Source organism: Caballeronia sp. J97 (assembly GCF_905220305.1).
Classification (GTDB): Bacteria; Pseudomonadota; Gammaproteobacteria; order Burkholderiales; family Burkholderiaceae; genus Caballeronia.
This window is the reverse complement of the sequence record NZ_CAJMZL010000016.1, coordinates 55,764-112,623: the sequence shown is the minus strand read 5'-3', so window position 1 is coordinate 112,623 and position 56,860 is coordinate 55,764. Positions and strand designations below refer to the sequence as shown.

Annotated in this window: 53 protein-coding genes (2 of these 53 only partly in view); 25 read left to right on the top strand and 28 right to left on the bottom strand. The window is 64.1% G+C overall.

The features are described 5' to 3' along the window. The 7 genes from U4Y90_RS20855 to U4Y90_RS20825 all read left to right on the top strand — a co-directional run. Positions 1-840 carry the 3' portion of an acyl-CoA dehydrogenase family protein gene (locus U4Y90_RS20855; protein ID WP_321797322.1) on the top strand. The gene continues 300 nt to the left of window position 1, outside the view, so the window shows 840 of its 1,140 coding nt (coding positions 301-1,140); its start codon lies off the left edge, out of view; the stop codon is at positions 838-840. 61 nt (positions 841-901) lie between these two features. Beyond that, positions 902-2,089: a lipid-transfer protein gene (locus U4Y90_RS20850; RefSeq protein ID WP_321797321.1), complete on the top strand. Its 1,188-nt coding sequence runs from the start codon at positions 902-904 to the stop codon at positions 2,087-2,089. Further along, the gene (locus tag U4Y90_RS20845; RefSeq protein ID WP_321797320.1) at positions 2,089-2,526 is read left to right on the top strand and encodes a MaoC family dehydratase N-terminal domain-containing protein; all 438 of its coding nucleotides are present in this window, start codon (positions 2,089-2,091) and stop codon (positions 2,524-2,526) included. Before U4Y90_RS20850 ends, U4Y90_RS20845 begins: the two co-directional genes overlap by 1 nt. Positions 2,527-2,541: 15 nt before the next feature. Then, the gene (locus U4Y90_RS20840; protein WP_321797318.1) at positions 2,542-2,958 is read left to right on the top strand and encodes a MaoC family dehydratase; all 417 of its coding nucleotides are present in this window, start codon (positions 2,542-2,544) and stop codon (positions 2,956-2,958) included. Positions 2,959-2,981: 23 nt separating this feature from the next. Next, positions 2,982-3,803, top strand: coding sequence for an SDR family NAD(P)-dependent oxidoreductase (locus tag U4Y90_RS20835; RefSeq protein WP_321797317.1), 822 nt, complete (start codon positions 2,982-2,984; stop codon positions 3,801-3,803). 342 nt (positions 3,804-4,145) lie between these two features. Further along, on the top strand, positions 4,146-5,399 hold the full coding sequence (locus U4Y90_RS20830) for an aconitase X catalytic domain-containing protein (protein ID WP_321797316.1): 1,254 nt from the start codon (positions 4,146-4,148) through the stop codon (positions 5,397-5,399). Beyond that, positions 5,386-5,823 (top strand): aconitase X swivel domain-containing protein, encoded by a 438-nt coding sequence (locus U4Y90_RS20825; RefSeq protein ID WP_321797314.1) that lies wholly within the window; start codon positions 5,386-5,388, stop codon positions 5,821-5,823. Before U4Y90_RS20830 ends, U4Y90_RS20825 begins: the two co-directional genes overlap by 14 nt. Here U4Y90_RS20825 and U4Y90_RS20820 read toward each other — a convergent pair. From U4Y90_RS20820 to U4Y90_RS20775, 10 genes are all read right to left on the bottom strand, one after another. Continuing rightward, positions 5,810-6,505, bottom strand: coding sequence for a GntR family transcriptional regulator (locus tag U4Y90_RS20820; RefSeq protein WP_321797313.1), 696 nt, complete (start codon positions 6,503-6,505; stop codon positions 5,810-5,812). The genes U4Y90_RS20825 and U4Y90_RS20820 overlap by 14 nt on opposite strands. Before the next feature lie 51 nt (positions 6,506-6,556). Next, positions 6,557-7,792 carry an amidohydrolase family protein gene (locus U4Y90_RS20815; protein WP_321797312.1) on the bottom strand — a complete coding sequence of 412 codons (1,236 nt, stop codon included), beginning with the start codon at positions 7,790-7,792 and terminating at the stop codon, positions 6,557-6,559. 15 nt (positions 7,793-7,807) lie between these two features. Further along, positions 7,808-8,806, bottom strand: a complete 999-nt coding sequence (locus U4Y90_RS20810) for a 4-hydroxyproline epimerase (protein WP_321797311.1) — start codon at positions 8,804-8,806, stop codon at positions 7,808-7,810. After that, on the bottom strand, positions 8,803-9,705 hold the full coding sequence (locus U4Y90_RS20805) for a dihydrodipicolinate synthase family protein (protein WP_321797309.1): 903 nt from the start codon (positions 9,703-9,705) through the stop codon (positions 8,803-8,805). The genes U4Y90_RS20810 and U4Y90_RS20805 overlap by 4 nt, the downstream gene beginning before the upstream one ends. Before the next feature lie 15 nt (positions 9,706-9,720). After that, positions 9,721-10,947: an FAD-binding oxidoreductase gene (locus U4Y90_RS20800; protein ID WP_321797308.1), complete on the bottom strand. Its 1,227-nt coding sequence runs from the start codon at positions 10,945-10,947 to the stop codon at positions 9,721-9,723. A gap of 17 nt (positions 10,948-10,964) precedes the next feature. Beyond that, complete coding sequence (locus U4Y90_RS20795) at positions 10,965-12,275, bottom strand: MFS transporter (RefSeq protein ID WP_321797306.1); 1,311 nt, start codon at positions 12,273-12,275, stop codon at positions 10,965-10,967. Between the two features lie 169 nt (positions 12,276-12,444). Beyond that, positions 12,445-14,028 carry an ATPase gene (locus U4Y90_RS20790; RefSeq protein WP_321797304.1) on the bottom strand — a complete coding sequence of 528 codons (1,584 nt, stop codon included), beginning with the start codon at positions 14,026-14,028 and terminating at the stop codon, positions 12,445-12,447. 301 nt (positions 14,029-14,329) lie between these two features. Continuing rightward, positions 14,330-14,890 (bottom strand): M12 family metallopeptidase, encoded by a 561-nt coding sequence (locus U4Y90_RS20785; protein ID WP_321797391.1) that lies wholly within the window; start codon positions 14,888-14,890, stop codon positions 14,330-14,332. A gap of 251 nt (positions 14,891-15,141) precedes the next feature. Next, positions 15,142-16,518 carry a sensor histidine kinase gene (locus U4Y90_RS20780; protein ID WP_321797303.1) on the bottom strand — a complete coding sequence of 459 codons (1,377 nt, stop codon included), beginning with the start codon at positions 16,516-16,518 and terminating at the stop codon, positions 15,142-15,144. Then, the gene (locus U4Y90_RS20775; protein WP_321797301.1) at positions 16,508-17,185 is read right to left on the bottom strand and encodes a response regulator transcription factor; all 678 of its coding nucleotides are present in this window, start codon (positions 17,183-17,185) and stop codon (positions 16,508-16,510) included. Before U4Y90_RS20775 ends, U4Y90_RS20780 begins: the two co-directional genes overlap by 11 nt. A 196-nt stretch (positions 17,186-17,381) precedes the next feature. Between U4Y90_RS20775 and U4Y90_RS20770 the strand changes: the two genes are divergently transcribed. Genes U4Y90_RS20770 through U4Y90_RS20760 form a run of 3 tightly spaced genes read left to right on the top strand, consistent with a single transcriptional unit; the run spans position 17,382 to position 20,091 of the window. Beyond that, complete coding sequence (locus U4Y90_RS20770; RefSeq protein ID WP_321797300.1) at positions 17,382-18,398, top strand: ABC transporter substrate-binding protein; 1,017 nt, start codon at positions 17,382-17,384, stop codon at positions 18,396-18,398. An 11-nt stretch (positions 18,399-18,409) separates the two neighbouring features. Further along, the gene (locus tag U4Y90_RS20765) at positions 18,410-19,207 is read left to right on the top strand and encodes an ABC transporter ATP-binding protein (protein WP_321797298.1); all 798 of its coding nucleotides are present in this window, start codon (positions 18,410-18,412) and stop codon (positions 19,205-19,207) included. A gap of 23 nt (positions 19,208-19,230) precedes the next feature. Continuing rightward, the gene (locus tag U4Y90_RS20760; RefSeq protein WP_321797296.1) at positions 19,231-20,091 is read left to right on the top strand and encodes an ABC transporter permease; all 861 of its coding nucleotides are present in this window, start codon (positions 19,231-19,233) and stop codon (positions 20,089-20,091) included. A 61-nt stretch (positions 20,092-20,152) separates the two neighbouring features. Here the strand turns inward: U4Y90_RS20760 and U4Y90_RS20755 are convergent, their stop codons facing one another. Genes U4Y90_RS20755 through U4Y90_RS20745 form a run of 3 tightly spaced genes read right to left on the bottom strand, consistent with a single transcriptional unit; the run spans position 20,153 to position 22,030 of the window. Then, a complete protein-coding gene (locus U4Y90_RS20755; protein ID WP_321797294.1) occupies positions 20,153-20,476 on the bottom strand; it encodes an outer membrane protein assembly factor BamE in 324 nt (107 codons plus the stop codon). A gap of 58 nt (positions 20,477-20,534) precedes the next feature. Further along, on the bottom strand, positions 20,535-21,299 hold the full coding sequence (locus tag U4Y90_RS20750; protein ID WP_321797293.1) for a phosphatase PAP2 family protein: 765 nt from the start codon (positions 21,297-21,299) through the stop codon (positions 20,535-20,537). A 38-nt stretch (positions 21,300-21,337) separates the two neighbouring features. Further along, on the bottom strand, positions 21,338-22,030 hold the full coding sequence (locus U4Y90_RS20745; protein WP_321797292.1) for a hypothetical protein: 693 nt from the start codon (positions 22,028-22,030) through the stop codon (positions 21,338-21,340). 283 nt (positions 22,031-22,313) lie between these two features. Here U4Y90_RS20745 and fae point away from each other — a divergent pair, with 283 nt between their 5' ends. The 4 genes from fae to U4Y90_RS20725 all read left to right on the top strand — a co-directional run bounded on the left by fae (position 22,314) and on the right by U4Y90_RS20725 (position 26,797). Further along, complete coding sequence (fae, locus tag U4Y90_RS20740; RefSeq protein ID WP_061159725.1) at positions 22,314-22,823, top strand: formaldehyde-activating enzyme; 510 nt, start codon at positions 22,314-22,316, stop codon at positions 22,821-22,823. Between the two features lie 12 nt (positions 22,824-22,835). Then, a complete protein-coding gene (locus U4Y90_RS20735) occupies positions 22,836-23,873 on the top strand; it encodes an aldo/keto reductase (RefSeq protein ID WP_321797291.1) in 1,038 nt (345 codons plus the stop codon). Continuing rightward, positions 23,870-25,309: an NAD-dependent succinate-semialdehyde dehydrogenase gene (locus tag U4Y90_RS20730; RefSeq protein ID WP_321797290.1), complete on the top strand. Its 1,440-nt coding sequence runs from the start codon at positions 23,870-23,872 to the stop codon at positions 25,307-25,309. Before U4Y90_RS20735 ends, U4Y90_RS20730 begins: the two co-directional genes overlap by 4 nt. A 108-nt stretch (positions 25,310-25,417) precedes the next feature. Beyond that, positions 25,418-26,797: an MFS transporter gene (locus U4Y90_RS20725; RefSeq protein ID WP_415749391.1), complete on the top strand. Its 1,380-nt coding sequence runs from the start codon at positions 25,418-25,420 to the stop codon at positions 26,795-26,797. 178 nt (positions 26,798-26,975) lie between these two features. On the opposite strand, the gene U4Y90_RS20720 is transcribed toward U4Y90_RS20725, so the two are convergent. The 6 genes from U4Y90_RS20720 to aldA form a co-directional block, all read right to left on the bottom strand. Then, positions 26,976-27,860 carry a LysR substrate-binding domain-containing protein gene (locus U4Y90_RS20720; protein ID WP_321797287.1) on the bottom strand — a complete coding sequence of 295 codons (885 nt, stop codon included), beginning with the start codon at positions 27,858-27,860 and terminating at the stop codon, positions 26,976-26,978. Positions 27,861-27,871: 11 nt separating this feature from the next. Next, a complete protein-coding gene (locus U4Y90_RS20715) occupies positions 27,872-28,792 on the bottom strand; it encodes a LysR substrate-binding domain-containing protein (RefSeq protein WP_321797286.1) in 921 nt (306 codons plus the stop codon). Between the two features lie 156 nt (positions 28,793-28,948). Further along, entirely contained in the window at positions 28,949-30,598 is a 1,650-nt protein-coding gene (locus tag U4Y90_RS20710; protein WP_321797284.1) for a GMC family oxidoreductase, read from the bottom strand. Between the two features lie 18 nt (positions 30,599-30,616). Beyond that, positions 30,617-31,834, bottom strand: a complete 1,218-nt coding sequence (locus tag U4Y90_RS20705) for a mandelate racemase/muconate lactonizing enzyme family protein (protein ID WP_321797282.1) — start codon at positions 31,832-31,834, stop codon at positions 30,617-30,619. After that, positions 31,831-33,132: an MFS transporter gene (locus tag U4Y90_RS20700; RefSeq protein ID WP_321797280.1), complete on the bottom strand. Its 1,302-nt coding sequence runs from the start codon at positions 33,130-33,132 to the stop codon at positions 31,831-31,833. The genes U4Y90_RS20705 and U4Y90_RS20700 overlap by 4 nt, the downstream gene beginning before the upstream one ends. 115 nt (positions 33,133-33,247) lie before the next feature. Then, the gene (gene aldA / locus U4Y90_RS20695) at positions 33,248-34,672 is read right to left on the bottom strand and encodes an aldehyde dehydrogenase (RefSeq protein WP_321797279.1); all 1,425 of its coding nucleotides are present in this window, start codon (positions 34,670-34,672) and stop codon (positions 33,248-33,250) included. 280 nt (positions 34,673-34,952) lie between these two features. On the opposite strand from aldA, the gene U4Y90_RS20690 reads away from it, so the two are divergent. The 5 genes from U4Y90_RS20690 to U4Y90_RS20670 all read left to right on the top strand — a co-directional run bounded on the left by U4Y90_RS20690 (position 34,953) and on the right by U4Y90_RS20670 (position 41,384). Beyond that, on the top strand, positions 34,953-36,098 hold the full coding sequence (locus tag U4Y90_RS20690; RefSeq protein WP_321797277.1) for a porin: 1,146 nt from the start codon (positions 34,953-34,955) through the stop codon (positions 36,096-36,098). 198 nt (positions 36,099-36,296) lie between these two features. Then, the gene (locus U4Y90_RS20685; protein WP_321797275.1) at positions 36,297-36,959 is read left to right on the top strand and encodes a response regulator; all 663 of its coding nucleotides are present in this window, start codon (positions 36,297-36,299) and stop codon (positions 36,957-36,959) included. Next, complete coding sequence (locus U4Y90_RS20680; protein WP_321797273.1) at positions 36,956-38,239, top strand: ATP-binding protein; 1,284 nt, start codon at positions 36,956-36,958, stop codon at positions 38,237-38,239. The genes U4Y90_RS20685 and U4Y90_RS20680 overlap by 4 nt, the downstream gene beginning before the upstream one ends. A gap of 98 nt (positions 38,240-38,337) precedes the next feature. Further along, positions 38,338-38,736: a hypothetical protein gene (locus U4Y90_RS20675; protein WP_415749389.1), complete on the top strand. Its 399-nt coding sequence runs from the start codon at positions 38,338-38,340 to the stop codon at positions 38,734-38,736. A gap of 290 nt (positions 38,737-39,026) precedes the next feature. Next, entirely contained in the window at positions 39,027-41,384 is a 2,358-nt protein-coding gene (locus U4Y90_RS20670) for a filamentous hemagglutinin N-terminal domain-containing protein (RefSeq protein ID WP_321797271.1), read from the top strand. A gap of 40 nt (positions 41,385-41,424) precedes the next feature. Here U4Y90_RS20670 and U4Y90_RS20665 read toward each other — a convergent pair whose 3' ends face one another. Further along, positions 41,425-43,206, bottom strand: coding sequence for a ShlB/FhaC/HecB family hemolysin secretion/activation protein (locus tag U4Y90_RS20665; RefSeq protein ID WP_321797270.1), 1,782 nt, complete (start codon positions 43,204-43,206; stop codon positions 41,425-41,427). A gap of 341 nt (positions 43,207-43,547) precedes the next feature. Here U4Y90_RS20665 and U4Y90_RS20660 point away from each other — a divergent pair, with 341 nt between their 5' ends. Continuing rightward, the gene (locus tag U4Y90_RS20660; RefSeq protein WP_321797268.1) at positions 43,548-45,935 is read left to right on the top strand and encodes an ATP-binding protein; all 2,388 of its coding nucleotides are present in this window, start codon (positions 43,548-43,550) and stop codon (positions 45,933-45,935) included. A 66-nt stretch (positions 45,936-46,001) separates the two neighbouring features. On the opposite strand, the gene U4Y90_RS20655 is transcribed toward U4Y90_RS20660, so the two are convergent. Beyond that, positions 46,002-47,159 carry a porin gene (locus U4Y90_RS20655; RefSeq protein ID WP_321797267.1) on the bottom strand — a complete coding sequence of 386 codons (1,158 nt, stop codon included), beginning with the start codon at positions 47,157-47,159 and terminating at the stop codon, positions 46,002-46,004. A gap of 905 nt (positions 47,160-48,064) precedes the next feature. Between U4Y90_RS20655 and U4Y90_RS20650 the strand changes: the two genes are divergently transcribed. Then, on the top strand, positions 48,065-48,376 hold the full coding sequence (locus U4Y90_RS20650; protein WP_321797265.1) for a hypothetical protein: 312 nt from the start codon (positions 48,065-48,067) through the stop codon (positions 48,374-48,376). Between the two features lie 59 nt (positions 48,377-48,435). Here U4Y90_RS20650 and U4Y90_RS20645 read toward each other — a convergent pair whose 3' ends face one another. The 4 genes from U4Y90_RS20645 to U4Y90_RS20630 form a co-directional block, all read right to left on the bottom strand. After that, positions 48,436-48,696 (bottom strand): hypothetical protein, encoded by a 261-nt coding sequence (locus U4Y90_RS20645; RefSeq protein ID WP_321797263.1) that lies wholly within the window; start codon positions 48,694-48,696, stop codon positions 48,436-48,438. Between the two features lie 109 nt (positions 48,697-48,805). Further along, a complete protein-coding gene (locus U4Y90_RS20640) occupies positions 48,806-49,150 on the bottom strand; it encodes a hypothetical protein (RefSeq protein ID WP_321797261.1) in 345 nt (114 codons plus the stop codon). A gap of 268 nt (positions 49,151-49,418) precedes the next feature. After that, positions 49,419-50,297 (bottom strand): aldo/keto reductase, encoded by an 879-nt coding sequence (locus U4Y90_RS20635; RefSeq protein WP_321797259.1) that lies wholly within the window; start codon positions 50,295-50,297, stop codon positions 49,419-49,421. A 106-nt stretch (positions 50,298-50,403) separates the two neighbouring features. Further along, complete coding sequence (locus tag U4Y90_RS20630; RefSeq protein WP_321797257.1) at positions 50,404-50,694, bottom strand: hypothetical protein; 291 nt, start codon at positions 50,692-50,694, stop codon at positions 50,404-50,406. A 150-nt stretch (positions 50,695-50,844) separates the two neighbouring features. On the opposite strand from U4Y90_RS20630, the gene U4Y90_RS20625 reads away from it, so the two are divergent. Next, positions 50,845-51,900: a DMT family transporter gene (locus tag U4Y90_RS20625; RefSeq protein ID WP_321797255.1), complete on the top strand. Its 1,056-nt coding sequence runs from the start codon at positions 50,845-50,847 to the stop codon at positions 51,898-51,900. On the opposite strand, the gene U4Y90_RS20620 is transcribed toward U4Y90_RS20625, so the two are convergent. Next, complete coding sequence (locus U4Y90_RS20620) at positions 51,897-53,285, bottom strand: FAD-binding oxidoreductase (RefSeq protein ID WP_321797254.1); 1,389 nt, start codon at positions 53,283-53,285, stop codon at positions 51,897-51,899. The genes U4Y90_RS20625 and U4Y90_RS20620 overlap by 4 nt on opposite strands. A gap of 98 nt (positions 53,286-53,383) precedes the next feature. On the opposite strand from U4Y90_RS20620, the gene U4Y90_RS20615 reads away from it, so the two are divergent. Next, positions 53,384-53,662, top strand: a complete 279-nt coding sequence (locus U4Y90_RS20615; protein WP_321797253.1) for a hypothetical protein — start codon at positions 53,384-53,386, stop codon at positions 53,660-53,662. Positions 53,663-53,677: 15 nt separating this feature from the next. Here the strand turns inward: U4Y90_RS20615 and U4Y90_RS20610 are convergent, their stop codons facing one another. After that, positions 53,678-54,550: a LysR family transcriptional regulator gene (locus U4Y90_RS20610; protein ID WP_321797251.1), complete on the bottom strand. Its 873-nt coding sequence runs from the start codon at positions 54,548-54,550 to the stop codon at positions 53,678-53,680. 134 nt (positions 54,551-54,684) lie between these two features. On the opposite strand from U4Y90_RS20610, the gene U4Y90_RS20605 reads away from it, so the two are divergent. Further along, entirely contained in the window at positions 54,685-55,938 is a 1,254-nt protein-coding gene (locus tag U4Y90_RS20605) for an MFS transporter (RefSeq protein WP_321797250.1), read from the top strand. On the opposite strand, the gene U4Y90_RS20600 is transcribed toward U4Y90_RS20605, so the two are convergent. After that, entirely contained in the window at positions 55,935-56,213 is a 279-nt protein-coding gene (locus U4Y90_RS20600) for a hypothetical protein (RefSeq protein WP_321797248.1), read from the bottom strand. The two genes, U4Y90_RS20605 and U4Y90_RS20600, sit on opposite strands and share 4 nt — an antisense overlap. 607 nt (positions 56,214-56,820) lie before the next feature. Between U4Y90_RS20600 and U4Y90_RS20595 the strand changes: the two genes are divergently transcribed. Further along, on the top strand, positions 56,821-56,860 hold the beginning of the coding sequence (locus U4Y90_RS20595) for an SET domain-containing protein (RefSeq protein WP_321797246.1). It continues 404 nt past the right edge of the window; only the first 40 of its 444 coding nucleotides appear in the window; the start codon lies at positions 56,821-56,823; its stop codon lies off the right edge, out of view.

The window sequence follows — 56,860 nt, the reverse complement described above, 5'->3', positions numbered from 1 at the left end:
GCGCGCATTGGCAGCGAGGAGCAAAAGCGCAAGTGGCTTCCGGAGATCTGCCGGGGCGAGAAGATTCTCGCCATCGCCATGAGCGAGCCGGGCACCGGCAGCGACCTCAAGGCAGTGCGTACCACCGCCCGCCGCGACGGCGACCACTACGTGATCAATGGCAGCAAGACGTTCATCAGCAACGGGCTCAACGCCGATCTCGTGGTGGTGGTCTGCACGACGGACCCCAAGGCGGGCGCGAAAGGCGTGAGCCTGATCGTCGTCGAGACCACGCGCGCGGGCTTCCGGCGCGGCCGCAAGCTGGACAAGATCGGCCAGTACGCGCAGGACACCGCGGAACTTTTCTTCGACGACGTGCGCGTGCCGGTCGAGAACCTGCTCGGCGAGGAAGGCAAGGGCTTTGCGTACCTGATGAGCGAACTGCCGCAGGAGCGGTTGAGCATCGCGATCGGCGCGGCGGCGCGGCTGGAAGTCTGCCTCGAGCACACGCTGAACTACGTGAAGGACCGCCGCGCGTTCAACCAGACGGTCTGGGATTTCCAGAACACGAAGTTCAAGCTCGCGGACATCAAGGCTCAGGCCATCGCCGTGCGGCTGATGGTCGATCACTATCTCGGCGAGCACATGCGCCGACGCCTGACGCTGGAGGAATCCGCCGTAGCGAAGCTGTACGCGACGGAATCGCTCGGCAAGGCGCTCGACGAAATGCTGCAACTGCATGGCGGCTACGGTTACATGCTGGAGTATCCGATCGCCCGCGCGTTCGTCGATTCCCGTGTGACGCGCATCTACGGCGGCACGAGCGAAGTCATGCGCGATCTGATCTCGCGCAAGTTGTGAAGTCATCGAAGCATTCCATCGAATCAACTTCAGCAGTCCTGGACCACGAAAGGAGAATCACATGAGCCGCAAGGTGTTTGTCGCGGGTGTCGGCATGATCCCGTTCAAGAAGCCGGGTGCGAGCGAAACGTACGACGTGATGGGCGAGTTCGCCATCCGTGACGCGCTCGCCGACGCCGGACTCGACTTCAAGGCCATCCAGCAAGCCTATGCCGGCTTCGTCTACGGCGACTCGACGTCCGGGCAGAAGGCCATCTATCGCGTCGGCATGACGGGCATTCCCATCCTCAACGTCAACAACAACTGCGCGACCGGCTCCTCCGCGCTGTTCCTCGCGCGCCAGGCCGTGGAATCCGGCGCGGTCGACTGCGCGCTGGCGGTCGGCTTCGAGTTCATGCAGCCGGGTCCGCTGACGCCGAAATGGACCGACCGCGCCCCGGCGCTCGAGCGCGCGCTCGCCATGACCAACGAACTCGTCGGCCACACCGAGATCCCGCCCGCGATCCGCCAGTTCGCAGGCGCCGGCCTCTCGCACATGCGCAAGTACGGCACGAAGCTGGAAACGTTCGCGCGCATTCGGGCGAAGGCGAGCCAGCACGCGGCGCGCAATCCGCTCGCGGTGTTCCGCAACGTCGTGTCGACGGAAGACGTGATGAACGCGCCGGTTTTGTGGGAGGGCGTGCTGACGCGCCTGATGGCATGCCCGCCGACCTGCGGCGGCGCGGCCGCGATCCTCGTGTCGGAAGCGTTCGCGCGCAGGCACGGACTGCGCACCGACGTGGTGATCGCCGGCCAGTCGCTCGCCACCGATCTGCCGAGCACGTATGCCGCGAACGACATGATCCGCGTCGTCGGCTTCGACATCACGCGCAATGCGTCGCAGCAGGCTTACGAGCAGGCGGGCGTCGGGCCGGAGGACATCGACGTGATCGAATTGCACGACTGCTTCGCGCAAAACGAGCTGCTGACCTACGAGGGGCTCGGCCTGTGCAAGGAGGGCGAAGGCGAACGCCTGGTCCTCGATGGCGACAACACCTATGGCGGCAAGTGGGTGACCAATCCGTCGGGCGGCCTGCTCTCGAAGGGGCATCCGCTGGGCGCGACGGGTCTCGCGCAGTGCTTCGAACTGACGCACCAGTTGCGCGGCACGGCGGGCGAGCGTCAGGTCGCGGGCGCGAAGGTGGCGATGCAGCACAACCTCGGGCTCGGGGGCGCGGGCGTCGTCACCATCTTCAAGCGAGCCGCGTGATGACGATCGACAAAAAGCATATCGGCATGCGCCTGCCGATATTCACCGCGACCACCGATGCGTGGCGCCTGCGTTTCTTCGCGAAAGCGACCGGCGAAACGAACCCGGTCTATTTCGACGAGGCCGCGGCGCACGATGCGGGCTATCCCGCGCTGCCGCTGCCGCCCACCTTCCTGTTCTCGCTCGAATTCGAACAGGGATCGACCGGATGGCGCGACGAGCTGGGCATGGAGATGTCGCGCATCCTGCACGGCGAGCAGTCGTTCACGTATCACCGCATCGCTTATGCGGGCGATGTGCTGCGCTACGAAAGCCGGATCGCCGACATCTACGACAAGAAGAACGGCGCGCTGTGGTTCATCGTGCGCGAGACGCGCGTGACGAACCAGCGCGGCGAGCACGTAGCCGATCTGCGCAGCGTCATCGTGCAGCGATAAGCGGAGGACATGCGTATGAAAATCGTGACTTTCGATTCGATCGAGGTCGGCGACACCCTGCCGCCGATTTCTCTTCCCCCGGTCAGCCGCACGATGCTCGCGTTGTTCGCGGGCGCGTCGGGCGACCATAACGCGGTTCACATCGACACCGACTATGCGCGCCGCGCCGGTGCGCCGGACGTGTTCGCGCACGGCATGCTGTCGATGGCGTGGCTCGGCCGGCTGCTCACGTCGTGGGTCGAGCAACGGCAATTGCGCGCGTTCGGCGCGCGATTCGTCGGCATCACGCAGCTCGGGCATGTCATCACGTGCACGGGCACGGTCATCGAGAAATTCGAGGCCGAAGGCGAACGCCGCGTGCGCCTCGAGATTCAGACCGTCAATCAGTACGGTGAGCCGCGCGTGGTCGGCGAAGCGGTCGTCGCGCTGTGACTTCATTCATCAGGAAAGACATCATGGGAAAGCTCGAAGGCAAAGTAGCATTGGTAACCGGCTCGGGACGCGGCATAGGCCAGTCGATCGCGCTCAAGCTCGCGAGCGAGGGCGCGCGCCTCGTCATCAACGATCTCGATGCCGAACCCGCGCATGAGACCATCGAACTGCTGAAAAAGCAGGGCCACGAAGCGGTGGCGTGCGTCGGCAATGTCGCGGCGCCGGATTTCGCGGACCGGTTCATCGGCACGGCAATGAACACGTACCAGGGCCTCGACATCATCGTCAACAATGCGGGCTTCACGTGGGACGACGTGGTGCAGAGAATGACCGACGAGCAGTGGTACGCCATCATGGATTGCCATCTCACCGCGCCCTTCCGCATCCTGCGCGCGGCCTATCCGCACATCAAGAAGCTGCATGCCGCCGACAAGGAAGCGGGCCGCGAGCACTATCGCAAGATCGTGAATATCTCGTCGGTATCGGCGTTGAACGGCAATGCCGGGCAGATGAACTACTCGTCGGCAAAAGCGGGCGTGATCGGCATGACGCGCGCGCTGGCGCGCGAATGGGGGCGTTTGAACGTCAACGTGAATTGCGTCGCGTTCGGGCTGATTCATACGCGCATGACCGTGAGCACGGAGGCCGCCGCAAGCGTGAAGATCGACGGACGCGACATTCGCGTCGGGCTCAACGCCGACACGCTGAAGGCCCACTCGCAGCGCAATCCGCTCGGGCGCGGCGGCACGCCGGAGGAAGCGGCGGGCGGCGTCTATCTGTTCTGCTCGCCCGAATCGAATTACATCACGGGGCAGACGATCGCCGTGGCGGGGAACATCCAGTAGCGAGATTCGATCCGGTCAGTTTGAATCAGGGACGTTCCCTTGGCACGCTCGGGCTTCGGCCCGACGTGCCTTTTTTTGGTTCGCCGTCACGATTCAGTCGTGCTCGCGCCCCGCGCGGAATCCCAGCCCGCCGGCCTTCAACCGTGCGACCTGCGCATCGCGGAAACCCAGTCACGCGATACGCCCATGACGGTTTGCCTCGTTTTCGAGGTATCCGCGCTCCGGCAGCAAGCCGGACTCGAACGGGAACAGCACCACCCGACCCGGTTAGATCGATTTGAGCGGCGCGCGCCGATCCGTTATCCTGCCCTGACGTTCAACATCGCCTTCCCATCGACTCCGATGCTCTCACTTTCCCCACGCGACACCGCGATGCTCAACGGCGATCTCGGCGATGGCCTCGCGCTCGCGATGCGCATTGTCGCGGCGACGGCACGCGTCATGGACGCCGACGCGCTCATCGATATCTCGTCCGCGCATATCGACGGTTGCCTTTATCACGGCGCGGCGAGCCTCGATTTCGTCGAGCGCTTCGTCGCGAGCGGCGCGAAGGTAGCCGTGCCGACCACGCTCAATGTCGGCTCGCTCGATCTGATCCATCCGGAGCTTTTTCGCGGCGATGCCGAGGTCGCCAGCGCGGGCAAACGGCTCATGCAGGCGCATATCGAGCTCGGCTGCGAGGCGAGCTTCACGTGCGCGCCGTATCAACTGAAGCATCGTCCGAAGCTCGGTGATCAGATCGCGTGGGCGGAGTCGAATGCGATCGTCTTCGCGAACTCCGTGCTCGGCGCGCGCACGAGCCGTTACGGCGATTTCCTCGATCTCGCCGCCGCGATCACAGCTCGCGTGCCGAACGCGGGCCTGCACGTCGCGGCGAATCGCGCGGCGCGCATCGTGATCGCCGCGCCGGATCTGCGCGCGTCGACGCATCGCGATGCCGATTTCGCCGCACTCGGCTTTCTGCTCGGCAGCGTGGCGGGCGCGACGGTGGCCGCCATCACCGGCCTGCCCGAGGACACCACCGAAGACGAACTGAAAGCACTCGGCGCGGCCGCCGCATCGAGCGGCTCGGTGGCGCTGTTTCATGCGGTCGGCATCACGCCGGAAGCCGCGACCCTCGATGCCGCGCTTCAAGGGCATGCGCCCGAACGCACGATCGCGGTCAGCGCCGCGGATCTTCATTCGGTGCGCCAGCGCTGGACGCGCGCGTTGCCCGGCGACGCGCTCGCCGCCGTGAGCCTCGGCACGCCGCATTTTTCCGTCGACGAATTCCGTACGCTCGCCGCGCTCTTCGATCGACATTACGGCACGCCGCGCTGCGATATTTATGTGAACACGAGCCGCTTCGTGCTCTGGCAGCTCGAAGAAGAGGGTATCGCGCGCCGGCTGGCGGAACGCGGCGTGCAGATCGTTGTCGATACGTGCACGTACATCACGCCGGTCATGAAGCAGGTGAGCGGACTCGTGATGACCAACTCGGGCAAGTGGGCGCACTATGCGCCGGCCAATATCGGCGTGACGGTCGCGTTCGGCAGCATGAGCGAATGCGTGCGATCGGCGTTCGAAGGAAAGGTGTGCATCGATGAACACGTTTGAAGCCGTCACGCTCGTTCCGGGCCACGCGCGGGCGTCGGGCATCGCGTTGCCGCCGCTCAGTTTCTGGGGCGGTTACGACGCCGAACGCGGCGTGATCGTCGATGCCACGCATGCCGGGCACGGGCAGCGTCTCGCGTCGCGCATTCTGGTGATGCCGCGCGCGCGCGGATCGAGTTCGAGCAGCAGCGTGCTCGCCGAAGCGTTGCGCAACGGCACCGGACCCGCGGGCATCGTGCTCACGGAGCGCGATCTGATTCTGTCGATAGGCGCGATCGTCGCGAACGAACTGTATGCGTCGAACGTGCCGGTCGTGATGGTCGATGAAGCCGCGTTCGCGCTGATTTCGGCCGCCGCCGACGCTCACATCGACATCGATGCCCGCGACGCCGCGCGCGCGGCGTGCGTGCGTCTCATCGCGCCATGATCTTCTCGACCACCGAGATGATCTGCTGCCCCGCCGTTTTCACATGCTGTTCGAGCAGCTTCGCGCCGAGCTTCGCATCGCGCTTTCTGCACGCGTCGATCAGGCTCATGTGTTCTTCGTGCGACTGCTCGCGGATCGGCACCTGCACGACCTGAAAGCGGAAATAGCGGTCGCTGCGATCGTGCAGCACGCGCAGCATCTGCAATGTGATGTCGCGCCGCGCGGGTAGATAAAGCGTCTCGTGCAGACGCCAGTTCAGTTGGCCCCAGACGCCGGAATCGGCCAGATCCATTTCGTTGACGAGCTTTTCGGCCTTCGCGATTTCGGCATCGGAGATATGCGGAATGGCCTGCGAGAAGAGCCACGGTTCGAGCCGCAAGCGAATTTCGAACGTTTCCTGCACTTCCTCTATCGACAACTCCGCGACATACGCGCCCTTGTGCGGCACTTTCGTGAGCAGCCCTTCCCCGGTCAGCCGCGTGATCGCTTCGCGGATCGGCACGCGACTCACGCCGAGTTCGTCCGCGAGCGCCTCCTGACGCAGCACTTCGCCGGGCGCGAGATCGCCCGAGAGAATGCGTTGACGGATCGCGGTGGTGACGAGCTCGACCGTCGTCGTGCGCACGATCCGGTGCGTGGAATCGCTCTCTGTTCGAAGCGGTTTATTGGCGACCCGAGGCATGGCGTTCTTATCGTGCTCTTGCGTGAAGTTGCGGGATCGTAGCACGTCGATTCATAGCAATGTCTCGCGCACCCAGGCGCCGTTCTTCATCACGCCCGCAATGCGCTCGCCCTGCCCCGTCAGCACGCGGATATCCTTCAGGGGATCGCCGTCCACGACGAGCAAGTCCGCGAACGCGCCCGCCGCGACGACGCCGAGCTTGCCCTTCATGTTGACGATCTCCGCGCCGATGGCCGTCGCCTGACGAATCGCCTCGAACGCGCCGACGATATCCGCGCGGATCGAAAGCTCATCGCTCTGATACTGATGCATGTCGCCGAGGAGATCGCTTCCGAGGCCGATCTTCACGCCGCGCCCGTGCAGCATCGCGAGCGCTTCGAGCCCACGCCTGCGCACCGATTCGTTCTTGTCGAGGGTGTCTTTCGCGAGGCCCATCTGCGCGCCGACCTTGGACATCGCGTCATAGGTGACGAGCGTCGGCACTGCGTACGCGCCATGCTCGGCCATCACGCCCGCCGTTTCCTCATCGATCAGATTGCCGTGCTCGATCGTGCGCACGCCGAGCTTCACCACGCGCGCGATCGCCTTCGACGTGTACGCATGCGCCATCACATACGTCTGATGCGATTCCGCTTCCTCGACGGCGGCCTTCACTTCATCGACGGAAAACTGCAGGTTGCCGATGGGATCGGTCGGCGAAGCCACGCCGCCCGACGCCATGATCTTGATGTGATGCGCGCCCGCGCGCATTTCCTCGCGCACGGCCTTGCGCATTTCGTCGACGCCGTCGACGACGCGCCCGATTGCGCCCATGTTTCGATTGCATCCGCACGGGTCCGGGTCGGAGTTGTCGAAGCGCTCGCGAAAATCGCCGTGGCCGCCGGTCTGCGAGAGCGCCTTGCCGGCGACGAACAGGCGCGGCCCCGCGATCACGCCATCTTCGATCGCCCGCGACAGCGCATAGTCCGCGCCGCCGGCATCGCGCACGGTCGTGAAGCCGCGATTGAGCATGCTCGCGAGAATCGGCACGGCGCGCAACACGGCGAACGTGTTCGGCAGACGGCTGTTGTTGCCGAGATGCGCGACCGACGCGATCACGTGCACATGGCAGTCGATCATGCCGGGCATCACCGTCTTGCCGCCGACATCGATCACTTGCGCGCCGCTCGCTTCGACCGGCTCGCGCGTGACTTCACGAATCGTGTCGCCGTCGATCACGATCGCGTAGCGGCCCTCGTCGCGCTCGTGATCGGCGTCGAGCACGCGGGCGTTTTTCAGTATCAGCATGACGTGTTTCTCCCGTTATTTCAGCAGGAATCCGTGTGCGAGGGGATCGCGGTCGTCGACGAAAATCGTGTTGTGGCCCGTCACCCTCGCCCATCCTTCGATGGCCGGAACGATCGCTTCGTATTCGCCGACGCGCGCCGCTTCCATCGGCACGCCTTCGAACACGGTGCCGATGATGCTCTCATGCACGAAGCGCTCGCCGATCTTCAACTGTCCTTTGGCGACGCGCTGCGCCATGCGCGCCGACGTGCCCGTGCCGCACGGCGAGCGGTCGATGGCCTTGTCGCCGTAGAACACCGCATTGCGCGCGCTCGCGCCGGCGACGGTCGGCTCGCCGGTCCACATCACGTGCGAGAGGCCGCGTATCGCCTCGTTCCCGGGATGCACGAACGCATACTTCTCGTTGGCCTTCTGACGCAATATCGGGCTGAGGCGCTGGATGTCGGCGGGCTTCATCCTGTGCAAGCCTTCATAGTTGGGCTGCGGCTCGACGATCGCATAGAAGTTGCCGCCATAAGCGACATCGAAGCGAATCTCGCCCAAACCCTCGACTTCGACGGACAAGTCCTGCGAGTGCAGAAACGAAGGCACATTGACGAGTTGCACCGAATCGACATGCTCGCCATCCATCCGATACCGCGCAATCACGAGACCCGCGGGCGTATCGAGCCGCAGCACGCCGGGTTCGCGCGGCCGCACGAGCCCGTTTTCGATGGCGGTCGTCACCGTGCCGATGGTGCCGTGCCCGCACATCGGCAGGCAGCCGCTCACTTCGATGAAGAGAATCGCCAGGTCGCAGTCCGCGCGCGTCGGCGGATAGAGGATGCTGCCGGACATCACTTCGTGGCCGCGCGGCTCGAACATCAGCGCGGTGCGAATCCAGTCGAACTCGCGCAGGAAATGCGCGCGCCGCTCGATCATGTTCGCGCCTTCGAGAGCAGGCGCGCCGCCTGCGACGACACGCACCGGATTTCCGCAAGTGTGCCCGTCGATGCAGAAGAACGTGGATTTCATCGCGCAAGCGCCCGCACATTCGCGATCGCCTTTTCGACGATCTCGATGGTCCGCTGCCGTTCCGCGCCTTCGAGCATCAGGCGCGGTGCCTTCACGTATTCCGGATAGCCCGCCGTGATGTTCTCCGCGAGCTTGATGTACTGCACGAGCTTCACGTGCGTGTCGAGATGGAAGAGGTCGATCAACGCGCGATAGAGCGCGCGCGCCTTGTCGTAGTCACCGCTCACGGCGTAGTTCAGCAAGTCGACGGATTCCTTCGGCATCGCATTGGCCATGCCCGACACCCAGCCCTTCACGCCGAGCGCGACCGATTCCACGATCAGATCGTCGACCCCGCAGAACACGACGAAGCGCTCGCCGAAGCGCGCATAGAGATCGGTGACGCGCGTCGTGTCGTAGGTCTCTTCCTTGATCGCGACGACGTTCGGCTCATCGGCCAGTTGCGCGAGCAGGTCGGGGCGCATGTCGACGCCATAGCCGCGCGGATTGTTGTAGATCATCAGGCCGAGCTTCGTCGAGCGCGCGATCGACCGGTAGTATTCGACGGTCTCGCGATCGTCCGAGCGATACGTGAGGCCCGGAAACACCATCAGTCCCTGCACGCCGATCGCCTCCGCGTCCTGCGCGAATTGCATCGCGTTGGCGGTGTTCAGTTCCGCGAGACCCGAGATGACTGGCACGCGGCCGTTGACCGTTTCGACCGCGATCTTCAGCACCGTGCGCTTTTCTTCGGGCGTGAGCTGTGCGTTCTCGCCGACCATGCCCATCATCACGACGCCGCCGACGCCGCTGTCGATCAGACGGTTCAGCCCGCTCACGATGGCGTCGCGATCGAGCGAGCCGTCCTGTTTGAGCTTCGTCGTGACGGCGGGGAATACACCTTTCCAGTTCACTTGCATGCTTGCTCCTTCAGTTTAGAAACGCGCGATCGAATAAGGCATGAGCGGCACGCGCGACGTGCGGCCCGCGAGCACATCGGCGACGAGCGCGGCGGTCGTTGCCGATTGCGTGAGGCCGAGATGACCGTGGCCGAATGCATAGATGACCGACGGCATGCGCGGCGATGCGCCGATCACCGGCAACGAATCCGGCGTTGCAGGGCGATGGCCCATCCACTTCGCGGCGTCCGTATCGTCGATGCCGTCGATGAAGCGCTTTCCGAGCGCGAGCAACGCATCGCTGCGCCGATAGTTCGGCGGCGCAGCGATGCCCGCGAACTCCGCCGCGCCGCCGATGCGCAAGCCGATGTCGAGCGGCGTCGCGACGAACTTGCGCTCCGCGAAAATCACCTCGCGCGTGAGCGCCACGCCGTGCTTCGGCAGCGTCGCGTTATAGCCGCGCTCGCTTTCGAGCAACACACGATCGCCGACCGACTTCGCGAGCCCCGCCGACCACGCGCCCGCCGCGATCACGATGCGTCGTCCGTTCACGCGCGTACCGTCATCGAGCAAGACGGATTCGGGCGAGCCGATCGCGCGCGCGACGCCCGTCACGAAGCGCGCGCCGAGCCCGCGCACGCGCTCGCGCAACAACGTGACGACGCGGCGCGGATCGCCGATATGCGACCAGTCGTCGAGAAACACGCCATGCCTGAAGACCGGCAGAAGCGCCGGCTCGCACTCGCGCACCTGCTGCGCGTTCAGCGCATGCCAGCGCGCGCCCAGTTCTCGTTTGAAGGACCATTCGGCCTGATCGGCGGCGAAGGCTTCATCGGTTTCATAGACCGTGAGCGCGCCACGCCGATAATGCGTCGCGCTCGCGCCGATATCGTCGAACATCGGCACGATGTCGTCGTAGACGCGGTTGTTCAGCAGCGCGAGCGCATGCGATATCGCGTGAAAGCGTTCCGGCTCGCTCGCGCGGCGAAACGCCATGAACCACGGCAGCGCCTTCGGCAGATGCTTCCAGTCGAGCGCGAGCGGCCCGAGCGGATCCATCAGCCATTTCGCGGCTTTCGTGAACATGCCGTGCACCGCGATCGGCGTGCTCTCCGTCACCGCGATGCCGCCCGCATTGCCGTGCGACGCGCGATCGCCCTCGAAATCGCGATCGACGATCGTCACGCGCGCGCCCTCGCGCAGCGCCGCCCATGCGCACGCCAGCCCCACGATGCCCGCGCCGATCACGACGACGTCGGCCATGTCTTCACCTGCCATGTCTATTGCAGCGGCGCGTGCGCCGTTTCCTTGATGGTCATGACGGTGATCGTCGAAAGCAGCGCGGCGAGCATCACGAAGTACGCGGGCGAGAGCGGCGAGCCGGTCGCCTTGATGAGCGCGATGGAGATCATCGGCGCAAAACCGCCGAATATCGCGTTGGCGATGCCATAGCCGATCGACATCCAGGTCGTGCGGATTTTCGTCGGGAACAGTTCGGACAATACGGCCGGCCCGACGCCCGAGAAGATGCCGATGATCACGCCGCCCAGCACTTGCACCGCGCCGACGATCGCCGCCGATTTGTACGCCAGCATCAGATGGAAGATCGGATACGGCAGAACGAGAAAGGCGATGCAGCCGATCGCGTAAATCGGCTTGCGGCCCAAACGGTCCGACGCGGCGCCCCAGAACGGAATCGACGCAGTCATCACGATCAGGCCGGCCGTGTTGAGCCAGAGCGCCGTCGACGCATGCATGCCGACGTATTTCGTCGTGAAAGAGGGCAAATAGTTGAGCAGCACGTAGAGCGAGACCGTCCACACGATCACGAGTCCGCAGGCTTGCAGGCCGAGCAGCGCGGGCGCGCGGCCTTTCGTCTTGGGCGCTTCGTCGCTCGCGCTCTGGTAGACGGGCGTCTCCTCGCTGCGCTTGCGGATGATCCAGCCGATCGGCCCGATCACGATGGCGCCGATGATGAACGGCACGCGCCAGCCCCAGTCGAGCATCGCCTGCGGGCTGAGCAGCGTCGTCATGAGCGCGGCCGCGCCCGAGCCGAGCAGCATGCCGCCGAGCGTGCTGCATTGCTGGAAGCTGCCGTAGAAGCCGCGCTTGTTCGGCGGCGCCCATTCGACGAGAAACGCCACCGCGTTACCCAGTTCGCCGCCGACGGAAATGCCTTGCAGCATGCGCGCGGCGACGAGCAGGATCGGCGCCCAGATGCCGATGGCCGCATACGTCGGCAGCAGCGCCATGAAGAGCGTGGCGGCGGCCATCAGCGGCATCACGAAGGTGAGCGTCCACTTGCGGCCTTTCACGTCGCCGAGCCAGCCGAAGATGATCGCGCCGAGCGGACGCGCCGCGAAGCCGAGGCCGAAGGCGCCGAACGTGCCGAGCATGGCGGCGAAGTCGTCGCCGGCGGGGAACATGACTTTGGCGATGACGGTCGCGAGGAACGCGTAGGTGCCGAAATCGAACCATTCGAGAATATTGCCGACGACGGCCGCGGTGACGGCGCGGCTCGACTTCGATGAAACGCGGGGGCTGTCGCTCGCGGCGTAGGGATTCGCAACGGCGTTGGCGCGGTCGGTCATGGTGGCTCCCTCGGGTGAGATGGGATGCTGACCGGGGGATTGTGCGCCTGGATCAAAATTGAATCAAGGATTTTGGATCCAAAATTAATTGCGAACCGTCGTCCGAGAAAAGACGATCTGGCAAGCCTCGGAGCGGCGAGGCTTGCCGTTCGTCTTGGCCGCGCGAGCCTTAGCGAGGGACGAACACGAAAGACATGGACTGGTAATTCACAGGGGCGGAAAGCCGAAGATCCGTATTGCTGTATCCATCGCCCGTTGCCAGTGGTCGCAACTGATTTACCGAACTAGACGAACCCTCAGCGTGAAAGATCGACCCTGTTCTCGACTCGTATTGAACCTGTTGCAAATAGGGTGTCGTAAACAGGATCGTCGTCTTCCGTTTGCTCACGTCGTAGAGCGTGATCAGGTTCGGATCTCCGCTGCTGTCATCGCCGAACAGGATTTGTTCGTTAGTGGCTGCCGCAAGGAACTTTGGCTTTATGACTGGCAAGTCGGTTAGCGTGCGCATGGTGCCACTTGCCACATCCAACTCTGTCAGGTTGCCTTCGGCTGGCGCAGTGAAGAACACGAAATAGGCCTTCTTCGCATCAGGCGTTACCGCAAGCTCAGGCTTTTTATAATAAGTGCTTGGATTCCCGAGTGGAGCAAAGCCGGCCGGATATGATCGCGTGATCGACCCGCTTGCGAGATCGACTCGAAGAATCTCGCGCATACGCGGCCATGTATTGGTATTGTCCGCCAGTATGTAGAGGCCTCCACGATCATCCTTCGCCGTAGCGAACTTGTTGACCGAGTACCCCGGCAGCGCGATTCTCTTCGTCAATTTTCCGGAGTCAGTGTCGATGATTCCAATACTGTTAGGAGGGCTCTGCGTGATGTAAAACTGACGTCCATCCAGCGAAGGCAGGAGGTTGTCGTCCCCGTAGGCCGCCGTGGCCAGTTCATCGGATATGCTCCGGACAGTATTGGTTGCTGTATCGATGGTTGCCAGAAAATACCTCAAGCCCGACCCTTTGCGCAGAGCCACATGCGCGCGCGTTCCGTCACCGCTCGCGAATATCGCATCGAACGAATAGTCAGGAAAATCGAACGTGGCCTTCTCCGCAAGCGTGGTGGCATCGTACGCTGTGACTTTGGCCGGGGCAGAGTAGCCCGACTTCCCGACATAGAAGCTTCCCCTTAAACGCGGCACCCCGTAATACTTCTGCGCCATCGCAATATCCGTCGCGCTCAGCTTCCCATTACCGTTCCACTCCGGATTGCAGTAATTCATGATCGACGCCAGATCCCACGCGCCGATCATCGTATCGCCATTGGTGCCTTGCGCCGGTTCCTTGCACGACGAAGGCGTATCTGCCCGGTTCTGTTCATGCGCAAAGCCCAGCGCATGACCGAATTCATGCGCCGCAACGTTGCGAATGCAATACTCTTCACGGCCGACGCAACTCGGACTCCAGTTCTTGAACGTGAAGTTGAGCGCCATGCCGCCGACCTTGTTGTTCAAGGCCGCGCCCAGGCCCATCGTATGCGGCCCTGATCCAGCGATGTCTTCGACCGTAATCCGAATCCCGTAGTAGTTCGGGTCGTTCGTGCATTGCTGCCATCCCGTGAACTCGACGCCGGACTTTTCCTCCCAGCTATCCGAAACCGCTTGTCGAGTCCAATTCCGTTGCGTGGAATACTGCGCGAAATCGGAACTGCTCATGTCCCAGCACACACCGATCGGAATCTGCTTCCAGATGGCAGTCGACAATGCATATCCTTTTACCGTTGCCCTGTCTGACGCGCTCGATGTTTCCTCAGCGCTCTTCGCGGCGGCGCTCAGAGCACTGCTACCGTTATCGCCTCCTCCGCAGCCACTAAGCAGCAATCCTAAACATATAGCAGGCAACCACCCTCTGATAAATCGCATAATTCTTCTCCTTGGTCTGAAGCCATGCATCCTCGTGCATGCTCGGAGAAGTATATTTTTAATATGTAATCAATTTATCGATTTCATTACACAATATTTCAATGTGCTTTCATCGCTGTTTTAAAGCATGGAATTAACCCTTTTAGCGCACCCCATAAAACATCTGCACCATCACGATATCCGTCGCGCTGAGTTGGCCGTTACCGTTCCATTGCGGATTGCAGTAATTCATGATCGACGCCAGATCCCATGCGCCGATCATCGTGTCGCCGTAGGTGCCTTGCGCGGGCTCCTTGCATGTCGATGGTGTATCGGGCCGATTTTGCTCGTGAGCGAACCCCAGCGCATGACCGAATTCGTGCGCGGCGATATTGCGGATGCAATACTCTTCACGCCCGACGCAGCTCGGACTCCAGTTCTTGAAAGTGAAGTTGAGGACCATTCCTCCTACCACGTTATTCACCTGCGTTCCGAGACCTTGCGTATGCGGTCCGGTCGCGGCGCTGTCTTCGACCGAAATCCGTATGCCGTAGTAGCCGGGCGCGTTCGTGCATTGCTGCCAACCCGTGAACACGGCGCCGGAATGCGCCTCCCAGCTCGCCTCGACCGCCAGCCGACTCCAGGTGCGCTGATTGGCATACAACGAGAAATCGGCATTGCTCAAATCCCAGCATACGCCGATAGGAAGCTGCTTCCAGATCACGGTGGACAATGCGAATCCCTTGTCCGTGGCTTGTATCTGCGCGTTCGATTGTCCCGTCGAGTCCTTGGCCGCGGCGTTCGCGGCGTCGGCACCGCCGTCGCTCCCACCGCATCCGCTAACGAGTATTCCTAACAATAATGCAAATAGCCATGCGCTGATTCGCTTCATCTTCTTCCCCGTCGCTGCTGCCACGCAAAGAAGAAGTATATTTCCGAATGCGCGATCAAACGCGTTTGTTCATTCCATAGTATTCAAGAAGTCCGCGCGAACAACACGCTCACGATCACGCCCCGCTGTGGATGCTCACGCGTCCGAAGCCCGATCTCTCCCCGATGCGCCTGCACGATCTCCCGCGCAATCGCGAGCCCGAGTCCGGTGCCTTCCGTATCGGCGGATGCACGATAGAACGGCTCGAATACGCGGCTGCGCGCTTCGGCGGGAATGCCGGGACCATCGTCGGTGACGGTCAGCGTCACGCTGTGCGCGTCGCGCGTAACGGCGACGGTCACGTGGCCGCCCGCCTGCGTATAGCGAATCGCGTTCTCGGCAATGTTGTGGACGAGCGCCGAAAGCAATCCCTCATGTCCGATGATCCACGCCGATTCGACCAGATCCGCGCCCAGATCGATTCCCCGTTTCTGCGCGAACATCGCGAGATCCTCGATCGCGTTCTGCGCGATCCCGGCGAGATCGACCTTTTGCTTTGCGAGCTGCGTATAGTCCGCCGCTTCGGCTTGGGCGAGCAGCAACAATTTGTTGGTCAGGCCGACCATCGAGCGATTGCTACGCTGCATCGCGGCGAGCGCTTCGTTCAGCGACGGCTCCATCTGCCGATGCTGCCGCGCGAACTGCAATTGCGTCTCCAGCAGCGTGAGCGGCGTGCGCAACTGATGCGCCGCATCCGCGATGAAGCGCCGCTGCGCCGCCACCTGCAGCCCGAGCCGCGCGATGCACTGGTTGATCGCCTCGACGATGGGCCGCAACTCCGTATGCAATCGCTCGACACGCAACGGTTCGAGCTGCATCGGATCGCGGTCCATCACTTCTTTCTTCACTTTCAGGAGCGGCCGCAGTTCGAACGTCAAGCCGATACACGCGAGCGCCACCGCCAGCAACACCATCTCGATCTGCCGCACGAGTTGCGGACGCCATAGCTCGCGCACCATCGCATCGCGCGAAGCCTGCGTCTTGCCGACGGAAACGAGCACGCGGCGGATCGCGCCGTTGTCGTACATCTGGCGCACGAAGCCGACGGCGCGTATCGGCTTGTCGTGCAAGTCGGCGTCGTAATAGTCCGGCGAGTCGCGACCCGCCGCGGCGCGTGCGGGGAAATCGGGGACGCCGGCGAGCAAGCGGCCATCGTCGACGCTCACGTTATAGAAGACCTGATCGCCCTGAGGCGACGCGAAGACTTCGAGCGCGGCCGGCGGAATATCGACGAGCAATCTGCCGTCCGACCATTCGACCTCGCCCGCGATCATGCGCGCCGATGCGAGCAGCGTGTTGTCCTGCACGAGATCCGCCGTGTGGCGCGCGTTGTCGTAAGCGGCCTTGCCCGTCACGAACACGTAGATCGCGAGCGGCACGAGCAGCCACCACAGAAGACGGACGCGCAGGCTATTGGTCATCGTCCTTCTTGCGCAGCAGATAGCCTAGCCCGCGCAGCGTGACGATCGCGGCCGAACTGCCGTCGAGCTTCTTGCGCAAACGCGAAACATAGATCTCGAGCGCGTCCTCGCTCGGGCTGTCCTCGTGCGCGAAGATCGCATCGAGCAGCGACGCCTTCGACACCGTCTTGCCGAGACGCAATATCAGCGCTTCGAGCACGCTGCGCTCGCGCGGCGTCACGTTGAGCGGCACGCCTTTGAGCGCGAATTGCCGCGTGTCGATATCGAACACGAGATCGCCGCACGACACTTCGTTCGCCGTCGACGAAGAGCGCCGCCGGATCATCACCTTCACGCGCGCGACGAGTTCGCGCACTTCGAAAGGCTTCACGAGGTAGTCGTCCGCGCCCGCGCCGAGCAACTCCACTTTCTCGTCGATGGAACCGCTCGCCGTGAGGATCATCACCGGCGTCGCGTCGCCGCGCTGGCGCATGCGGCGCAGCACGTTCTTGCCCGACAGGCGCGGCAAGTTGAGATCGAGCAGCACGACATCGTATTGATTCGCGCGCAGCAGCAGGTCGGCGGATTCGCCGTCCTGCACGGCTTCCAGCACGAACGCCTCTTGTTCCAGCGTCTTCGCGAGCCAGAGCGAGAGCGTCGGATTGTCTTCGATCAGCAGCAGTTTCATGAGCAGTGGCACGCGTGTGCGGAGCATAGCCGGGCGATTGTAGGCGGCAACGGCCGCGTATGAAGCATCGGGTTAACACCCATGTTTTGCGATCGGCATCGAAAGCTGGCAGAAGGTTTCGCGTTTCTATAATCGCCGCACACAATCGAAAAAGCGGGCCCTCTCTGACATCGCGGCCCACACAAGGAGACTCCTGATGCGTACTCTGCGCCAGATCGCTGCTGTATCCGGTATCGCTTTTGCTCTCGCCGCCGCTTCCGTGTCCGCGCATGCCGAGAAGATTTCCATCATGGTCGGCGGGGCCACCAAGATCATCTATCTGCCCGCGAAGCTGACCGAGCAGCTCGGCTACTTCAAGGACGAAGGGCTCGACGTCGAGATCCTTTCGCAGCCCGCCGGCGTCGATGCCGAGAACGAATTGCTGGCCGGCGCCGTGCAGGGCGTCGTCGGCTTCTACGATCACACCATCGATCTGCAGAGCAAGGGCAAGGAGGTGCAGGCGCTCGTGATCTTCGGGCAGGTGCCGGGCGAAGTCGAAATGGTCTCGACGAAGCAGGCCGACAAGCTCAAGAGCATGGCCGACGTGAAAGGCAAGACGCTCGGCGTGACGGGCCTCGGCTCGTCGACGAGCTTTCTCACGCAATATCTCGCCCAGCGCGCGGGCGTCTCGTCGAAGGAGTACACGCTGCTGCCGGTGGGCGCGGACGCGAGCTTCATCGCGGCGATCAAGCAGGAGCGCATCGACGCGGGCATGACCACCGAGCCGACCGTCTCGCAACTGCTGAAGACCGGCGATGCGAAGGTGCTCGTCGACATGCGCACGATCGAGGGCACGCGCGCCGCGCTCGGCGGCACGTATCCGGCATCGAGCTTCTACGTGCAGCGCGCGTGGGCCGAAGCGCACAAGGCAGACGCGGCGAAGCTCGCGCGCGCGTTCGCGAAGACGCTCAACTTCATCGCGACGCACAGCGCCGAAGAGATCACCGAGAAGATGCCGAAAGACTACTACGCGAAGAACAAGGACCTGTACGTGGCCGCGCTGAAGGCTTCGCTGCCGATGTTCACGAAAGACGGCAAGATGCCCGCCGATGGTCCCGATACCGTGCTGAAAGTGCTCGCGGCGTTCAATCCGTCGGTGAAGGGCAAGCATATCGATCTGGCGCGCACGTATTCGAACGAGTATCTGTCGGGCACGGCGACGGCTTCCAAATGAGGCTCGACGCGATGACTTCAACCAGCACGCAAGACACGCCGGCAATCGAGCTGCGCAACGTATCGTGCCGCTTCATCTCGCCCGACGGCCGCGCGACGGTCGCGCTGCGCGAGTTCAGCATGTCCGTCGCGAAGGGCGAGTTCGTCGCGATCGTCGGTCCGACGGGCTGCGGCAAGTCCACCACGCTCAGCATGATCACGGGCCTGCTCAAGCCGACGACGGGCGAAGTGCGCGTGATGGGCCAGCCGGTCGACGGCATCGACCCGCGCATCGGCTTCGTCTTCCAGGCCGACGCTGTGTTTCCGTGGCGCTCCGTGCTCGACAACGTCGCCGCCGGCCCGCTCTATCGCGGCCGCTCGAAATCGGCCGCCTACGACGAAGCGCAGTCGTGGCTGCGCCGCGTCGGTCTCGACAAGTTCGGCAAGCACTATCCGCATCAGTTGTCGGGCGGCATGAGAAAGCGCGTCGCGCTCGCGCAGACCTTCATCAACAAGCCCGAAATCCTGCTGATGGACGAGCCCTTTTCCGCGCTCGACATGCAGACGCGCACGCTGATGCAGGACGAACTGCTGCAACTGTGGTCCGCGAATGCGGGTTCTGTCGTGTTCGTCACGCACGATCTCGAAGAAGCGATCGCGCTCGCGGATCGCGTGTTCGTGCTCACGGCGCGACCCGCGACGCTCAAAAAGGTCTACGAGATCGACCTGCCGCGTCCGCGCATCACGTCGGAGATTCGCTATCACCCGCACTTCATCGAGATTTCGCGCGATATCTGGCACGACCTGCGCGAAGAAGTGCAGATCGGTTGAACCTGCTCCAAAGGAACATCACCATGTCCACGCCTCAACAAGCGATGCCCTCGGGCATCGATCCCGGCGCGCTCGCGCAAGTCGAACGCGAGGCGCAAAAGCGCATCAGGCAGCGCCATGCGCTCGTGATCGGCCTGCGCATCGCGGTGCTCGTATTCGTGCTCGGCGGCTGGGAACTGTCGGCCCGTCTCCACTGGATCGATCCGTTCTTCTTCTCGATGCCGTCCGCCATCTTCGATCAGATCGTCGAATGGTTCGTCGACGGCACCTCGCAAGGGCCGTTGCTCACGCAAGTGTGGGTCACGCTCGAAGAGACGGGGCTCGGCTTCATCATCGGCTCGGTGGCGGGCGTGATCTGCGGCATCGTGCTCGGCCGCAACAAGCTGCTGTCGGACGTGTTCAGCATCTACATCAAGATCGCCAATTCGATTCCGCGCGTCGTGCTCGGCTCGGTATTCGTGATTGCGCTGGGCCTCGGCATGGCGTCGAAGGTCGCGCTCGCCGTCGTGATGGTCTTCTTCGTCGTGTTCGCAAACGCGTTCCAGGGCGTGCGCGAAGCCGACCGCTACATGATCGCGAACGCGCAGATTCTCGGCGCGTCGCGCGCTCAGGTGACGACGTCCGTCGTGATTCCGTCGGCGCTCTCGTGGATTCTCGCGAGCCTGCACGTGAGCTTCGGCTTCGCGCTGGTCGGTGCGGTCGTCGGCGAGTTCCTCGGCTCGAAGCAGGGCATCGGCCTGCTGATTTCGACGGCGCAAGGCGCGTTCAACGCAAGCGGCGTGTTCGCGGCGATGATCGTGCTCGCGGTGGTCGCGCTGGCGGCGGATTATCTGCTGACGGCCGTCGAGCAGCGTCTGCTGAAGTGGCGGCCCACGGCGAGCTGATGCGCTCCATGAAAAAACCCCACGCTTTCAGTAAAAGCGTGGGGTTTGTCGTTTTTGGCGCTCAGCGAAGGCCGACTTCCTTGGCCCTCGTGACGCTGCATCCCGCGTGCTCCATGAACACCACGCGGCTCTGGTTGTTGTAGTAGATCGAATAGCGGTCGGCGCCATGCTTGCCGAAACCGTATTCGGTGCACACGGAATGCCACGGACCCCAGCTTCCGTCAGGCGGGCCGAGATTGTCTTCGACGTCCGCGCGCGTCATGCCCACTTTCACGCGGCTCATGTATTCCTTCGGATCGGGGTCCTTGCTGAAGGCCGAACATCCGCTCAGACCGATCAGAACGAGGATCAGCCCCGCCACGCCACCTACTTTCGACTTGAACATCGCTTCAACCCGCGCAAAGCATTAAAGCTATCGACAGCAGGCAAGCGTGACAATCGACCTAGTCCGAAAGTGTGCGTGAATGTCGTCGCGCGATCTCCGCCGCGCCGATGCACGCCGCCAGCCACGCGCCGCCCGACGCGAAGCCGCCGATCACATCGCCGGGAAAATGCACGCCGATCACGACGCGGCTCGTGCCGATCGCCAGCACGATGAAGCACGCCAGCGCGACGACGAGCGGGTCCCGGCGCGTCGGCGCAAGGCGCAGCAGCATATAAGCGCACATGCCATAGCAGACGATCGAGCCGAACGTATGGCCGCTCGGAAACGCGAAGCTTTCCGGAAGCGGCACCACCGAGCCGGTCGGGCGCTCGCGGCGCATCATCGCCTTGAGCGCCTGATTGAGCAGGCCGCCCGCGCTCGTGACAGCCGCCAGATAGACGGCGAGGCCGAAGCGGCGCACCGAGACGAGCACGCCGCACATCAGCGCGCACAGCAGCGCGAGGAACCAGGGATCGCCGAGATGCGTGAAACCCGCGAACCAGCGCGCGGCCGGCGCGGGCGTGCCGTCGCGGACGGCGTCGAGCAGCTGTTGATCCGCCGATGAAAACGCCGTGCCGTGCGAGATGCGCGTTGCAATGGCGAAGAACACCGCCGCGCCGCTCACGACGACCACGCCCGCCGCCGCCGCGATGACCGAGTCCGGGACGCGCCGGGCGCGCGCGGCGCAGGCCTGGATGACAGCCGCGATCGACGGAACGACGAAGAGCACGATCGCGATGATCGCAAGCGCATGACGCTGAGCGAGCGCCGTGTAATCCATCATGTCCTGTTTCTCCCGAATGGCCCGGCCCGCGCGCGGGCTCAGGACGCGACAGCGCTGTCCTCCCCTTCGAGCGGCCGTTCCCAGCCAAAGGCCTGCACGCGTGCGACGGGCTTGTCCACGACAAGTACGCCGCAGATGCCGCCGGGCATCGGCAGTGTCATGCCGTGCCAGTCGGGCCGGCCGACTTCCTCGCCAGCCGCGCCGCGCGCCGCGCGCGTTCCGCCGATCCGCGCCGCTTCGTCCCACATCGCCTGTCTGGCGGCCGCGTCATGGGCACCGGCCGGCTCGACGGTCAGACCGAGCCCTATTCTCGCCGATGCCACCGCGATCACGATCCAGATGCCCGAGTACGCGACATCGACATGAATCGCGTCCTTGACATTCGGATGCGTGACGACGATGCGTTCGTCCGGCTCATCGTCCACGCCCACTTCGTGCGGTTCGCAATCGAGCATGTGCGAGAGCACGAGACGCAGCGTCGCGCGCGCGACGGAAAAGCGCCGCCCGAGCGCCGAATTCGGATGCAGCCGCGCGCGTTTGCGTTCGGACTGACTGAGCCAGTTTCCGATGTTCGACGCCGACGCGAAACGGAACTCGCTCGGCACGAGCCATAGACAGACCTCGTCGGGCGCGGGTGGTTCGTGGATCCGCACGCGCGATTTGGCGAGATCGTAGTAGCGCCACGGGACGTCGGTGGCATGGAGCCGGGAGATGCGTTGAGTGGAAGGCATTGCGCGTCACCGGAGACGTCGCGGCGCGCCCACGCCGGAACGCTCCGCATTTAGGAACGATCTGTCATTTTCGGTAATCGTTGCTTATGGGAACCTTAGGAAGCTGAAAGCGGACGCCATCGAAACGATTCGGCCTACGGGTCATCCCCGAGTTGAGCTTTCGTCAACCCCACCCTCAAAAATCCTCGATTCCTCCCCGCGCGAAGTGCACCGCAGAATGCCTCACGTCCACCGTCAACGGTGGCTGAACCTTACCCATCACGCGGACACAAGGAAGGAGTCAATGGAAAAGAACCTGTTTATCGGCGAAGGCTTCGAAGGGCCGGGCGTCAATCTCGCGCACATCAACGTGCTGGTCGGCCCGCGCAACGGCCCGGCCGGCCAGGCATTCGCGACCGCGCTCGCGACGCCGTCCGCCGGTCACGCGCCGTTCGTCGTGATCGCGCAGCCGGGCGTGCCGACCAAGCCGCTCACGCTCTACGTCAACAAGGCGCAGATCGACGGCGACTTCCACGGCAATGCGACCTGGGGCGCCTCGCAGGCGGGCATCGCGAAGGCGGTGGCCGAATCCCTCGAAAACGGCACGTTGCCGCCGGAAGCCGAGAACGACTGGGTCGTCGTGTCGGCGAACTGGGTCAATCCGAAAACAGACGATCTCGACGCCGTGTTCGAGAACAACTATCGCGCGTGCAAGAACGCGATCATCGCCGCGATGGAAGGCCTGCCGCGCAAGGAAGCCGTGTTCAAGGCGGCGCGCGATGTGTCGAATCCGTTCTACACGCCGAAGAAGTAAGGAGCCCGCCAAATGGAATACGTGCGTCTCGGCCAGTCCGGCCTGAAGGTGTCGCGCCTGTGCCTCGGCACGATGAACATGGGCACGCCGCAATGGAAGCCGTGGATTTTCGATGAAGCGCAAAGCGAGCCGATCGTGAAGCACGCCATCGAGCGCGGCGTGAACTTCATCGATCTGGCCGATTTCTATTCGACGGGTGTCGGCGAAGAGGTCGTCGGCCGCATTCTGAAGCGGCTGGTCAAGCGCGACGAGGTGGTCGTGACGACGAAGGTCGGCTATGACATGGCGAACCATCCGAATGCGGGCGGCCATTCGCGCAAGCACGTCATGGACGGCATCGACGCGTCGCTCAGGCGTCTCGGCATGGATTACGTCGACATCTACATGCTGCATTACTTCGACGTGAACACGCCCGTCGAGGAGACGATGGGCGCGCTCGACGACATCGTGCGCGCGGGCAAGGCGCGCTACATCGGCGTATCGACGATGTACACGTGGCAGTTCGCGAAGATCATGCAGGCGTGCGAGCGCCACGGCTGGCACAAGCCGATCAACATGCAGTTGCAGTTGAACGTCGCGTATCGCGAGGAAGAGCGCGAGATGATCCCGTATTGCATCGATCAGGGCGTCGGCGTGTCGGTGTTCAGTCCGCTCGCGCGCGGCCTCCTGACGTCCGATGCGAAGTCCACGCGCAACCAGACGGATTTCTTCACCGCGCAGATGTACGGCGATCGCGCGTCGCTGGACATCGCGGCGTCGGTCGCGCGTGTCGCGGCGCGGCGCGGCGTGCCGGCGGCGCAGATCGCGCAGGCGTGGGTGTTGAGCCGGCCGGGTATTTCGAGCATGCTCGTCGGCGCGGATTCGGCCGCGCAGTTCGACAGCGCGCTCGCCGCGCTCGACACGAAGCTCGACGACGACGAACTGCACGAGCTCGAGCGCAACTACACGCCGTGCGATCTCATCAACGACTACACGGCCGGACGCCGCATCGCGCGCGATTCGCGTGCGGCGCAAGGCGTCTTCGAACACGCACTGGAGCGCGCGGCATGAGCAAGCTGTTGCAATCGAGTCATTACATCGATGGCCGCTGGTGCGAAAGCGCGAGCACGTATCCCGTGCGCAATCCCGCGACGGGAGAAGTGATCGCGAACGTCGCGCGCGGCGGCGCCGCGGAGACGCAGCAGGCCATCGATGCCGCGCAGCGCGCCTTCCCCGCGTGGCGCTCGCTGACCGCCAAGGAGCGCGGCGCGCGCGTGAAACGCTGGGGCGAGCTGATGCTCGCGAACCGCAACACGCTCGCCGAACTGCTCACGCGCGAGCAGGGCAAGCCGCTCGCCGAAGCGCTCGGCGAAGTCGCCTACGCGGCGAGCTTCTTCGAATGGTTCGCGGAAGAGGCGAAGCGCAGTTACGGCGACGTGATTCCGAGTCCGAAACCGAACTCGAAGATCATCGTCACGCGCGAGCCGGTGGGTGTCGTCGCGGCCATCACGCCGTGGAATTTCCCGCTCGCGATGATCACGCGCAAGGCCGGCCCCGCGCTGGCCGCCGGCTGCACGATGGTGCTGAAGCCTTCCGAAGAGACGCCTTTGTCGGCATTCGCGCTGGCGGTGCTCGCCGAGGAAGCGGGCATTCCGGCGGGCGTGTTCAACATCGTATCGGGCGATGCCGTCGCCATCGGCTCCGCGCTGACCGCATCGCCCGCCGTGCGCAAGTTGTCGTTCACGGGCTCGACGCGCGTCGGCAAGCTGCTCGCGAAGCAATCGGCGGATACGTTGAAGAAGCTGTCGCTGGAGCTGGGCGGCAACGCACCCTTCATCGTGTTCGACGACGCCGATATCGACGCCGCCGTGCAGGGCGCGATCGCGTCGAAGTTCCGCAACACCGGGCAGACGTGCGTGTGCGTGAACCGCTTCTACGTGCAGGACGGCGTCTACGATGCGTTCACGCAGGCACTGACGCGCGCCGTGCACAAGCTGCGCGTCGGCGACGGGCTCGCGGGCGAGTTCGATCAGGGACCGCTCATCAACGAGGCCGCGCTGAAGAAGGTTCAAGCTCATGTCGCCGATGCCGTGAGCAAAGGCGCGAAGGTGCTGGCCGGCGGCAAGCCGCACGCGCTCGGCGGCACCTTCTACGAGCCGACCGTGCTCGCGGACGCCGTGCCGTCGATGCTGATCGCCGATGAAGAAACCTTCGGTCCAGTGGCCGCGTGCTTTCGCTTCGAGACGGAAGACGAAGTCATCGCCGCCGCGAACGACACGCCGTTCGGCCTGTCCGCGTACTTCTACACGCGCGATCTGGGTCGCGCGTGGCGCGTCGCGGAGGGTCTGGAAAGCGGCATGGTCGGCATCAACGAAGGCATCATCTCGACCGAAGTCGCACCCTTCGGCGGCGTGAAGCAGTCGGGCCTGGGCCGCGAAGGATCGAAGTACGGGCTCGATGAATACATGGAGCTCAAGTACATGATGATGGCCGGGCTCGGCCGCTGATTCAGCATCACACCGCGCGCGCACGAACGATAACGCCATCGCGTGCGCGGTTTTCATGCGGCGTACGACGCGCCGCTCCATCCGGAAGTGGAGGAGATACTCTTGGACATGCAAAGTCTGGGCGCGCAGCCGCTCGCACCCGGCGCGAACGCGCCTCTCAATACCGCGAATACCGCGCACCCGCGCGTCGCACTCGACGATGTGCCGCTGAACCGCTTTCACGTGAAGATAGCCGGTCTCACTTTCGGCGCGCACTTCACCGAAGGCTATGCGCTCGGCACGATCGGTTACGCGCTGTCGTCGTTGAACAAGCAGATTCCGCTCGATGCGTTCTGGATGGGCCTGCTCGGTTCGTCGGCGCTTGTCGGCATTTTTCTCGGCAGTCTCGTGTTCGGCTGGCTCTCCGACAGCCTCGGCCGCCAGAAGATTTTCCTGCTGAGCTTCATCATCATCACGGCGGCCGCGTTCGCGCAGTTCTATGCGGCCACGCCGGCGATGCTCGTCGCGTTGCGCGTGCTGATCGGCTTCGGCATGGGCGGCGATTTCGCGGTCGGTCATGCGATTCTCGCGGAGTTCTCGCCGCGCAAGCATCGCGGCGTGCTGCTCGGTTCGTTCAGCGTGATCTGGACGATCGGCTATGTGATCGCGAACGTGCTCGGCATGCACTACGCGGATGCGTCGCCCGATGCGTGGCGCTGGCTGCTCGCGTCCGCCGGCGTGCCCGCGCTCCTCGTGCTGATCATGCGCATCGGCACGCCGGAGTCGCCGCGCTGGCTGCTCGGCAAAGGCCGCGTGGACGAAGCGATGCGCATCGTGCGCAAGCACTTCGGGCCGAACGTGACGCTCGAAGCCGACACGGGCGAGCACTTCGCCGGCAAGGGCGGTTTCGCGCGGCTCTTCGAGCCTGATCTGATCCGCCGCACGGTCTTCAACTGTGCGTTCTTCGTGTGCCTCGTGATTCCGTACTTCGCGATCTACACGTTCCTGCCGAGCATTCTCACGGCGATCCATCTGCCCGAAGGCTCGGGTGCCGATCTGCTGCTCAACGCCTTTCTCGTGCTCGGCGCGTTGCTCGGTATCTGGCTGACGATCAAGTTGTCGCGGCGCTCGTTTCTGATCGGATCGTTCGCGGTGTGCTGCCTGTCGCTGTTCGCGTTGAGCGTGCTGCCGTCATCGGCGAATGTCGGGATGATCGTCGCGTTCGGCGTCTTCACGCTGACGATGTCGGCATTCTCGAATCTGGTCGGCGTGTTTCCGCCGGAGTGCTTTCCGACCGAGGCGCGTGCGTGCGGCGTGGGACTGTCGATTGCGTGCAGCCGGCTGGGATCGGCGGTGGGGACGTTTCTGTTGCCCATCGGGATCGCGCAGGCCGGCGTGCAGATGACGATGCTCGCGCTCGCCGGCGTGTTGCTCGTGGGAATGCTGGTTTCGATCGCCTGGGCGCCGGAGACGAAGCATCTGACGTTGAGTCAGGCGAGCGGGGGGTGAGAGCGGGGGGTGAGACTCGCAGCGCCCGAAATGCGGCAACGTCATCGTTGCCGCATTTTCTTTGGCAACGCGCATTGCTGCCTTGTTCGACGGAAAAAAGCTCCATGTGGCGGAGTAAGCGTGCGCCCGGAATCGCCGCCTCGCTTCTCCTAATGAGCCCGAGCGCAATCGCCGAGGCTCAGGAAATCGCCTGCGCCGCAGCCCCCTCGGCCCTCAACCACTCCGCAAACGCCTGCACACTATCCGAACCCGAAAACGAAGGCGCGATATCCAGCCAATACCCATAAGGCCCGTTCGATTCCACCGGCGACAACAACACGAGCGCGCCATCGTGCAGTTCATCGGCGATCATGTTGCGATCGACGACCGCCAGACCCGAACCCGCGCGGGCCGCATGAATTGCCTGATCGAGCGTCGAGAACTCGATGCCGTTCTCGCCGAAGGCGCGCGGCAGTCCCGCCGCATCGAGCCAGTTGGGCCACAGCGTCAGCCGTGCATCGTTATGCAGCACATGCAGCGCGGGCAGCCGCTCGAGCAGCGCCTCGACCGACTGCCCCGCGAACTTCATCGCGCCGACGAGCACATGCCGCTCGATGAACAGCAACTCCGAACGATGATCCGCCCGCGCCTCGTAACCGAAGCGAATGCTGCACTGGCGGTCATCGGCGGCGTCGGTGCGCACGGAAAGATCGATGTCGGGCACCGCGTCCATCAGCGAGCCTAAGCGCGGCGACAGCCAGCGCGTCGCAAACGTAGGCGGCGCGCTGACGGTCAGACGCTTGCGTTCGCCGCGTTGCACGGTCGACAGCGATCGCGTGACACGCTCGATCGAATCGAACGCTTCCGACAGGCACGCCAGCAGTTCCGCACCCTGCTTCGTCAGCCGAATGCCCTTGTGGTCACGAACGAAAAGCTTCGTGCCGAGCGCGTCCTCGAGCAGACGAATCTGGCGGCTCACCGCGCCCGGTGTCACGCACAAGGCCGCTGCGGACTTGTTGAAGCTCATATGGCGCGCGCTTTCCTCGAAAAAACGCAACGCCGTCAACGATGGCAGTCGCCGCACGATCTTCTCCCTTAGTTGCGCGTGCCTCGTTTGTCGCCGAGAGCGCGCGCCTGCTTCTCGATCTCCGTGCGCAGCCACTCGCGAAAGAGCGCGACCTGGGGCGCATCGTCCTGGCCGGTGCGCGTGACGAGCCAGTATGACTGATGCCCGTCCACCTCGACATCGAGGATCGGCACCAGCGATCCCTGGCGCAACTCCTGCCCGATCATGTGGCGATCGGCGATCGTGACGCCGAGACCGTCGGAAGCCGCGCGGATCGCGTGATCGAGCAGATCGAACTCATAGCCGCCGCGCGTATCGACACCTTCGATATGCGCCGCCTTGAGCCAGTGCTGCCATGTAAGATAACGCTGATCGGTCGCCGCGAGCACATGCAGCAGCGTAAAAGCGTTGAGATCGATCTCCGATGTATCGCGCCCGCCTATCATCGCGGGCGAGCAGACGGCGATGTGCCGTTCGTTCATCAGCAACTGGTTGTCGAGACCGCCCCATTCTCCATTGCCGAAGCGGATTGCGCAGTCGAGCGCGCCCGATTCGACGAGGTCGTCTTTCAGACGCGTAGTCAGCGTGATTTCGACTTCCGGCGCGGCGGCGCGCAGCGATTGCAGCCGCGGCATCAGCCAGCGGTTAGCGAAGGTAGGCGGGGCATTGACGCGCAGGCGCCGCAAATGCGTCCGTTCCTGAATGCCGCGCACCGTGAGCTCGATGCAGTCGAACGACATCTTGAGCGCCTGCAGCAAGAGCCGCCCCGTCGCCGACAACTCCAGATGATGATGGCGGCGCAACAGCAGCGTCTCGCCGAGCTGTGTTTCGAGCTGGCGAACCTGGCGGCTCACCGCGCTCTGAGTCACGTGCAGCATTTCTGCGGCGCGCGTAAAACTGCCGGTGTGCCCGGCCACTTCGAAAGCCCTCAGCGCATTCAGGGCAGGCATCTTTCGCTTCAAATCGGTCTCCTTTTCCTTGCGTTCAACACGCGCATTGAACACGGATCCACGCTGAAACGTGTCGCTCTTGGGCGAGATTTTACGAATCGAGGCGATTTATTCCGCTTCGGGGCGCGAAGGCATGCGCTTGCGCCCCGAAGCGAATCAGGCGATCGAGACAGGCGCCGCGACTCGCTCGACAACCGTGCGGGCATCGTCGAGAATCATGTCCGCGCCCTTCTCGGCGACCATCATCACCGGCGCGTTGAGATTGCCCGACGTGATGTTCGGAAAGATCGATGCATCGACGATGCGCAAGCCCGCTACGCCATGCACGCGCAAGCGCTCGTCGACCACCGCCGTGCGCGCGTCCGGGCCCATCGCGCACGAACCGCACAGGTGATAGATCGAGCCCGACTGCTCGCGAAAGTACTCCAGCATGTCGGCGTCGCTCTTCACGGCCGGTCCCGGCGAGATTTCCTCCGCCGTGATCGCGCGCAATGCGGGCGAGCTCATGATCTTGCGCACGAGCTTGCTGCCCTGCACCGCATCGCGGATGTCTCTCGGCGTCGTCAATGCGTTGATGCTGATCTTCGCGGCATCTTCCACGCGATCGGATGCGATCTCGATGGATCCGCGGCTCGTCGGCCGGCATGGGTTGAAGCACAGCAGGAAACCCGAATACGGTTCCGGCTCCAACTGCGCCTTGCTGCTTTTCGGAATGCGATACGAGAGCGGGTTGAAATACAGTTGCAGGTTCGGCTGCGCTTCTTCGTCGTCGCCTTTGAAAAAACCGCCCGACTGGTTCACGCTCATCGAAAGCGGTCCCTTGCGCGAGATCAGATACCTGAAGGCGGCCTTGGCCTTGCCGAAGAGCGAGCCCAGCTCGTCGTTCAGCGTCTCGATGGTCGCGCGATAGTAGAAGCTCACGCACAGGTGATCCTGCAGATTCTTGCCGACAGCCGGCAATTCGTGCACGACCGGAATGCCGTGTTTCGCGAGCAGCGCCGCGTCGCCGATGCCGGAAAGCTGCATGAGTTTCGGTGAATCGACCGCGCCCGCCGACAGAATCACCTCACGCTTCGCGCGAAAGCGCAGCGATTCGCCGTCGCGCTTCGCCATCACGCCGGTCGCGCGCTTGCCGTCGAACAACACGCGGCTCACGCTGATATTGCGCTCCACGCGCAGATTGCCGCGCCCGAGCACGGGGTGCAGATACTCGAAGCTGCTCGACGAACGCTCGCCATTGCGCGCGTTGATGTCATAGATGGTCGCGCCTTCGTAGTCCGCGCCGTTGATGTCGCCGGTGACCGGATAGCCGGCCTGCCGCGCGCCTTCGAGGAACGTGCCGCAGACCGCATGCGCGCCGTCCTTCATCGACGATACCGAGATCCTGCCGTGCGCGCCGTGATACCGCGTATCGCCGGCCCAGTGCGATTCGAGGCGGCGGAAATACGGCAGCACGTCGCTGTAACTCCATCCCGTGTTGCCCGCGCGCGCCCAGTCGTCGAAATCGTGCGGCTGGCCGCGCACGTAGATCATCGCGTTGATCGAGCCGGAGCCGCCCTGCACCTTGCCGCGCGGGCAATACAGCGAGCGGCCCTTGAGTTGCGCTTCCGGCTCGCTGTAGTACATCCAGTTGTATTCCGGGTTGTAGTAGGTCTTCGTGAAGCCGACCGGAATCTTGAACCAGAACGAATCGTCCTTGCCGCCCGCTTCGAGCAGCAGCACCGAATGCTCGCCGGACTCCGTCAGGCGATTGGCGAGGATGCAGCCCGCCGATCCCGCACCCACGATGATGTAATCGAATTCCATGCCTTGCCTGTTCCTGGTTCAGCCCTTCGCGGGCGCGAGATCCTTCACGTCGGCGGGCTTCGCCGCCATCTGCAGATGCAGACGCTCGCCCGTGTACGGCGTATGCGCGCGGACCACATCCATGTTCAGCTCTACGCCCAGGCCCGGCTCCGTCGACGGAATGATGTAGCCGTCTTCCCAGCGGATCTTCGACTCGAGCACCTCGGCGTGGAAGCCGTCCCACGTGCCGATGCTTTCCTGGATCAGGAAGTTCGGCGAGCACGCGGCAATCTGGATGCTCGCGGCCGCGCCCACCGGACCGTTGTACAGATGCGGCGCGATCTGCGCGTAGTACACCTCCGCGAGACTCGCGATCTTCTTCGCTTCCAGCAAGCCGCCGACGCGCCCGACGTTGAACTGCAAGATCGACGCCGCGCGCGCTTCGAGCAGCTTGAAGAACTCGTACTTGGTCGTGAGACGCTCGCCCGCCGCGATCGGGATGCCGGTCTTCGCGGCGACTTGCGCCATCGCGTCTTCCTGCCCCGGCGGCACCGGCTCCTCGAACCAAAGCGGATCGAACTTTTCGAGGCGCTTCGCGAGACGGATCGCCGAGGACGGCACCATCTGACCGTGCGTGCCGAACAGCAGATCGGCCTTGCTGCCGACGGCCTCGCGCACCTTGCGGCAGAACGTCTCGCAGCGATCCATCACTTCGAGCGAAATCTGATGGCCTGAATACGCGGTGTACGGACCGGCCGGATCGAACTTCACTGCGGTAAAGCCGAGCGCCACGTTGTGCGCGGCACATTCGGCGGCGAGATCGGGATCGTCGTAGTCGTATTCGCCGCGCGCGTTCTTCGGATAGAGATACGTGTACGAACGCAGACGTTCATGCACGCGTCCGCCGAGCAGTTCGTAGACCGGCTTGCCCGCCGCCTTGCCGATGATGTCCCAGCACGCCATTTCAAGGCCGCTCGCGACGCCCATCATCGTGAGATCGGGGCGCTGCGTGAAGCCGCTCGAATACGCCTCGCGGTAGAAACGCTCGACATGATGCGGATCGTGACCGAGCAGATAGCGCTCGAACACATCTTCGATGACGGGCGTCATCGCTTTCGGATGGAACGTCGCGGAGTAGATCTCCCCGACGCCTTCGATGCCGCACGCCGTGCGCAGCTTCACGAAAATCCAGTACATGCCGCCGATATGCGGCGGCGGCACGGCGACGATATGCGTCTCCAGCGCGGCGATCTTCATTGTTGCGCTCCCAGTTTGTTGAGTCGATGTTTGAAGACGAGCCCGGCCACGCCGCCCAGCGCGGACATCGCCGCGATGTAGCCGAAGTAGAGTTGATAGCCGTGCACGCCCGGATAGTTCTGCGTCAGATAACCGTTGATGAGCGGCAGCACCGCATCGGGCGAATAGCCGATCACCGAGACGAGGCCGATCGCGAGACCCATCGTTTCGGCGGGCACCTTGCATTGATCGAGCAGCGACCAGTAAAGCCCGCGTATCGCGTACGTCATCACGCCGATGAAGAGCACGATCACCGCGATGAGCACGTGGCTGCCGATCGACGGCGCGGCCATCAGCACGAGCAGCGCGGCAGCCGCCGCGAACAGCGCGAACACGAGCACGGAGGTCTTCGAGAAACGATCGCCGAGAAAGCCGCCGCCGATGCCGCCGATCGGACGCATCCACAGCTTGGCCGTGGTGATGAAGCCCGCCGCGACCACCGACAGGCCGATCTCCTTTTCATGCAGATACGCGGAGAAGCTGTAGGTCGCCCAGAACACCTGATAGCCGCAGAACACGATCGCCGACAGCAGCCACAGTTGCGGATTCTTCAGCAGCACCTTGAGATCGCGGAGCACGTTGCGCTTCTCGCGCGTGACTTGCACCCCCTGCGCAGCTTGCGGATCGCGCACGAGACCGAATACCGCGCCGAGCCCGATGCACAGGAACGCGTACATGTAGACGACGAGCCGGAAGCCCGCGGCGGTCGAATCGCCGCGCGTCTGCGTGACCCACGCGAAGAGACTGATCGCGACGGTCGCGAGCAGCGCTTCGATCAAGCCGCGCCCGCCGTCGAGAAAGCCGAAGAAGCGGCCTTGCTCGTCGGCGGCGGCGATCATCTGCACGCGCTTGATGATCGCCGCCCAGAACGTGAGGCCGGTCGTCAGGCCCCAGGCGCCGAAGATCACGATCAGCGAGCCGAACGACGGCGCGGTGGAATACCACAAGCCGAGCGCGCCGGTCGCGATCAGCGAGAAGCTGATGAGCACACGCGGCGACACGCGATCCGCGAGCCAGCCGCTCGGCAGATAGCAGACGAGGAAGATCGTCCCGAGCGCGGAGTAGAGATAGCCGAGTTGCGCTTCGGTGATGTGAAAGACTTCGAGCATCGTCGGCTGATAGACCTGCCGCAGATACAGAATCGGATAGATCGCGCCGGCGGCGATCACGAGCAGCGCGAGCTGGATGTAGCGGTCGGCGCGCGAGCCTGCGCGCGGTGCGTTCACGCTTTGGCCGGATTGAGCGGAATTCGATGACACAGGAGTGCTCCTCGAAGGGCAGCGGCGCACGGCGTGTGGACGCCGCGCGGCTGGGCCTTCAACATGTTTTTGTGAATGATGGGAAAACCGATGCGGCCGGCAACGGCCGCAGGAATCAGTACTTCATGACGACGAGTCGCGTCTGCGTGAACTCGAGCATGCCGTGCTTGCCGTCGTCGCCGCCGATGCCGGAGCGCTTCCAGCCAGCGTGAAAACCTTGATACGGATCGGCGGGCGTGCGGTTGATGTACAGCTCGCCCGCTTCGATCGCGTTCGCCACTTTCATCGCCGTGCGGTAGTTCTCGGTGTAGAGCACCGATGAAAGGCCGAACTGATGATCGTTCGCCAGCGCAATCGCTTCGTCGATCGTGGCGTACTTCAGCACCGCGAGCACCGGGCCGAACGTCTCTTCCTGCACGATCTCCATGTCCTGGCGGCAATTCGACAGCAGCGTCGGCGGATAGAAGAAGCCCTCGCGCGCAGGCACTTCGCCGCCGCATTCGAGCTTCGCACCCGCTTTGATCGCGCGGCGGACCATCGCGTGAATGCCGTCGCGCGATGGCTTGTTCACGAGCGGCCCCATGTGGCTCGCGTCCAGGTAGCGATCGCCGATCTGCTTCGACTTCATCTGCTGGCGCAGCAAGGTGACGAACTGGTCGTGGATGCGCTCATGCACATAGACGCGCTCGATCGCCGTGCAGAGCTGGCCGCTGTGCGTGAGCTTCGATGCGACGAGCTCGCGAGCGGCCTTCGGCAGATCGGCGTCCGGCTCGACGATGGCCGGCGTCTTGCCGCCCAGCTCCAGCGAAGGCTTCGCGATGTTCGCCTTGCAATATTCGAGCACCTTGCGGCCCGCGCTGACGCTGCCCGTCAACGTGATCATGCCGATCTTCGGATGCGTGCAGACGACTTCGGCTGTCGCGTGATCCATCGCGAGAATGTTGACGACGCCGGCGGGCAGCCCCGCGCGCTCGACCGCGCGCGCCAGCGCGAACGCCGACAGCGGCGTGTTGTTGCTCGGACGCACGACGACCGTGTTGCCCGCGATCAGCGCCGGCGCGACCTTGCGCATCAGCGTGTAGATGGGGAAATTGAACGGGATCAGGCATGCGACGACGCCGATCGGCTCGCGATGCAGCACGAGGTTCTCATCGGGCGTATCGCTCGGAATGACTTCGCCTTCGATGCGGCGCGCCCATTCCGCGTGATAGCGCGTGATCTGCGCGGCGTAGACGGCTTCGTTGGTCGCGTCGAGCAGGCTCTTGCCGGACTCGGCCGCGAGCGCCGCGCCGATATCGGCGGCAGCTTCGACGATGGCATTCGCGAGACGCTGCATATGCGCGCCGCGCTCGGCGGCGGGCGTCGCGCGCCACGCACGTTGCGCCGCGGCGGCCTGATCGACGGCCATGAGCGCCTGCTCGCGCGACGCGTTGTGAACGTGGCCGAGCACCTCTTCGGTGGCGGGATTCAGGACGGCGATGACGTTATCGCTCACAGGCTCGATGAAACGTCCATTCACGAAATTGCGTTCTGGCTTCATGTCTTGTGGTTTCCTTGATCGCTGTGCGTCGCGGCGCCCGGCCGCCGGAAATCGGGCAACCGTTGCGACAAGGCAACGCATTTGCGGCTCATTCTTCCGCGCCTCGCGCTCCGACGACAAGCGAAGAATTTTCTGGAAAAACATTCAAAAAACTCACGCTCGCTGTTCGACTAAATCCTTTTTCAGCCCTGCTTCCATCGCGCACAATCCGTCGCTCGCGGTCCCCGCCGACATCGATGGCTGGGACTTCTTGACGAAAAGTAGAAGACTTGAGACTTTCATGAGAATCAAAGCAATTGGCCTCGCCGCGCTCGCGTGTATCGCGACTTCAGCTCATGCTCAAAGCAGCGTCACGCTGTACGGCATCCTCGATGAAGGGCTCGACTACACGAGCAATGTCGGCGGCAATCACGCCTACGAGCTCACGAGCGGCTATGCGGCGGGCAGCCGCTGGGGCTTGCGCGGGGCCGAGGATCTCGGCGGCGGCACGAAGGCCGTGTTCCAGCTCGAAAGCGGTGTGAATCTGAGCAATGGCGCGGCCGGGCAAGGCGGACGCATGTTCGGGCGGCAGGCGTACGTGGGCGTGACCGATGACCGCTTCGGCTCGGTCAGGCTCGGCCGTCAGTACGACTCCGTGGTCGACTTTCTCGCGCCGACGACGGCCAACGGCAACTGGGCCGGCTATCTCTTCGCGCATCCGTTCGACAACGACAACACCGACAACTCGTTCCGCGTGAACAACACGGTCAAGTACATGAGCCCGGCGTTCGGCGGGTTCCAGTTCGGCGGCACGTACAGCTTCAGCAACGACACGAATTTCGCGGGCAACCGGCAGTACAGCGTCGGCGCGTCGTATGCGAATGGCGGCCTGCTGCTCGGCGCGGCCTACTTGCGCGCGGACGGCGTCGGCATGAACGCGAGCGGCGCGATCGCGACCAACGACGCGAGCTTCATCGCCCAGCGCATGCAGGTTTTCGGCGCGGGCGTGAATTACACGTTCGGCAACGCGACGGCAGGCTTCGCGTACACGAATTCGAGTTATCGCGATCCGGTGACGAACGGCTACATCGGTGTGCCGCTCGCATCGGCAGGCAACACGCTCAAGAACCTCAGGTACCAGAACTTCGAGGTGAACGGGAAGTACCAGTTCACGCCGGCCTTCTTCGTCGGCGCGCAGTACGTCTATTCGATGGAAACGTACGACTCGACCGCGGGCACGGTGAAGCCGCACATCCACTCGGCGGGCCTGATGGCGGACTACTTCCTCTCCAAGCGCACCGACGTGTACGTGCAGGGCGCGTATCAGAAGATCGCCGGGGCATCGACGGATTCGGTGATGGACCAGGCGTTCATTCCGGGCACGCAGGGTTTGTCGTCGAACTCGCAGCAGTTCGTCGCGCGCGTGGCGCTGCGGCACGCGTTCTGACGTTCTCAATCGATGAATCGCTGTCCGCGCCCGAATGCGCGGACAGCCGAATTTCCAGGCATTTCCTAAGCATTTCCTAAGCTTCCCTCCGCTAGTCTTGCGCCTTGTCCGAACACGAGGATTTCCCAAGATGAAGCGTCCGCCCGCTTTCACCATCGTGTGCCGCCCTCGATCGTCATGACCGCCCGGAGACATGCCATGAGGGTATTGCTCGTTGAAGACGACCGTATGATCGGTGAATCGGTGCAGGACGAACTGCGCGAAAGCGGCTACGCCGTCGACTGGGTGCGCAGCGGCGAGCTGGCGCTCACGAGCCTCACCACGCACGTCTACGACGCGATCCTGCTCGACCTCGGACTGCCCGACGCCGATGGCATCGACGTGCTGCGCGCCGTGCGCCGCCGGGCGAATCACGTGCCGCTCGTCATCGTCACCGCGCGCGATTCCGTCGAGGAGCGCATTCGCGGACTCGACGAAGGCGCCGACGATTACCTCATCAAGCCTTTCGATATCTCCGAGCTGAAAGCGCGCATGCGTTCCGTGATCCGCCGCCGCGGCGGGCAGGCCGCGCCGCTCATGACCAACGGCATGCTCACGCTCGATCCGGCCACGCGCCAGGCCACGTCCGGCGAGATCGCGGTGCGCCTTTCCAGTCGCGAATTCGCGCTGCTGCAGGCACTCATGATCCGCCCCGGCGCGATCCTGTCGCGCGCGGAACTCGAAGACCGCATCTACGGCTGGAACGAGGAAGTGGAAAGCAACGCGGTCGAATTCCTGATTCATTCGCTGCGCAAGAAGCTCGGCGCCACCGCGATCAGGAACGTGCGCGGCGTGGGCTGGATGGTCTCGAAGCAATCATGACGCGTTCGCTTCAGTTCAGGCTGTCGGCCTGGCTGTCGGCGCTGATCGTCGTGATCGCGGCCGCGGGCGGCGTCATTGCGTTCAAGACGGCGCTTCACGAGGCCAACGAGTTGCAGGACGGCCAGTTGCAGCAGATCGCCGCGCTCGTCACGCCGCGCACGCTCGCGGTGATGGAGCGCGAGGCGCTCGAAAAAGTCGACGGCACGGACCCGGAATCGAAGCTCGTGATCCAGACGCTCGCCGAGCGCGCGCCGCTCTCGGTCGCGCCCGATGTGCCCGACGGCTTGCAGAACGCGATCGTCGACGACACGCCATGGCGCATCGCCGTCAAGACGCTCGACGACGGCACGCGCGTCGTGATCGGCCAGAGGACGGCAGGTCGCGACGAAATCGCCCGCAACAGCGCGCTCGCCACCGTGATGCCCTTCGCCGCGCTCGCGCTCGTGCTGCTCGCGGCGCTGCATCTGATCGTGCGCCGCATGTTCGGGCCGCTCGCCGCGCTGTCGGCGGGCCTCGACACGCGGCGCGAGCACGATCTCTCCGCGCTTTCCGGCGACGCGCTGCCGAGCGAAATCACGCCCTTCGTCGTCGCGATCAACCGCCTGCTCGCGCGCGTGGAAGCCTCGGTGGCGCTGCAGCGCCGCTTCGTCGCCGATGCCGCGCATGAGCTGCGCTCGCCGCTCACCGCATTGTCGTTGCAGGCCGAGCGGCTCGATGCGTCCGAGCTGCCCGACAGCGCGCGCGAACGGCTCGATGCGTTGAGGCGCGGACTCGCGCGCACCCGCTCGCTGCTGCATCAACTGTTGACGCTCGCGCGCCTGCAGCAACGCACCGACGCCGACATCGCGCGTCTGCGCGTGCAGGAAGTCTTTCGCAACGTTCTGGAAGACCTGATGCCGCTCGCGGAAGCGAAGGACATCGATATCGGCGTGTCGAGCGCGGACGACGTGTTCATCCACGCACCGCAAGCCGATCTCACGATCATGGTGAAGAATCTCGTCGACAACGCGATTCGCTACACACCCGCCGGCGGGCGCGTCGATCTCGCGACGGGCGTCGCGAATGCGCGGCCGTGGATTCGCGTCGAGGACAGCGGGCCGGGCATCGCGCTCTCGGAACGCACGCGCGTCTTCGATCCGTTCTATCGCGTGCTGGGCAGCGATGCGGACGGCTCGGGCCTCGGGCTCTCGATTGTCGGCACCATCGCGGCGCGCATGGGCGCGAAGGTCGAACTCACGGATGCGGCGCCGCGCGGGCTCGTCGTGACCGTCACGATCTGAAGGCTTTCATCAGTTGCTCGAGGAAGCATGCGGCCCGCGTCGGACCATACGCGGGCCGCATGAACAGCGTGCGCACGGCATGCTATCGTCGATGCGTCATGCCGATGGGTCATTTCGACGCCGCCATCATGAGTCAAGTGCGCTATCCCCTCGGACCGGATGACCGGGTGCATCTGCTGTGCTGGCTCACGTGCGGATTTCTCGGCGCGTACTACATCGAAGGCGACTGGCCCGACACGTCGTTTCAGGTGCGCACGGCGCATCGCTGGCTCGACCGACATCATCGCGCGGCCGACTGGATCGAAACCGCGCGGCTCTCCGTTGCGGCGCAGGCGCTCGCCGCGCGCTTCTCCTCGACGCTCGACGCCGACGCCTCGCGCGGCGACATCGAGCGCATTCTCGAATGCGAGGATCTCGACTACGAAAGCGCGCTCGTGCAGCGCATCTATCACGAGTGCTGGATCGAGCTATCGAGCCGACGCAGGCCTTCGCATTAGTCCCGATCCTCCTTACTTCAGTCTTTTGCACGCGCGACGGCAATCAATTTTCATGCCGCGTGGAACGCGCGCCCCGGCGCGTCTCGCGCTCGGGCACGGCGATTTTTTTGCGCCGGGCGAATGTGCGGAACCCCACATTGGCGCACAGGGCGCGGCGATAACATCGGCGCGCCTGCTCGCACGTCGATGTTCGCGCCTCCCGGCCGAGTCCTGAAACGCCGGGCTGAAAAGCGGCTACACCGTCAGCGGCCAAGAACGATGAAAACAATCGACACTGACTGGAGGTCGCCATGCAGCGCAGCATTCGTCCGCTTGTTCCCGAAACCCGGATTCGTCGCGCGCGCCTGCGCCCGCTCGCGATGCTCGTGCCGCTCGTCGCGGGCCTGTCATGCGCGGCGCTCGTCCATGCCGCGCCGCCCCTGCCGGCCGGCGGCAAATTCGTCGCCGGCAGCGGCGCGATCGGCGGCAGCGATCAGGCGCTCACGATCAATCAGACGACCACGCGCGGCGTCATCGACTGGAATAGTTTCTCGATCGGCAGCGGACGGCAGGTCACGTTCAACAACGGCAACGGCGCGACGCTCAACCGCGTGACCGGCGGCGATGCGTCGGTGATTCTCGGGCAGCTCAACGCGACGGGCAGCGTGTATCTCGTGAATCCGCAGGGCGTGCTCGTCGGGCCGGGCGGTGTCGTCGCGACGGGCGGGCGCTTTGTCGCCTCCGCTCTGGACATCGGCAACGATGCGTTCATGCAGGGCGGCCCGCTCACGCTATCGGGCGGCGGCGACGGCATGGTCATCAATCTCGGCAAGATCGGATCGAGCGGCGGCGACGTATTTCTCGTGTCGCGCACGGCGGCGGTGAACGGCGGCAGCATCGGCGCGCCGCAGGGCACGGTCGAAATCGCGACCGGCAATCAGGTGCTGTTGCAGGACGCGTCCGGCGGACAACAGGTTTTCGTGCAGGCGGGCAGCGGCGGCACCGCGATGAACGGCGGCATGATCCAGGCGGCGCAGGCGAACCTGCAGGCCGCCGATGGCAACGTGTACGCGCTCGCCGGCAACAGCAGCGCGATCCGCGCGACCGGCACCGCGACGCGCGACGGCCATGTCTGGCTCGTCGCCGACCAGGGCACGGTTCACGCGAACGGCGCGATCGCCGCGACGAACGCGGACGGCAGCGGCGGCACGGTCGAAACGCGCGCGAACGCGCTCGACATCGCCGGTGCGAACGTGCAGGCGCGCATCTGGAAGCTCGGCGCGCCGACATTCACCGTCGATCAGGCGAACGCGGATGCCCTCGCGCGCAGTCTCTCCAGCGGCACATCGGTCGATGTCGAAGCGAGCGGCGGCGATCTGAGCGTCGGCGGCAACGTGCAATGGAACGGCAATGCATCGCTGACACTGGGCGCAGCGCGCGGCGTGGCGATCGGCCCGGGCGCGACCATCGGCAACACGGGCAACGGCAATCTCACGCTGCGCGCGGATGCGCTCGGCGTCGACAACGGCGGCGGCGTGACGAACGGCGGCACGATCGACTGGTCGAAGAGCGGCGGTATCGTCAGCGCGCTCTACGACATGAACGGCAGCTATGCGCCGGGCACGCTGCTCACGAACAGCGGATGGACGGCCGCGCCGTATAGCGGGCTCGTCACGCAGGCGACCGCGTACAAACTCGTGAACAACCTCGCCGATCTCTCCGGCGTGTCGAAGGATCTCGCGGGCAACTACGCGCTCGGCAAGGATATCGACGCGAGCGCGAGCGCCTATCCGAACTTCTTCACGGCGATCGGCGCGACGGCGACGCCCTTCACCGGTCAGTTCGACGGCTTCGGCCACACGATCGACAAGCTCGCGACGACGGCGAATCTCAACGACGACCGCCAAGGCATGTTCGGCGTGATCGGCGCGAGCGGCGTGGTGCGCGACCTGAATCTCACCAACGCCAGCACGAACGGCTACTCGTCGGGCGCGTACGGATTGCTCGCGGGCCAGAACAACGGTCTCGTCACGTATGTCAACACGACGGGCGCCGTTTCCCAGAACGGCTTCGGCGGGGCCGGCGCGGGCGGGCTCGTCGGCGTGAACAACGGGATCATCGAGCGTTCGTCGAGCACGGCGGATGTCGGCTATCAGATTCCCGCGGGCGGGCTCGTGGGCGTGAACAACGGCACGATCGCGCAGTCGTACGCGACCGGCACCACGTTCGCCGGGACGCATGGCGAGACGGGCGGGCTCGTCGCGTTCAACAACGGGCTCATCACGCAGTCGTATGCGACCGGCGGCGTGAGCGGCTTCGGCGGCGGCGGGCTCGTGTTCGTCAACGGCGCGACGGGCGTGATCAACGAATCGTTCGCGGTGGGGCAAGTCGGCGGCGGCGGGCCGCCGGGAGACGCCTATGGCGGCATTGCGGCGTACAACCAGGGCGCGATTCACAACAACGTCTACTGGAACAAGGAGACGACGACTCGCGCCAGCGCGGCCGGCTCGAACTCCGGGACGACGCCGCCGGATTCGAACGGGCTCACGACCGCGCAGATGAGCAATGCGTCGAATTTCCTCGACTGGAACATTCCGGCGGGCGGCGTTTGGGCTATGCCGTCGGGCGCGACGCATCCCATTCTGCAATGGCAGCAGGCGCAGCCTTGAAGCGCGCCTATCGGGCGGCGCGAACGCGCCGCCCGATAGGCTAACTTCCGATCACCACAAAAATCTCCCCCACGGGCGCTTTCGAGCCATTCGGCACGACCGCCTTCAACGGAAATCCATACGTTCCGCGCAAGCTGACGAAGCGGCCGACCTGCACACGAACGCCCACGCCGACACTCGCGAGCGACGCATTATTGACCTCGCCGAATTCGGCGATGCGATTCCACACGTGCCCCGCATCGAAGAACGCGAAAGGCTGCATCGCCGCGATGCCCGCCGATATCGCCGGCGCGCGCAATTCCGTCTGCAGGTTCCATCCGCGATCGCCCTGCGCGGAATAGGGCTCATAACCGCGCACCGTCGCATCGCCGCCCAGGCCGAGCTCCTCGCTCGGCAAGAGCGTGCTGCCGGTCCATTGCAACAGCCCGCGCGCCGCAATCGAAAAGCCCGACTTGCCGAGCGGCATGTCGCGCTGCGCCGACAACTGCATGTACTGATAGCGTGGCTTCGCGCCGAGACGCGCGGCATCGTAGGCGTCGTCGTTGCTGTTGCTGTCGAAATACCCGGGACTCACGAAGAGCGATGCGTTCAGATGCGTGTCGCCGGACACATCGCTCCTCGAAAGATCGTAGGCAATGACGAACTGATGAATATGCGTGTTCGCATTGAACACCTGAAAGCCGCCGAATTCGAGGTCGTTGTTCGAGCGCTTGAAGTCGTAACCGAACTGCACTTGCTGCTGCCACGCGCCCGCTTGGTCGAGCGGCGGCAAGCGCCAGTCGTAGCGAAAGCTGAGTTGCGCGCTGAGACCGGTTTGCCCATAGCTGTCGGGCAAACGCGGCGTGCTCTGCGCGAAAACGCCGAACAGTTCGACGCGATCGAGCCACGGCAACGGCGCGACCATATTGAACGCGTGCGCGACATAACGCGGACGATCGGGCCTTCCTTCGATATCGGGATTGCCGCTCAACAGATCGTTACTCGCGGTCATCTGATAGCCGATGCGCGCATCGATGCCGAACAGATTGCCGTAGTCGAATCCCGCGAGAAACCGATCGCGGCCGAGATCGCGCACGCCATCGTTGTTGTAGCCGCCGTAGATGCGCAACGGAAAGCGATCTTCCGTTTGCAGCACGATATCGGTGGTGTCGGGCGCGGCGCCGGGCGCATAGATCACGTCCACGCGCCGATACGGATTCGCATTGAGCAATGCCAGCCCGGCGGCGACATCGGCTTCGCGAATCGGCTCGCCGCTCGCGATCGGCATTTCCCGCGCGAGCAGCGCGTCGGAGAAATAGCGATTGCCTTTCGGCGTCACACGTCCCGCGCGAAACTCGGCGATGGCGATCTTCACGACGCCATTGCTCACGTCCTGCTCGGGCACATACACGTCGACGAGCGGCTGACCCGCGGCGCGATATCGCTGCACGACCGCGCGGCGAATCTCCGCGAGACGCGCGAAGGTCAGAGGCGCGTGAAGATCGGCGGCGAAGCCGTCGAGAAAATCGGACGTGAGCAAAGGCAAGCCCGCCGATGTGATCGCGCCGTTCGCGCCCGACTGCGTGGTGGCCGACGCGGTATCCGCGCGCACGAACGCGATGCCGCGCAGATCCTGAATGGCGATGTTCTGCGAGCGATCGCCCGGCTCGGGCGGCGACGGCAACGCGCGCGGCCGTTGCGCGGCAGGCGGCGCAAGAGGCGCGACATCGCGATACGATTGCGCGGCGGCATCGCGCGCCGCAACGCCATACGCGAGCGCGGCCGATAAAGCCGTCGCGGCGATACGTGTGCGCGTCGATCGATCAGGCCGCACGGCGATCATGCAGCATCTCTCCTCCGGCGTTGCTCGCATGGGTCGGCCTCGCATGGTATCAGCGCGCGATGCGCCGCGTGCGAGATCGAACCGCGTCGCGGCGCGGAACGTTTCGTGCGGCGAGGTCGTGCTTCATCGCCAGGCAAAGATGCTCGCGGCGTGCCTGTTAGCGTTCTCGCGCGCCCGCGTAGAAATGACATGGCGCGAGCGACGCGTTCAGTAGAAAACACCGCATCGGCGTGCGAAATATGTCGTGACCTCTCGCAAGCCTTCCTTCCGGCAGCGCGACACATCTATGATTCAGAATCACCGGCTCGATACACAGCCGAAACCGCATTGTCAGGACGAGGATGGACAAAACCTCCAACGCAGAGACCCACGACTCCGATTCGCTCGATGCATCGGTCTACGCGCAATGCGCGCGCGAGCCGATCCACATTCCCGGCGGCATCCAGCCTCACGGCGTGCTCTTCAGCGTCGACGCGCACTGCCACATCCTGCAGGCGAGCGCCAATGTCGCGCAGTTCGCGCGCATCGCGGTCGATGCATGCCTCGGCCGCGCCCTCTCGACGGTGCTGGGCCCGCACGCGGCCGAGCGCGCGAGCGCGGGCCTCAAACAACTCACGCGCGACGGCGCGACGATCCACGTCGGCAATGTGGTGCTCGACGGATGGACGCCGGGCGGCCCCGTCGCGATCGTCGTGCATCGGCATGACGGGCTGCTGTTCGTCGAAGTCGAGCCGGCGCAGGCCACCGCCGACGTGTTCTCGACGATGTATCCGCTCGTGCGCTCGTTCGTCACCGAAGTGCAATCGATGCGCACCGTCGAGCAGATATGTCAGTTCGCGGCGAACGAGATCGCGCGCATCACGGGATTCGGCCGCACGCTCGTCTACCGTTTCGACGACGAAGGCCACGGCAACGTGCTCGCCGAAGCGCTCGAGCCTGGCTATCCGTCGTATCTGAACCAGCACTTTCCGGCATCGGACATTCCGGCGCAGGCGCGCGAGCTGTATCGCAGGAACCGCATCCGTCTCATTTCGAACGCCGACTACGAAGCCGCGCCGCTCGTGCCCGCGCTGCATCCGGCGACCGGCCGGCCGACCGATCTCACCTACGCGTCCTTGCGCAGCGTCTCGTCCGTGCATCTGCAGTACATGCGCAACATGGGCACGCTCGCGTCGATGTCGATGTCGATCCTCGTCGACGACAAGCTCTGGGGCCTGATTTCCTGTCATCACGCGACGCCGCGCCTGCCGCCGTTCGAAGTACGCACCGCGTGCGAGCACGTCGCGCAGATCGTCTCGCTGCAGATCGAGGCGCGCGAGACGCAGGCCGAAGCGCATTACAGGCTCGAACTGCGCCGCATGCTGTCGAAGCTGCTGTCGTCGATGGCGAATACCGACAGCTTCGTCGAAGCGCTCGTCAACGATGCCTCCGATCTGCTCGGCTTCACGCGCTCATCGGGCGCGGCGGTGATCTTCGAGGGACGCACGTCGCTCGTCGGCGTGACGCCGGGCGAGCATGACGTGACGGCGCTCGTCGACTGGCTCGACAATCAGAGCGAGGACGTCGTGATGTCGGACCGCGCCGCCGAGGACTGCCCCGCGCTCGCCCACACGCCGGACGCGGCCGGCTTTCTCGCGGTGTCGATCTCGAAGATCTACCGCAACTATGTGATCTGGTTTCGCCGCGAAGTCGTGCAGACGATCGAATGGGCCGGCGATCCGCGCGCGAAGCTCACGGGCCTCGCCACATCGCTTTCGCCGCGCGTGAGCTTCGATACATGGACCGATGTCGTGCGCAATCGCTCGCTGCCGTGGCGGCCCGCCGAACGCGAGATCGCGCTCGAATTCCGCGCGGCGGTGCTCGGCATCGTGCTGCGGCGCGCGGAGGAAATCGCGCAGCTCGCGACCGAGCTCGGGCGCGCGAATCACGAGCTCGAAGGGTTTTCATACACGGTGTCGCACGATTTGCGCGCGCCGTTGCGGCATGTCGTGAGCTTCGCGGACCTGCTCGTACAGATCGACGGCGACAAGCTTTCGGAGCGCGGGCGCGGCTATCTGGAGCGCATCGTGACGTCGGCGCGTTTCGGCGGCCGTCTCGTCGACGATCTGCTTTCGTTCGCGCAACTCGGCCGCGCGTCGCTGCGTCCGCACAAGGTCGATGTCCACGCGCTCGTGCATGCGGTGATCCAGAACGATATCGACGAACAGGCATCGGCGCGGGTGCGCTGGCAGGTGCAGGCGCTGCCGCCCATCGAAGCCGATCACGTCTTTCTGCATGTCGCGTTCGCGAACGTCATGTCCAACGCGGTGAAGTTCAGCGCGCTACGCGAGCAGCCGACCATCGAGGTCGGCGCGCACGACGGCGCCGGCGATATGTTCGGGCACGTCGTCTACTTCGTGCGCGACAACGGCGTGGGCTTCGACATGCGCTATGTCGACAAGCTCTTCGGCGTGTTCCAGCGCCTGCACGTCAACGAAAAGTTCGATGGCACCGGCATCGGGCTCGCGAACGTGCGGCGCATCATCGAGCGGCATGGCGGCAAGGCCTGGGCGGAAGGCGCACCCGATCGCGGCGCGACCTTCTTCATGGCGCTGCCGAAGCAGTTCCGCCCCGAAAGCGGCGTGCGGCGCGATACCGCCGCGACCGCGCTCGCCCGGCTCGCCGCGGGCACGGGTGGCGCGGGGCACGACATCGGCCAGTTGATCAAGCGCTCGGACGAGAAAAAGTAGCGCGCATGCAAAACGGCCGCGATCGGGTCGATCGCGGCCGTTTTGCTGGTTACGACGCTGCTACGCTCAGAAGCGGTGACGCAGACCGACGGTCGCCGCGACCTGGTTTTGCGTCGACGACGGCGACAGTGTGTTGATCATCGCGACGTTGGCGCCCGCATTGCCCAGTTCGCCCGACGCATGCTGGTACACGCCTTCGACGTACACATCGGTGCGCTTCGAGAGCGAGTAGTCCGCCTGCAGCGAAACCGTGTGCCACTTCGGATCGCCCGAGCCGTTCGCGCCCGTCACCTTGCCGTCCGTGTACGTGTACGCGGCGTCGAGGCTCAGCGCCGGCGTCAGCAGATAACGGCCGTTCAGCTCGAAGTTGTTCAGATGCAGGTTCGTGTTGCCCGGCAGCGCGATCGTCGTGCCGCCTTGCGATGCCGCGAGCAGGTTGTCGTAGTGGGTGTTGGTCCACACGAAGCCGACCGTCGCCGGGCCATACGTGTAGTTCACGCCCGCGCCGAAGGTGCGCTGCAGTTCGGCCGTCAGATTGGCGTTGTTGCCCTGACCTGCCGAGACCGCGCCGTTCGCGTTCGCGTTGCCGCGCGAGTTGTTCGTCTGCAAGTAGGCCGCGGCGAAGTTCAGCGGGCCGTTGCCGTACGACGCGCCGGCGCTCCAGGCGCGGTTGTTGGCGAACTGGCCGGCGTCGTTCGAGAAGCCGTACAGGCCGCCGAACTTGAAGCCGCCGTAGTTCGCGCTCTGGTACTTGACCGAGTTCTTGATCGAGAACGAGTGGTCGAGATTGTCGTTGTCGAACGGATGCGCGGTCAGGTTGTTGCCGTAGCCCGCGCCTGCTTCCGCGAGCGGCGACAGATAATCGACCATCGAATCGTATTGACGGCCGAGCGTGACCGTGCCGAACTGATCGTGTTGCAGGCCGACGTACGCCTGGCGGTTGAACATCGTGCTGCTTTCGGTATAGCGGCCGTTATTGAGGTTGAAGCCGCTCTCCAGTTTGAAGAGCGCGTGCAACCCGCCGCCGAGATCTTCGCTGCCCTTCAGGCCGAAGTAAGTATCGGAAACCGAGCCGCTGCCTTGCTGCCAGTTGCTATGGCCGGCGGAGTTGTTCGTATAGACGAGACCTGCATCCAGCGTGCCGTACAACGTAACGCTGCTCTGCGCGTGGGCTGCTGCTGCGAACGTGCCGAGAATGCCCGCCGTGAGAAGGGTTTTTTTCATGGTTCTCTAGTGTCCTGTTTAATGCGAAAGCTTCCTGGGGATGACGGGCCATATGGATGGCCAATTGCCCTCGGGAAACTGGGACACACTGTATGCGACAGCCGGTTGAATGTGCCCGCATATCGCGCGCAATAATCATTTGCTGATTCTGCGAATCGACGCGCAAAGCGCTTCATATTCTTTTAAGCTCAAGCGCTTAGCCGAGACAATGAGCGCTCGACGACCAATCTCCTGTTGCACATCGGCGACGCTATTCCTGCGTATTCCGGAGAAGTCCATTGCGCCATATGCGGTTTATAACGGGCAACGCCATTTGTTAAGCTCGATTCCGTCTACAGGTCTCCGAGCAGATATTCTGAGGACACGGGGCGGTTTCGCGAGAGGAGGCCGCTCCGTTTTAATACGTGTTAATCTGAGCCCGCTTGAATCTTTCGGGCTCGCGGTAACGCGCGTATATATATTTATAATGCGCGCTTATTCAAGCAGTCCATATTTTCCCGATCAAAAAAAGTCAGTTACCCGAAACATTCTGGCAAGCCGGCTCGATTTCTTTCAATTTCCTGTCGAAAACAGAACTTTTCTAATCGAAACGAATCGCATTTAAGCGTAGAATGGTCGATTTACGCGCTATGCTTCGCAGGATATCTCGTTACTGTTGAAATTTCTGCGCAGTAATTCGCGCGAGCACAGGCGACGAAGTTACGGCTGCTGGTTCCCCTTTTCGGAAATCATCGACTAAGTTCTTCAAGAAATGTAACCGTCCGGCAAACGTTTGCCACGGTGTCTTGGGGCTTTGCGCGATCTGGCCGTTTCATTTCGAAACAAATTGAATAGGCTTGAATCGCCTGCCCGGAACATTGATTGCTTAAATAGAGGTCTGTGTAAATCTAGCCGGATACCGCAACATGAAGAGAAACGCCAACGCAACGACCGTCCCTGCATTTCGACAGCGACGACCCGCTCAACTCGCGGAACGCGAGCTTTTGCATCTGGAAATGATTCTGGCAAGTTTCGTCGAAGGCGGCGCGGCTTCGGAGCGTCTTACTGCCAAGTACTGGGACAAGCGCATCACGCAACTGGACGCGGAATACGATCTCGTCCCGTCACAAAGTCAGCGCGTGGCGCTGCTTCATCGCAAGCTGGCGTTACTGGATAACGCGCTCGATACCGCCGCGGACGCTCAAGAAGGGCAGCAGAGCCGACGCGCCGCCGCCTGATTCGACGGCGAATCGCATGACGAAGACGGTTAGCTTCGTCATCGCTAGTCAACGAGAAATCACGACACCGTTCGCACCCATTCGTCGACGAATGTGCGTGCCGCCGTATGGGCGCTCATCAGCGCTTCCTCGGCAGATTCGAAGTTCGAATACCGCGTGCTCCCGATACACAGCGGCGAAAATGCGGTCACCGGCCGCCCCGACCGGCTGATGGTCACGACCGCGAGATAGCGGATGTCGCCCGGCGGAGGCACGAGCCTGCTGTTCGTTTCGATTGCGACTTCGAGCACGAAGCCCTTGTGGTTGTATGACCGTATCATCTGAGCACCCCGTGACGCCCGGACGACGCAAAGGAACGCGCCGTGACATGCCACGCTTCCAGCACGGGACGTACCCGTGAATCAGCGAGCCGACGTTGCGCGCGCCGCCTTATCGCGCGCGCCGCAGCGCCGTGCGTGCGAGATCCGCGGCGAGATCGGCGCGCAGTTCGGCCCATTTGCCGAGCAGCGTGCCATCGTCGGTGAGGAAATACGGCGTCTGCGCCCACTGCGCGACCTTCCCCCCTGCGATCGCGAGCTCGAAGACGCGCATGTCTTCGTCGTCGCTCACGCCCGCGCGCACGAGTTCGCGAAACGAGCGGATATCGTGCAACGCTATGGTCTGAATGCCGACGCCGTGCAGCACCGCCATCACCGTCTTGCCGATGCGCCACGCGGCTTCGCGGCTGTCGGCCAGAACGAATGCGACGCTTTCGGGCGGCGTCTCGAATTTCAAGCGGTACAGGCGAGACTTACATTGTTCACTGAGTTGCGTATTCATATGGCTCAAGCCTGCGCTCGTCGCGGGAGGCTGAAAATACGACGTCTCGTGCGATGAAGCGCGCTGTGGTGAAGACTTCGGGGAGGAGCGATCGCGAACCCGATTCACCTGCGTCGCTCGCTTGGAGCCACGCAATGCAGAAGTTGTTCCTGTTCTAGCATAGGACGCCGCTTGCGCAAGTGTCAGTCGGATTGCATTGCATCGCGCTTCGGACGCACGCACGCTAGTCCACCGCCCTGCCACGCGCTGCTTCCAGAATCGCGAACCATTCCTCGCGCGTCAGTTCGATATCGAGTGCGTCGACAGCGTCGCGTACGCCTTCGATGCGTCGCGTGCCCGCGATCGCAATCGGCTGCGACGGCAGTCTGAAGATCCACGCATACGCAATCGACACCCAGCTTCGCGCACCGCGTTCGCGCTGAATCGTCTGGAGCGTTTCTCTCACCTGCGCGGCGGCCGCGTCGTTTTCGTCGAAAAGCCTGCCGCCGCCGAGCGGCGACCAGATCATCGGTGTGACGCGCGCGGCTGCAAGCGCGCTCGTCGTGCCGTCCTCGATGGGCGTCGGATGAAACGGCGACAGTTCGATCTGATTGGTCGCGAGCGGAATGCGCGCATGCAGCGATTCGAACTGTCGCGCCGAAAAGTTCGACACCCCGAATGCGCCGATCTTTCCCGCCGCGAGAAGCCGCTCGATTTCGCGCGCGAGTTCGTCCTCGTCGATGAGCGGATCGGGACGATGCAACAGAAACAGTTCGATGCGCTCGCATCGGAACGCCCGCAACGAGTGCTCGACGCTATCGCGCAAATGCGCGGCGCTGCTGTCGTAATGCTTGACGCGATGCTGCGGCCGCGCCGGCGACACCAGTTTGATGCCCGCCTTCGTGACGATCTGAATCCGCTCGCGCAGTCCCGGACGCAGCGCGAGCGCGTCGCCGAAGAAGGTTTCGGCTTCGTAGCCGCCGTAGATATCGGCGTGATCGAAGCTCGTCACGCCGAGCGCGACGCATTCATCGACGAACGAGGCGAGCTCCGCGCGTGTCATGTTCCAGCGCATCACGCGCCACATGCCTGCAACGACGTGGGAAATGGCTTGAATGGTCATATTGTGAGAACGGTTACAAGTCCGGCATTATTGGCGATTGAATCGTATCGATAAGCTTCGCGCCTCAAGCATATCAACAATCGAGATACCGGTTACATCCGAATTCTCACACGCCGCTCTGAAGATTCGATCCGCTCGCGTGACCCATGATTGCCGCGATGTTGCCGATGGCCGGCTCCGCGTATCGCACCGGCGGCGCTTCGGGCGGCAACGGCGCGGGGCCGGAGTCCGTCGCGCGCGCATACACCGGCAGCGGGGGCGCACTCTGCGCGCTCGAAGCGACGGGGAACACCGGCCCGCCCATGATGCCCACACCGACAAACGGATGCGCCTGCGCGACCGTCACCAGTCCGAAGGTCAGTTTGGCGGCCACTATCACGTATTGGATCGTTCTCATCTCGCGTCTCCCGCGTTGCAGTTGTGTGTCGATGGAGGGCATTCTGCGCGGCAAGAATGAGCGAAAAATGAGAGCGCGGACGGCGAATCATCCGATAAATTGGCGTGACCTACACTTTCGAGATGTCTCTGCACGATCGAAGAACCGCCGATGAAAAACCGATTCACCACGATTCTCATCGCCCTTGCCGCCGCCGCGCTCTTCGGCGCGACCACGCCGATCGCGAAAGCGCTGCTCGGCCCGATGCCGCCGTTCATGGTCGCGGGTCTGTTCTATCTCGGCAGCGGCGTCGGCCTCGGCGCGATCCTGCTCGGCCGCAGGTTCTGGCGTGAAGAAAACAGCGGCATGCGTGCGCGGGAGACCGCCTGGCTGCTCGGCGCGATAGCGTTCGGCGGCATCGCCGCGCCGGCGCTGCTGATGCTCGGCCTGACGAGCACGCCCGCGGCAACGAGCTCGCTCCTGCTCAATCTGGAAGGCGTGCTGACGGCGGCGATCGCGTGGATCGTGTTTCGGGAGAATGTCGACCGGTCCGTGTTTCTCGGCATGGCGGCGATCGTCGCGGGCGGTGTCGTGCTCGCGTGGGAGCCGGGTGCGGCGCACGCGAGCACGGGCGCGCTGCTGATTGCGCTGGCGTGCCTCTGCTGGGCCATCGACAACAATCTCACGCGCAAGATCTCGACCGCCGACGCGATGCTCATCGCGTGCGCGAAGGGGCTCGTCGCGGGCGCGACGAATCTCGGCATCGCGCTCGCGATGGGCGCGCATCTGCCCGCGCCGCATATCGTCGCCGGCGCGCTCGCGACGGGCTTCGGCGGCTACGGCGTGAGCCTCGTGTTGTTCGTGATCGCGTTACGGCATCTGGGGACGGCGCGCACGGGCGCGTACTTCTCGGTCGCGCCGGTATTCGGCGTCGCGCTCTCGCTCGCGATGTGGCCGCAAACTCCGGGCGCGTCGTTCTGGGCCGCCGCCGCGCTGATGACGCTCGGCGTGTGGCTGCACGTACGCGAGCGGCACGAACACGAACACACGCACGAGCGGCTCGAACATACGCATCGGCATGTGCACGACGCGCATCATCGGCATATGCACGACTTTCCGTATATCGGCGACGAACCGCATACGCATCCGCACGTGCATCTGCCGATCACGCACACGCACGCGCATTTCCCCGACATTCATCACCGGCATTCGCACAAGCGCGGCTAGAACACCTTGCCCGGATTGAGCAGCCCGAGCGGATCGAGCGACGCCTTGATCGCGCGCATCGATGCGATATCGGCTGCGCGGCGCGCGAGGTGCAGATAGTCGCGCTTTTTCAGGCCGATGCCGTGCTCGGCCGAGATCGATCCCTCGAACTCGCGCGTGACGTCGTAGATCACGGCATCGACGTCGTCGTGATCCTGCTTTCCTCGACCGGGAACGTCCACGACGATGTGAATATTGCCGTCGCCGAGATGGCCGTAAGTCATCACGATGGCGCCCGGCCAGCGCGCGCGCAGACGCGCTTCGCATTGCGCGGCCGCATCGCCGACTTGCGCGATGGAAAAGCTCACGTCGTACGCCGCGTGGTTCGGGATGAAGCGATCGTATTCGCCGGGCGCGTCGCGGATCGCCCAGAAATCGCGGGCGTGCGCTTCGTTCGATGCGATCGCCGCGTCGGTGACAATGCCCGCTTCGAGCATGCCGCCGAGAAATTCCTCGAAGGCTTCGCCGTGCCGCACCGGGTCCGTGCCGACGCTTTCCAGCAGCACGTAGAAGGGATGCGCATCGGCGAGCGGCGCGCGCAGAGTCTTCAGATTCGCGATGACGGTGTCGTGATAGCCGGCCCACATCACTTCGAACGCGGACACGCCTGACGCGAGACTCGCCTGCGCGCGCGTGAGCAACGTCGTCACGGCGGCGAAATCGGGCAGGCCGCACCACGCGGTAGCGGTAGCGGTGGGCTTCGGACGCAAGCGCAGCACGACGCGCGTGATCACGGCGAGCGTGCCTTCGCTGCCGATCAACAGATGCCGCAGGTCGTAGCCGCTGTTGTTCTTGATCATCTTGTTCAGTCCGCCGACGATCTCGCCGCTCGCGAGCACCGCTTCGACGCCGAGCACCTGATCGCGCATCATGCCGTACTTGATGACGCGGTTGCCGCCGGCGTTCGTCGCGAGATTGCCGCCGATCGAGCAACTGCCGCGCGCGCCGAGATCGAGCGGAAAGTAGAAGCCCGCAGCGCTCGCCGCTTCCTGCACCACTTGCAGCGGCGTGCCGGCTTCGACGGTCATCGTCGCGGAAACTGCGTCGATTTCGACGATGCGGTTCATGCGCTCGAGACTCAGGCTCACTTCGCCGCCGAGCAGGTTCGCGCCGCCGACGAGGCCCGTGAGGCCGCCTTGCGTGACGACCGGCTGCCTGTGCTTCGAGCAGATGGCGAGCGCCTTCGCGACTTCATCGGTGGTGCGCGGACGGACGATTGCGAGCGGCGTCGCGCCGGGCAAGCCGCTCCAGTCCGCGACGCGCCGGTCGCCGAATTCGTCGGGCAGCGTCACGAGTTGTGCCCCGAGTGCTTCACGCAATGCCGCTACCGCTTCGCTTGCCGCCATGCATCGTCTCCGTTCGTTGTTTCGCTTCGATATCAGATGCGCTAGTTTGTACCAAAACGCGCGAGAATTATCGGCAACCATGCGGGGAGATCGCGACGATGGAACGGGCAGACTATGAAAGCGCGCTGGCTCAACTGACCGGCACGGCCGAGCTGGTCGCCGCCGGGGCGGATGAAGACGCGCGCGCTCAGGCGTTCGAGATGCTGGCGTTTTTCCGTCTGCGCCAGGCACGCGTCGGCGAATCGGGTGCGTTGGTCACATCGAACGACGCGCTTTTCAGGGACACGGCGATCGCCGCGCTCACGATGGCCGGCCGCAAGGAATTTCTCGCCGCGGCCGCGCTGCTAGAACAGGCGCGCGGGCTGATGCGCCACTGAGCGTCGGTCGACGTATCAAGCCAGCGCGAGGAAGTTGCGCACGACCGGCGATGGATCGTCGCGTCGCGACGCCAGCGCGAGCCTCGCACGCAAACCCCGCGCGACGAGCGGACGATAGACCACGCCGGCGACGCGCACCTGCGTGATGGCCTTCGGCACGATGGATATGCCGATCCCCGCCGCCACGAGCGTGATGGCCGACGTCATCTGAGGCGCGGGTTGCGCCAGTTGAGGCTCGAAACCCGCCGCGGCACAGGCGGCGACGATGTCGTCGAACAGCGTGCCGCCCGCGGCCCGTGGCACTTGCACGAAAGGCTCGTCGGCGAGTTCCGCCAGCGCGATTCGGCGGCGCGAAGCAAGCGGATGCGCGACGGGCAACGCCACCAGCAACGGTTCGTCGAGCCAGTCTCGCTGCTCGACGATGTCCGCGACGCGACGCTCCGGCCGAACGATGACGACATCGAGTTGACCTGCCTCCAGTTCGTCCAGAAGCACGCCGGAAGCCGCCTCGTGCAGCGTCAGTTCGGCGTCGGGAAATGCTTCGCGAAACTTGCGGATCAGCCCCGACACATGCTCGTTGAACGCCGCGGTGCCCGTGAAACCCACTCTCAGATGCCCGGTTTCGCCGCGCGCGGCACGTTTCGCCGCCCGCGCCGCGCGTTGCGCGTCTTCGAGCACGCGCCGGGCTTCGTCGGCGAATACGCGGCCCGCCAAAGTCAGTTCCGCACCGCGCGCCGTGCGCTTGAACAACGTCACGTCGAGTTCCTTTTCGAGCGCCTTCACTTGCTGACTGAGCGGCGGCTGACCGATGCCGAGCGCCTCGGCGGCCTTCGTGAAGTTGGCTGTCTCGGCCACGGCCAGAAAGTAGCGCAAATGCCGAAGCTCCATTTTTTCTCCCTCGAATATGCATTTACGGCGACGAGCCAGTGCAAAAACATATCGCTCGGCATGGTTTCATATATTGGACATATGAGCTCGCATTGGCAAGAATGAATCCGGTTCCCCATCGACCGGCAATGTCCATGTCCTCCCCATCGATTTCACCGTCACCGGCCCATGAAAGGACCGCGAGCGAGCGCGCGCTTCCGGCCGGCGTTTCCGCCCGTTCCGCCGCATATCGGCGCATTGCCATTGCGCTCTTTCTCGCGGGCTTCTCGACGTTTTCCTTGCTCTATTGCGTCCAGCCGCTGCTTCCGGCCTTCGCACGGGAGTTCGATATCGGCGCGGCGGCCAGCTCGCTGTCGCTATCGCTCTCGACCGGATGTCTCGCGGTGTCGATCCTGTGCGCCGGTGCCTTGTCCGAGCGCGTCGGGCGACGCGGACTGATGTTCGCATCGATGACATCGGCGGCGCTCTTCAATCTGCTGGCCGCGAATGCGTCGAACTGGGACTCGATGCTCGTGTGGCGCGCGCTCGAAGGATTCGCGCTCGGCGGCGTGCCCGCCGTCGCCATGGCCTACCTCGCCGAGGAGATCGCGGCAGAAGGGCTCGGCTTCTCGATGGGCCTGTATGTCGGCGGCACGGCGTTCGGCGGCATGATCGGGCGAATCGGCATGAGTGCGCTCGAAGAGTATTTCTCGTGGCGCACGGCCATGGCGGCGATCGGCGTCGTGGATCTGCTCGCGGCCATCGCGTTCGTGATGCTGCTCCCGCCCTCGCGACGCTTCGTCAAACGCACCGACCTGACCCTTCGACACCATGTCAGGCTCTGGAAAGCGCAACTGCTTCATGGCCTGCTGCCGTTCGTCTTCGCGATCGGCTTCCTCGCGATGGGCGCATTCGTCACCGTCTACAACTACGCGGGGTTTCGCCTGATCGCGCCGCCATTCAACCTGAGCGCGACGGCGTGCGGCCTGATTTTCGGAGCCTATCTGTTCGGAATGGTGTCGTCCTCGACGGCCGGCGCGCTTGCCGACAGGTTCGGCCGCGCGCCCGTCCTGATCAGCGGACTCGTGTTGTTCGCCGCAGGCCTCGCGCTGACGCTTTCGGCCGCGCTCGCGCCGGTCGTCCTCGGCATCGTGCTCGTGACCGTCGGCTTCTTCGTCACGCACTCGGTCGCGAGCGGCTGGGTCGGCCAGCTAGCCGGTGACGCCAAGGGCCACGCGGCCTCGCTCTATCTGCTGGCTTACTACGTCGGGTCGAGCGTGCTCGGGTCGATCGGCGGATCGTTCTGGCAACACGGAGCGTGGCCGGCCGTCGTCGCCTATGTCGCCGGCTTACTCGCCGTTTGCTTCGTGGTCGTGACCCGCATCGTCCGCAAGCGCGACCGATCCTAGAACGTATGCGCGATACCGATCACCACCGCGAGCTGGTTCGCGCCCGTCGCCACCGGCGTCGTCGATCCCGTTGCGCTCAGCGCGGACTTCGAACTGTTGATGACGTAGGTCACGTCCGTGTACAGCGTCGTGCGCTTGGATAACAAGTAATCCGCGTTGACGCCCGAGCTGATGGCATGTGCAGACACCTGAGACGCCGGCGTGATCTTGTAGCGCAGACCGCCGAATGCCATGGTCTGCGGCGACGCCGCGAGCGTTGCGGCGATATCGCTCAAAAGAAGCTCGTAACCGGCGCATAGCGTCGCATTTGCGCACCGGCGTTTCCGATATGTTCTGGTCCATGCTCAGCTCCAAATCCGAATGTGATGTTGTCCGTCTGCGCAATTACAGCGCGCTCGCCGACGCGACGCCGGAAGAATGGCAGCGCATGGTGTCGGTGAATCTGGTGGGCACATCGTACTTTCGGGCCGAGCGTGCGGGTCACCGAGCAGCGCGTCGAGCAGTTCTCGGAGCTCGTCAGGCACGCGAGCGCCGACCTGTCGCGCTTGCTCGGGCAGCAGCAGAGCTGAACGGGGCGCACCACGACAGCTAGAACAGTTCCGTATCGAGCGGCAGCAGATTGATCCACTTCACGGCCGTGCGCCGCTCGATGCCGTCGTCATGAATCGAACGTATCATCACGCGCTCGCCGCGCGCCTCCCCGAGTACTTCGACGATCCGGTTGCGATATCGCGCAAGCGAGCCGCGTAGTGGCTTGCGCTTCCTGCTCTTGCGGGGAGAAACTGCGGGCATGGACGTGACAACGATTTATGACGGCCACATCATAACGATGCTCACGTCTTCACTCAAATATTCAACCTCCTCACTGCGAACCGTCACACCATGCGTCGAATCATTGTCCGGACTTCGCCCGTTCATGGCC

Coding starts and splice junctions, on each gene's coding strand:
- U4Y90_RS20845 (WP_321797320.1), top strand. CDS start 2,089: ATGACGATCGACAAAAAGCATATCGGCATGCGCCTGCCGATATTCACC.
- U4Y90_RS20750 (WP_321797293.1), bottom strand. CDS start 21,299: ATGATGGATTACACGGCGCTCGCTCAGCGTCATGCGCTTGCGATCATC.
- U4Y90_RS20775 (WP_321797301.1), bottom strand. CDS start 17,185: ATGAAACTGCTGCTGATCGAAGACAATCCGACGCTCTCGCTCTGGCTC.
- U4Y90_RS20830 (WP_321797316.1), top strand. CDS start 4,146: ATGCTCTCACTTTCCCCACGCGACACCGCGATGCTCAACGGCGATCTC.
- U4Y90_RS20670 (WP_321797271.1), top strand. CDS start 39,027: ATGCAGCGCAGCATTCGTCCGCTTGTTCCCGAAACCCGGATTCGTCGC.
- U4Y90_RS20645 (WP_321797263.1), bottom strand. CDS start 48,696: ATGATACGGTCATACAACCACAAGGGCTTCGTGCTCGAAGTCGCAATC.
- U4Y90_RS20795 (WP_321797306.1), bottom strand. CDS start 12,275: ATGACCGACCGCGCCAACGCCGTTGCGAATCCCTACGCCGCGAGCGAC.
- U4Y90_RS20810 (WP_321797311.1), bottom strand. CDS start 8,806: ATGAAATCCACGTTCTTCTGCATCGACGGGCACACTTGCGGAAATCCG.
- U4Y90_RS20655 (WP_321797267.1), bottom strand. CDS start 47,159: ATGAAAAAAACCCTTCTCACGGCGGGCATTCTCGGCACGTTCGCAGCA.
- U4Y90_RS20770 (WP_321797300.1), top strand. CDS start 17,382: ATGCGTACTCTGCGCCAGATCGCTGCTGTATCCGGTATCGCTTTTGCT.
- U4Y90_RS20850 (WP_321797321.1), top strand. CDS start 902: ATGAGCCGCAAGGTGTTTGTCGCGGGTGTCGGCATGATCCCGTTCAAG.
- U4Y90_RS20820 (WP_321797313.1), bottom strand. CDS start 6,505: ATGCCTCGGGTCGCCAATAAACCGCTTCGAACAGAGAGCGATTCCACG.
- U4Y90_RS20685 (WP_321797275.1), top strand. CDS start 36,297: ATGAGGGTATTGCTCGTTGAAGACGACCGTATGATCGGTGAATCGGTG.
- U4Y90_RS20745 (WP_321797292.1), bottom strand. CDS start 22,030: ATGCCTTCCACTCAACGCATCTCCCGGCTCCATGCCACCGACGTCCCG.
- U4Y90_RS20815 (WP_321797312.1), bottom strand. CDS start 7,792: ATGCTGATACTGAAAAACGCCCGCGTGCTCGACGCCGATCACGAGCGC.
- U4Y90_RS20825 (WP_321797314.1), top strand. CDS start 5,386: ATGAACACGTTTGAAGCCGTCACGCTCGTTCCGGGCCACGCGCGGGCG.
- U4Y90_RS20620 (WP_321797254.1), bottom strand. CDS start 53,285: ATGGCGGCAAGCGAAGCGGTAGCGGCATTGCGTGAAGCACTCGGGGCA.
- U4Y90_RS20755 (WP_321797294.1), bottom strand. CDS start 20,476: ATGTTCAAGTCGAAAGTAGGTGGCGTGGCGGGGCTGATCCTCGTTCTG.
- U4Y90_RS20635 (WP_321797259.1), bottom strand. CDS start 50,297: ATGACCATTCAAGCCATTTCCCACGTCGTTGCAGGCATGTGGCGCGTG.
- U4Y90_RS20690 (WP_321797277.1), top strand. CDS start 34,953: ATGAGAATCAAAGCAATTGGCCTCGCCGCGCTCGCGTGTATCGCGACT.
- U4Y90_RS20675 (WP_415749389.1), top strand. CDS start 38,338: ATGCCGATGGGTCATTTCGACGCCGCCATCATGAGTCAAGTGCGCTAT.
- U4Y90_RS20840 (WP_321797318.1), top strand. CDS start 2,542: ATGAAAATCGTGACTTTCGATTCGATCGAGGTCGGCGACACCCTGCCG.
- U4Y90_RS20610 (WP_321797251.1), bottom strand. CDS start 54,550: ATGGAGCTTCGGCATTTGCGCTACTTTCTGGCCGTGGCCGAGACAGCC.
- U4Y90_RS20710 (WP_321797284.1), bottom strand. CDS start 30,598: ATGGAATTCGATTACATCATCGTGGGTGCGGGATCGGCGGGCTGCATC.
- U4Y90_RS20715 (WP_321797286.1), bottom strand. CDS start 28,792: ATGCCTGCCCTGAATGCGCTGAGGGCTTTCGAAGTGGCCGGGCACACC.
- U4Y90_RS20725 (WP_415749391.1), top strand. CDS start 25,418: ATGCAAAGTCTGGGCGCGCAGCCGCTCGCACCCGGCGCGAACGCGCCT.
- U4Y90_RS20665 (WP_321797270.1), bottom strand. CDS start 43,206: ATGATCGCCGTGCGGCCTGATCGATCGACGCGCACACGTATCGCCGCG.
- U4Y90_RS20605 (WP_321797250.1), top strand. CDS start 54,685: ATGTCCTCCCCATCGATTTCACCGTCACCGGCCCATGAAAGGACCGCG.
- U4Y90_RS20780 (WP_321797303.1), bottom strand. CDS start 16,518: ATGACCAATAGCCTGCGCGTCCGTCTTCTGTGGTGGCTGCTCGTGCCG.
- aldA (WP_321797279.1), bottom strand. CDS start 34,672: ATGAAGCCAGAACGCAATTTCGTGAATGGACGTTTCATCGAGCCTGTG.
- U4Y90_RS20800 (WP_321797308.1), bottom strand. CDS start 10,947: ATGGCCGACGTCGTCGTGATCGGCGCGGGCATCGTGGGGCTGGCGTGC.
- U4Y90_RS20760 (WP_321797296.1), top strand. CDS start 19,231: ATGTCCACGCCTCAACAAGCGATGCCCTCGGGCATCGATCCCGGCGCG.
- U4Y90_RS20705 (WP_321797282.1), bottom strand. CDS start 31,834: ATGAAGATCGCCGCGCTGGAGACGCATATCGTCGCCGTGCCGCCGCCG.
- U4Y90_RS20805 (WP_321797309.1), bottom strand. CDS start 9,705: ATGCAAGTGAACTGGAAAGGTGTATTCCCCGCCGTCACGACGAAGCTC.
- U4Y90_RS20630 (WP_321797257.1), bottom strand. CDS start 50,694: ATGAGAACGATCCAATACGTGATAGTGGCCGCCAAACTGACCTTCGGA.
- U4Y90_RS20835 (WP_321797317.1), top strand. CDS start 2,982: ATGGGAAAGCTCGAAGGCAAAGTAGCATTGGTAACCGGCTCGGGACGC.
- U4Y90_RS20650 (WP_321797265.1), top strand. CDS start 48,065: ATGAAGAGAAACGCCAACGCAACGACCGTCCCTGCATTTCGACAGCGA.
- fae (WP_061159725.1), top strand. CDS start 22,314: ATGGAAAAGAACCTGTTTATCGGCGAAGGCTTCGAAGGGCCGGGCGTC.
- U4Y90_RS20765 (WP_321797298.1), top strand. CDS start 18,410: ATGACTTCAACCAGCACGCAAGACACGCCGGCAATCGAGCTGCGCAAC.
- U4Y90_RS20735 (WP_321797291.1), top strand. CDS start 22,836: ATGGAATACGTGCGTCTCGGCCAGTCCGGCCTGAAGGTGTCGCGCCTG.
- U4Y90_RS20660 (WP_321797268.1), top strand. CDS start 43,548: ATGGACAAAACCTCCAACGCAGAGACCCACGACTCCGATTCGCTCGAT.
- U4Y90_RS20625 (WP_321797255.1), top strand. CDS start 50,845: ATGAAAAACCGATTCACCACGATTCTCATCGCCCTTGCCGCCGCCGCG.
- U4Y90_RS20680 (WP_321797273.1), top strand. CDS start 36,956: ATGACGCGTTCGCTTCAGTTCAGGCTGTCGGCCTGGCTGTCGGCGCTG.
- U4Y90_RS20615 (WP_321797253.1), top strand. CDS start 53,384: ATGGAACGGGCAGACTATGAAAGCGCGCTGGCTCAACTGACCGGCACG.
- U4Y90_RS20730 (WP_321797290.1), top strand. CDS start 23,870: ATGAGCAAGCTGTTGCAATCGAGTCATTACATCGATGGCCGCTGGTGC.